Below are 57,034 nucleotides of genomic sequence, written 5' to 3'. Positions count from 1 at the left end.
AGGGTCAGCAACGCGATGCCGAGCGCGGTGTAGGCGACGGCGTAACCGATGCTGGCCAGCACGGGCACCTCCGGGGGTCGGGGACTCGGGTGGACAAGTCCTACCGCACCCCGGGACCCGGCCCCCGCCCGGCGTGCCGGTGTCCGCCCTCACGGACGACGTCCACCCGGTCGAACCCCTCCGCGACCGTGGGCGGGACGAACCGCGCAGCGGTGCCGTACAGGCCGGCGAGGGGGACCCGGGCGCGGCCCTCGCGGCCGTCGTTGCGGGCCACGCAGGTGGGGACCGGCGTGTCCACCCACACCGCGCGGACCGGGACGCCGGCCGACCGGGCCGCGGCGACCAGCGGTGCCCGGTCCTCGACCGTCGGGTTGGTGTTGTCGACGACGACGCTGCGCCCCTCGGCGAGCAACGCAGCGACCACGCGCCGCTGCCGGGCCTCGCGGCGGCGGGCGTGGGGCCAGTGGTCCTTGCTCACCACGGTGTGGGTGGCGGCGAGGTGCTCCCCGACCCAGGTGGACTTGCCACTGCCCTGGAGCCCGGCCATGACGACCAACTCCGGGGCGGGGACCTCACTCAGACCGCGTCCCTCGTCGCGGGTGCGCGCCACGGGCTCCCCGTGCCCCGTCCCGGGCCTGCGGGGGCGAGGACGGGGTGCTCCCTCACGCGGTCTTCCGCAGCTCGGTCACCGCGGCGTCGTCGTCCAGCGCCCGCCGCGGAGCGGGGTGCTCCACCAGTGCCAGCACCCGCCCGGCCATGAACCGCGCGGTGCGGACGGGGGTGCCGCCGCGGGTGGTCTCGGTGACCTCGACCAGCCCCCGGCCATGGGTCACGTCCACCCGCCGTCCGGCGCGGGTGGCCTCGATGTCGTAGGTGCGGGTCGTGCCGCCGGCGTCGATCACGACCTCTACGCGGTCGCCCTTCATCCGATCCTCCGAAGACGTCTCGCCGAGCGGGGTGCCCGACATGGAGACAACGTCCTCCGGGGGTGTGACATTCCGCGCCGACCTGCGCTTTCAGCCCTCCGAGCGGTCGCGCCCGGCGGCCACGTCCTCGGTCTGGGGCGGCTCCGCCGCGGCGGCCGAGCGCCGGCCGGGCAGGTGCGGGTGCAGGGCGCGGACCGAGGCGAGCGCCGCCCGCCGGGCGTTGGCCCGCTGCCGGGCACGGCTGGTCCGCGGCGCCCGTGGCTCCTCCCGCAGCAGCGCGTCCAGCCAGTGCCCCCGCGGGTCGACGTCCACCAGCATCGCCTTGACCAGCAGGGTCAGCGGGATCGCCAGCAGCGCGCCCAGCGCGCCGAGCACCCAGCCCCAGAACAGCAGGGCGACGAACGTGACCGTCATCGACAACCCGACCGAGTCACCGACGAAGCGGGGCTGGATGAGGGTCTGCACGACGAAGTTGAGCAGCGCGTAGACCGCGACGACGACCCAGAACTCCGTCCACCCGCCCGAGAGCAGGCCGAGGATGGCCGGCGGCACCAGCCCCAGGACGAAGCCGATGTTGGGCACGTAGTTGGTGATGAACGACAGCAGGCCCCAGATCACCGGCAGCGGGATGCCGATGATGGCCAGCGCGATCGCGTCGCCGATCGCCACGATGGCCCCGAACACCGTGCTGACCCACAGGTAGCTGCGGGTGCCGCGGGCGAACAGGCCCAGTGCGATCGGCAGGTGCGGGCGCTCGGCGGCGACCAGCCCCAGCCGCCGGCCGAAGCCGCCGGACTCGATCGCGAGGAACACGAGCGCGGCCAGCAGCAGGACCAGGGTGGAGGCGGCGTCGGTGGCCCGGGTCAGCACGCCGGTGGCCACCCCCACCAGCTGGCTGTAGTCGAACTGGGCGATGAGGTCGGAGAGCTGGCCGGAGACGATCCCCCGGTCGTTGAGGTCGGCCACCACCGAGGCGAGCAGCGCCTCGGCGGACCCGGCGTAGTCGGGAAGCAGGGCGGCGAACTGGGCGATCGAGACGATCAGCAGCGCCACGAAGGCGAGCAGGATCGTCCAGACCAGGACCAGCAGCACCGTGGCGCTGGCCCAGCGCGGCCAGCCGTGCCGCTGCAGGAACCGCTGCACCGGCATCAGCGCGATGACGACGACCAGCGCCAGCAGCACCGGGCCGACCAGCCAGGCGATCGAGCGGACGCCCGCGATGGCGATGGTCGCCGCGGCGGCCCCGCCGACCAGCACCAGCCAGCGCGGCAGCCCCCCGGGCGACGGGTCGGGGATCGCGTCGGGCACCAGGTGCGCCGCACCGTGCCCGGCCTCGGCCGCCCGGGCGGCGACCACCGTGGCGTCCTGGACGCCGCCGGCCTCGGCAGGGGTCAGGGCACGGGTGCTCCCGGGAGGCGGGACCACCGCCCCGGCCCCCGGTGTGTCCTGGTGCGCGACCATCCTCGTCCCGCCCGCTCAGCGAGCGCGGCCGGGCACCGGCCCGCCGGACGTCTCGACGTCGACCATGTGCACTCCGCCCTCCCCCTCGGGGCGCCGCCGTACCCGCGGACCAGACTGACATGCCTGGCCGGCCGGTTCAGGGGCGCGCACCGTCCAGCAGCGCAGCCATGGCCGGGAGGTCGAAGAACGCGGCCGTCTCCCGCGCGGTCGGCCCGCCCCCGTCCGGGTCGGCGCCGGCGCGCAGGAGGTGGCGCACGGTCGCCTCGGACTGCTTGAAGACCGCCGCGGCCAGCGCCGTCTGGCCGCGGTCGTTGACCCGCGACGGGTCGGCACCGGCGGCCAGCAGGGCGGCCACGGTCTCGGGGTGGCCGTGGTAGGCCGCGAGGATGAGCAGCGTGTCGCCCTTGTCGTTGGTCAGGTTGGCCGGCACCCCGGCGTCCAGGTAGGCCGCCAGCTCCTCCGTGGCGCCCCCGCGGGCGAGGTCGAAGACGCGGGCCGCCAGCTCGATGACCCCGGGGTCGATCCCCCCGCCGTGCTGTTCGCTCACGGTGCCGAGCCTAGGAGGTGCCCGGCGCACCGGAGCGGCGCCGGGCCGCCCGCCCCGGGTGGGCCCGCGCCTCGCTCGATGTCCTCGGGGCGATGCGCCCGCCGTCGTCAGCCGGTGGCCACCCGGTCGGTGAGCGCGAGCACCCGGCGCCAGACGTCGGCGCAGGCGTCGGCCCAGTCGCCGTACGCCCGGTCGAAGAACGAGTGCGGGGCGCCGTCGTACACGGCGGTCTCCACCTCGCCGCCGCCGGACCGCAGCTGCTCGGCCAGCGCCAGCTGGTCCTCCCGCGGCGTCGCGGCGTCCGCGCCGGCGATGACCATGAGCGTCGGGCGCGTCGCCACGGCCTCGCCGACCATGGCCGGCCGCCCGTAGAAGCCGATGCACGCGGCCAGGTCCAGGTCCCCGCCGGAGAGCCGCCACGAGTGGCTGCCACCGAAGCAGAACCCCACGGTCACCACCGGCAGGTCGGGCCGGGTGCGCTCCCGCAGGTAGGCGATCGCCGCGGCGACGTCGGCGTCCACGCCCGCCGGCGTGGTCTGCGGGATGTGGGTCTGCCACTCGAAGTCCTGCTCCCGCGTGCCGGTCGGCGGCAGCTCCGCCGTCCGGCCGAAGTAGTCGATGGCGACGGCGGGCAGGCCGGCCTCGGCGAACCGCTCGGCCAGGGCCACGTAGTAGGGGTGCAGGCCGCGGATGTCGGGCAGGATCACGACCCCCGCCCCGGCCGGCTCCGCCGGCGCGGCGTGGGCCGCGGCGAACTCGGTGCCGTCAGCTGCGGTGAGCGTGAGCGTGCCGCGCTCGGCGACGGCGCCGGTCCTCGGCGGCGCGGGCGGGCGGCTGTCGGTGTCGTGGCACATGCACCGTTCCTACCTGCGCCGACGGCGCGGTGCCCGCTCAGGTGTCGGCGGCCTCGTCGGCGGCGCCCGGGCGCCCGCCGAACACGTTCGCGGCGACCTCCCGCCGGACGTCGGCCAGCCAGTGGTGCTGCTTGTCGGCCTGCTCGATCAGCCGGTGGAACAGGTCGGCGTCGACCCGCTCGTCGGTCTCCCCCAGTGCGCGGAGGGTCTCGAAGCCGGCCCGCTTGGCCAGCACCGCGGTGGCGATGAACTCGAACTCGACCAGGTCCGACAGCGGAGAGCGCGAGAGGAGGTGGCCGTTGAGCTTCAGGCGGGAGAGCTTCTCGCCGACCCAGGTCGCGACCTGCTTGTACTGGCGTACCGGCAGGCCGAGGGCCTGCATCGTGCCGCGCAGCGCGGTCCGCTCCTCCTGCAGCTCGCCGAGCAGCTCGGTCAGCCGGGCCTCGTACGCCGTGCCCCGGTGCTGCCCGAGCATGCGGCGGACCAGCTCGATGCCGCCGGTGGCAGCGGCCAGGTGGTCGTTGGTGTAGACGGTGAGCAGCTCGGCGTTGCGGAGCCCGGCGGGCGCGGACGGCTCGGACACGGTTCTCCCTGGAGCGCTGGACGGCGGTGGCGCCCCATTCTCACCGGTCGGTGATCATCGCGCTCGACGGCGGATCACCCCGCGGCCCGGACGAGCAGCCGGGCGGCGGTCGGGCGCAGCTCCCGTTCCAGCTCCCACAGCCCGGCGGCCAGCCGCTGCCCGACCGCCTGGCGGGAGATCCCGAGGGAGGCGGCGGCCTGGGCCTGCGTGCGGCCGGCCCCGACCAGCTCGACCGCCTCCCACGCCGGCGCGCTGCGCCGCTGCACCAGGACCGCCAGCGCGGTCAGGACCGCCTGTGCGTCGCCGGCGTCGGACGGGACCACGCCGCGCACGGCCAGCCGGGTGCTGCGCTGCCGGGCCGCGTCCACCGCCCGGCGGGCACCGAGGACGGCCGGCCCGCCGCTGCGCAGCCCGTCGGGGTGCGGGCCGGCGCCCACGCCGACGTCCCACCCGCCCTCACGGACCAGGCCGAGGACCACGTCGACGACGACGGCGGGGTCGGCCAGGACGCCGGAGAGCTCCCGGTCCCCCGTCCGTTCGACGGGCAGGGCCGCCGCCGGGACCGTCGCGACGAGCCGCGAGACGGCGGCGGCGACCAGGTCCCCACGGCCGCCGTCCCGCCGGGCTGCGGTCAGGACGAACGGCACCGCGCAAGCCTGGCAGCTTTCCCCCGCACGGGCCAGCACCTACATCCGCGCGGCCACCTCGGGCGGGAAGCCACCGGTCGCGACCGGCCCCCACCGCTCGATGGTGATCCGCAGCAGCGACTTGCCCTGCCGGGTCATCGCGGCGCGGTACTCGTCCCAGTCGGGGTGCTCGCCGCTGATGGAGCGGAAGTACTCGACCAGCGGCTCGAGGGCGTCGGGCAGGTCGAGCACCTCGGCCCGGCCGTCGACCTGCACCCAGGGACCGTCGAAGTCGTCGGAGAGGACGCAGAGCGACACGGCCGGGTCCCGGCGGGCGTTGGCCACCTTCGCCCGCTGCGGGTAGGTGGAGACGACGACGCGGCCCTCGCCGTCCAGACCGCAGGTGACCGGCGAGAGCTGCACCCCCCCGCCGCTGCGGCGGGTGACCAGCACGGCCTTGTGGCGGGGACGGAGGAACTCCACCAGCGCGGCCCGGTCGACCCGGTCGGCTGTCGCGGTCTTCGGCATGGGACCGACGCTACGACGCGGGCCCGGTGATCGTTTCCGCTGCGCCCGTAACGGACATCCACGTGCCGTGGCCAAGCGTCTGCAACCCCGCCCGTCCGGCCGGTCCGGCTCCGCGCCGGGAGCTGCCGACGAGACGGCCGAGCGTCCCGACGGTGGCGGGGACCCCGCCGTCGCCCCCAGCACGACCCTCGGGACCGCTGCCAGCCCGGCTCCCAGCCCCGACCGCGGCCCGCGACTGCGGGCGGGGGTCCGTGCGCTGGCCGTGGCCTCGGCACAGCTGCTGCTGATCGCCGCGGGCGTCGTGGTCGTCGGGTGGGTGCTGGGCAAGCTGTGGCCAGTCCTGCTGCCGGTGATCCTGGGCCTGCTGTTCGCCACGGTGCTGTGGCCACCCGCCCGGCTGCTGCGCCGGCTGCGCTTCCCGCCGGCGCTGGCCGCCCTGGTGGTGCTGCTCGCGTTCCTCGGGGTCATCGTCGGCCTCTTCGCCTGGATCATCCCGCAGGTGGCCGACCAGTCCGGCGAGCTGGCCGACGCAGCGACTGCCGGACTGCAGGACCTGCAGGAGTGGGTGACCGGACCCCCGCTCAACCTCGGCCAGGACCAGATCGGCCAGGGCGTCGACCAGGTCATCAACACCGTGCAGAACAACGCGCAGAACATCGCCGGCTACGCCCTCACCGGGGCCACGGCGGTCGGCAACGGACTGCTCAACCTGGTGCTCGCGCTCGTCCTGGCCTTCTTCTTCATCAAGGACGGCCCGCGCTGGCTGCCGTGGCTGGCCGCGCAGACCGGCCCGAAGGTCGCCCCGCACGTGGCGGCCCTGTCCTACAAGACCTGGAGCACCCTGTCGGAGTTCATCCGTCAGCAGGCCCTCGTGGGGTTCGTCGACGCCTTCTTCATCGGCCTGGGGCTGTGGATCCTCGACGTGCCGCTCGTGCTGCCCCTGTCGGTGCTGACCTTCCTCGGCGCGTTCATCCCGATCATCGGTGCGTTCGTGGCCGGCGCGTTCGCGGTGCTCATCGCCCTGGTCAGCAACGGCTGGCAGACGGCGCTCATCGTGCTGGTCATCGTCCTGCTCGTGCAGCAGCTCGAGGGCAACGTGCTGCAGCCGATCCTCCAGGGGCGCGGGCTGAACCTGCACGCGGCCGTGGTGATCCTGGCGGTCACCGCGGGCGGCAGCCTGTACGGCATCCTCGGCACCTTCCTCGGCGTGCCCGTGGCCGCGATCATCGCCGTCGTCTACCGGTACGTCCGTGACGAGCTCGACGGACGCTCACCCGAGGTCGGCGCCGACGGCACGCGGGCGCAGCTGTCCAGCGACGGGTCAGGGACGACGGTGGTGCGGGAGCGCGTCGACGTGGCGTCCGGCGACCGCCCTCCCGCCGACTCGCCGGACGACGACGGCCGCTGAGCCCCCCGCACGGGGAAGCCGGGAATGCCCGCCCCCCGCGGCGGGCTGACACCGACAGACCCCGAGAACGAGGAGGCACCCCCGTGGCGCACCGTCCGGAGGAGCTCGTCGAGCTGCTCCCCGAGGCCGAGCCGTTCCTCGCGCGCGAGGCGGAGGTGACCGATGCGGCGCACCGCCGCGGCCTGGTCCTCGTCCACGACCTCGCCGGTGAGTTCGACGCTGCGCACGCCGGTGCCCTCGCCGGCTCCCACCTGCTGGCCGGCCTGTCGCACCAGGTCATCGCCCGGTTCGACGTCGACAGCCTCGTCGACTACCGCGCCCACCGGCCCCGGATGACGTTCAACGGCGACCGGTACGAGTCGTTCACCGCGCCGGAGATCGTGCTGTACGCGGTGGAGGACGACGCCGGCGAGCCGTTCCTCCTGCTGCACGGCGCCGAGCCCGACTTCGCCTGGGAGCGGTTCGTGGCCGCGGTGAGCTGGTTGGTCGAGCGGCTCGGCGTGACGTCGGTGGTGGCGCTGCAGGCCATCCCCATGCCCGTCCCGCACACCCGCCCGGTCACCGTCACCGCGCACGCCACCCGGCGGCAGCTGATCGAGTCCTATCCCGTCTACTGGGGCGAACTGCGCATCCCCGGCAGCGTCGCGGCGCTGCTGGAGCTGCGGATGGGCGAGGCCGGCGTCGACGCGTTCGGCGTGGCCGCCCACGTGCCGCACTACCTGGCGCAGGCCACCTTCCCGGCCGCCTCGCTGACCCTGCTGGAGCACCTGTCCCGGCTCACCGGGCTGCACCTGCCGACCGAGACGCTGCGGGAGGCCGCCGAGGCCCACCGCACCGAGGTGGACGAGCAGATCGGCCGCTCGCCGGAGAACGCCGCCGTCGTCGCGGCGCTCGAGCAGCAGTACGACCAGTTCGCCGCCACCCGGGAGGGCTCGGACCTGCTCAGCGACCTCGGCGAGGTGCCCAGCGGCGAGGAGCTCGGCGCGGAGTTCGAGCGGTTCCTCGCCGAGCAGGAGCGCCGTCGCGGGGAGTGAGCGAGGCGCGCTGGTGATCGCGGGGAGTGAGCGAGGCGCGCTGGTGATCGCGGGGAGTGAGCGAGGCGCGCTGGTGATCGCGGGGAGTGAGCGAGGCGCGCTGGTGCTGCTCTTCCCGGCGTGCGGGTCCACCGGGGCGGCGGGGTCCTCCCGCCGGAGGCCGTACCGCCGGGCCACCTCCTCGGCCCCGGCCCGGCGGCCGTGCGCGAGCAGGTAGGCCGCGGACCCGGGCAGCTGCCGCAGCATCACCGGGACCAGGACGAGGGCCGGCAGCGCCCCGATGACGAACATCCAACGCCAGCCGATCGAGTCGACGACGACGATGGCCAGCGCCGCGGTGGCGACGGCGCCGACGTGGTAGCCGGTCATCATCGTCGTCGTCGCCCGGCCGCTGCGGCCGCTGCGGCCGCTGCGGGTGAGCTCGTTGACCAGGGCGATCGCCGTCGGCAGGCAGCCACCCAGGCCGAGGCCCGCGAGGAAGCGGAGCAGACCGAGGACGGCTGCGTTCGGCGCGAACGCGCACAGCAGGGTGAGCAGGAGAACGACGCGATGGCGGCGATCAGCGCCGCGCGGCGGCCGACCAGGTCGGTGAGCGTGCCGAGGGTGAGGGCGCCGACCATCATGCCGGCCAGCCCGATCGTGATGACCGCGGTCGCCCCGGTGCCGCTGAGCGCCCACTCCTCCGGCGTCCGCAGGGCCGGGACGACGGTGCCGACCACGACGGGGTCGAAGCCGTCGAGCAGGACGGCGACCCAGCACAGCGGGGCCACCCAGCCGACCGCTGGAGCGGCCGCTCCGCCGCTCCGCTGCGGGGGGAGTGCTCGCGGGGGTGGTGCTCATCGGGTCCGCCCCGGGCGTCGGTGCAGGTCCGCAGGGCACGGGAGGTGAGCGCCCCGACGTCCCGGACATCGGCCTCCCGGACAGCAGGAGTCCCCGGCCGGGGCGCGCGACGACGGCGGGCCGCCACCGGGATCCCGGTCGCGGCCCGCCGGCCGTGCTGGTGGTGCGTCAGCCCCGCGCGAGGACCACGCGCTGGTTCGGCACGCAGTGCGTCATCCGGAGACCGGTGACGTCCCGCGGACCGTTCTTGCCGAGGTTGGCCGCGCGCTGCAGCTCCTCCTCGGACAGGGTCTGGGTCTGCAGCGGCTCCAGGCCACGGACGTCGTCCGCCGTGATGCCGAGACCGTCGCCGACCCGCTGGCCCAGCTCGTCGTCGCACATGAAGAAGTGCCACACCATCCGCTCCTGCACGGGGCGGATCGCCTCGGAGATGTTGTCGACCAGGTTCTTCACCAGGTCGTCCTTCTCCCACTGCTCCATGAGCTGGTAGCGCTGCCCGGCCTGGGTGTAGTCGTTGGTCCGGGGGATGCGCTTGCGGGTGAGCCGGCCGGTGATGACCGGGCCCTGCTCGTCGTGCGTCGGGTACTCGGCCTCACGCAGGCCGCCCATGATCGACGGCTCGTAGTTCACGTGCGGGTTCTGGCCCGGTCCGAGGTCCACGCCGTAGGACATCTGGCCACCGCGCTGGTTGGTGTGGACCTTCGCACCCTTGGCCGAGTTGACCGGCAGCTGCAGGTAGTTCGGGCCCACCCGGTAGCGCTGGGTGTCGGAGTAGGAGAACGTCCGGCCGATCAGCATCTTGTCGTCGGAGAAGTCCAGGCCGTCGACCAGCACACCGGTACCGAAGGCGCTCTGCTCGTTCTCGTTGTGGTGGTCGGTGACGTTGCGGTTGAGCGTCATCGTCCCGACGAGCTTGGGCTCGAACTCGTTCTCCGGCCACACCTTGGTGTCGTCGAGCGGGTCGAAGTCGAGCTCGGGGTGCTCGTCGTCGCTCATCAACTGGACGTAGAGGTCCCACTGCGGGAAGTCGCCGTTCTCGATGGCCTCGTAGAGGTCCTTCGTGGCGTGCCCGAGGTCGTTGGCCTGGATGGCGGCGGCGTCGGCCGCGGTCAGGGACTCGACGCCCTGCTTGGGGATCCAGTGGTACTTGACCAGGTGGGTCTCGCCCTCGGCGTTGACCCACTTGTAGGTGTTCACGCCGAAGCCCTGCATGTGCCGGTAGTCCGACGGGATGCCGCGCGGCGAGAACAGGTTGACCAGCATGTGCATGGCCTCCGGCGTCTGCGACATGAAGTCGAAGATCCGGGCCGGCTCCTGCCGGAAGGTGATGGGGTCGGGCTTCAGGGAGTGGATGACGTCGGGGAACTTGATGGCGTCACGGATGAAGAAGACCGCGAGGTTGTTGCCGACCAGGTCCCAGTTGCCGTCCTCGGTGTAGAGCTTCACCGCGAAGCCGCGCGGGTCGCGGGCGGCCTCGGAGGAGTCGCGGCCACCGATCACGGTGGAGAAGCGGATGGCGAGCTCGGTCTTCTTGCCGGGGGCGTTGAGGAACTTGGCCCGGGTGTAGCGCTCGATGGGCTCGTCACCCCACTTCCCGGTGGCCTCGAACTCGCCGTAGGCGACGAAGCCGCGGGCGTGCACCACGCGCTCCGGGATGCGCTCCCGGTCGAAGTGGCTGATCTTCTCGAGGAACTGGTAGTTCTCCAGGGTCGCGGGGCCACGCGCGCCCACCGTCCGCTGGTTCTGGTTGTCGTAGACCGGGTGGCCCTGACGGTTGGTCAGGACCGGACGGTCCGCCTCGCTCGGCGCAGGGCCCTGCGATGCGACGTCGGTCATGCTCGTACTCCTCCTCGATTGTGGTGCTCGGGGACCTGCACGCCCTCTCCCGGGGCCATCGACCGGCAGTCCCGGCACAGGCCCCAGAAGACGACCTCCGCCTCGTCCACGACGAAACCCGCCGCGTCCGATGGCGTCAGGCACGGAGCCGCACCCACGGCGCAGTCGACGTCGGCGACCGAGCCGCACGAGCGGCAGACCAGGTGGTGGTGGTTGTCTCCGACCCGCAGCTCGTAGAGAGCGGGGGCACCCGCGGGCTCGATCCGGCGGGCGAGCCCGCCGGCGACGAGCGCCTTGAGCACCCCGTACACCGCCTGCGGCGAGAGCGTGGGGTGCAGGTCGCGGGCGCCGGTGACGATGGCGTCGGCGTCGGCGTGCGGGCGCTGGGCCAGCACGCTCAGGACCGACAGCCGGGGCCGCGTGACCCGCAGCCCGGCCTCCCGGAGACGGTGCTCCCAGGTCGTGTCCATCGGCGTCCACCCAACCGTCTTTTCTTGATTGAGTCAAGAAAACGACACGCCGACGAGCGAGTGCCTCCCTGGTGTGGTGCTGGCCTACCCCCGGGTCCGCGGCCGCACACACGGCGACCTGCGCGCCCGGTGCCCGTCCCGCCGCACGACCACGGTGCTCCCGGAGGCGACGTCAGGCGGAACCCGTGGCGCGACTCCGCGCCGCGGCCCGCTCCGCGCTCGTCCCTCGCCGCGGTGCTCCCGCGGCCGTCGTCACGCGAAGACGATGGTCTTGGCACCGTCGACGATGACCCGGTCCTCGACGTGCCAGGTGACCGCCTGGGCGAGCACCTGGCGCTCCACGTACCGGCCGATCCGCCGCATGTCCTCCACCGTGGCGCGGTGGTCGATGCGGGCGACCTCCTGCTCGATGATCGGGCCGGCGTCCAGCTCCGGGGTCACGTAGTGCGCGGTGGCGCCGATGAGCTTGACGCCGCGGTCGTGCGCGGCCTGGTACGGGTTCGCGCCGACGAACGCCGGCAGGAAGCTGTGGTGGATGTTGATCAGCCGCTCGGGGAACCGGGCGCAGAAGTCCGCCGACACGATCTGCATGTACCGCGCGAGGACCACCAGGTCGACGTCGCCGATCAGCTCGAGGGCCCGCGCCTCCGCCTGCACCTTCGTGTCCGGGGTGACCGGCACGTGGTGGAACGGGATGCCGGCGGCGCGCGCGACCGGCTCGAGGTCGGGGTGGTTGGAGACGACGGCGGCGATCTCCGCCCGCAGGTCGCCGGAGCCCACGCGGTAGAGCAGCTCCTGCAGGACGTGGTCGGTCTTGCTGACGAACACCGCCAGCCGCGGGCGGGAGCCGGCCTCGGTCAGCCGCCAGGTGAGCTGCCACTCGCGGGCCAGCAGCGCCAGCGCGCCCTCGAGCTGGTGGCGCCGCTCGGCGAGGTCCGCGAGGAAGAACTCCAGCCGCAGGGTGAAGGTGCCCCCGACCGGGTCGGAGGAGTGCTGCTGCGACTCGGTGATGTTGGCCCCGGCGTCGGCGAGCAGACGCGACAGGACGGCGACGATCCCCGGCCGGTCGGGGCAGCGGACGACGAGGCGCCCGACGTCGGTCAGCCGGTCGTCGCGGGGACCGATGGTGGGCAGCTCAACAACGGACACGCCAACCGAGGATGCCAGGCTCCGCTCCCGTTCCCGACGTCCCTCCCCCGGAGGGGTCAGGCCCGGCCCGCCGCGCGGGCCGCCCTGCCCTCGGGCGCCCGGCGGCCTCGCCCGAGCCCGCGGAGGAGGGGGTCCCTCAGGCCGGCGGCAGGACGGCGCGCTGCGCCCCCGCGAGGTCGAACAGGTCGCCGTACTCCTCGACCCGGGCCAGCACGTCCTCGGTGCGGAACCGCAGGTCGCCCGGGTCGGCCCCGTCGAGCACCGCCTCGACCTCGTCCCAGCCGATCGGCGTGGACACCGTGGCGTCCGGGCGGGCCCGCAGGGAGTAGGGCGCGACCGTCGTCTTCGCGGGGTTGTTCTGGCTCCAGTCGATGAGCACCTTGCCCGGCCGCAGCACCTTCTCCATCCGCCAGACCACCCGGTCCGGGGTCTGCGCGGACAGCTCCTGCGCGAGCTGCTTGGCGTACCGGCTGGGGTGCTCGCGGTCGGTCACCCGGATCGGCGCGTACACCTGCATGCCCTTCGACCCCGACGTCTTGACCACCGGGTCCAGGCCGTCGTCGACCAGGCGCTCGCGCAACCGGTCGGCGACCTCGCAGCACTCCACGATGCCGGCGTCCGGGCCGGGGTCGAGGTCGAGGACGAGCAGGTCCGGCAGCGCCGGCTGCAGCCGGCTGCCCACCTGCCACTGCGGGACGTGCAGCTCGAGCGCGGCGAGGTTCGCCGCCCAGGCGAGGTCGGCGACGGTCTCCAGGATCACCATGTCGAGGGTCTCCCGGCCGCGGGAGCTCCCCGGACTCGGGATCGTGACCCGCCGGACCCAGTCCGGCGCGTGCCGGGCGCTGTTCTTCTCAAAGAACGCCTGCCCCTCCACGCCGTCGGGCCAGCGGGTGAAGGTGACCGGGCGGCCCGACAGGTGCGGCAGCAGCACCGGGGCGATCCGGACGTAGTAGTCGATCACCTGGGCCTTGGTGAAGGAGACCTCCGGGAAGAGGACCTTCTCCAGGTTGGAGACGTGCAGCTGCCGCCCGTCCACGCGCACCAGCTGCCGGCTCACGGGCAGGTCCATACCCGGTGCGCGGTCACCACTCCTCCACCACGTCCTCCGGCGCGAGGTCGTCGCGCAGCCCCCGCCAGGAGGGGTGCCGCATCCGGCCGTCGGCCGTCCACACGGCGAAGGCGACCTCACCGACCAGGTCGGGCTCCACCCAGCGCGCGTCGCGGGTGACCTCGCGCGGCAGGTCGCCCTCGAACGGGCTGCTCCGCCGCGGGGTGAACAGCTCCTCGAGGTCGCGCAGCGCCCGGGCGGTGAACCCGGTGCCCACGTGTCCGGCGTACACGAACCGCCCCCGGTCGTCGTGCAGGCCCACCAGCAGCGAGCCCACTCCCCCGGCCCGCCGTCCCTGGCCGGGTCGCCAGCCGCCGACGACCACCGCCTGGGTGCGGAGGTTCTTGACCTTCCGCCAGTCCGGGCCACGCAGGCCCGGGCGGTAGGGCGAGTCCAGGCGCTTGGCGACGATCCCCTCCAGGCCGTTGTCCCGGCTGGCGGCCAGCACGGCCTCCCCACCGCCGCGGAACCACGGCGTGCCCACCCAGCGCTGCCCGCCGATCCCCAGCGTGTCGAGCCGCTCGCGGCGCTGGGCGTAGGGCAGGTCGACCAGGTACTGGCCGTCCCAGGCCAGCAGGTCGAAGACCAGGTAGGTCACCGGCGCGGCCGCGGCCATGCGGTGCACCTCCGGTCCGGTGCGGTGCATCCGCCCCTGGAGCGCGCCGAAGTCCGGCCGGCCCCGCTCGTCGAGCGCGACGACTTCGCCGTCGAGGACGGCACCGTGCCCGGCCAGCGACGCGGGCAGCCGGCCGAGCTCGGGGTAGCGCACGGTGATCTCGGTGCCGCTGCGCGCCCACAGGCTGAGCGCGCCGTCCCGCACGACGGCGACCGCCCGGACGCCGTCCCACTTGAACTCGTAGCCCCACTGGGCATCCTGCGCGGCGGGCGGGAGCGCGCCGAGGGTCGCCAGCATCGGCGTGGGGACCTCGACCGGGGTCTCCGGCGGAGCGGGGTCGAGCTTGCGCACGTTCCAGGTGCCGTCGGCCAGCCGGAAGAGCACGTAGCGCCCGCGCAACCGGCGGCCGTCGAAGGCGACGGTGACGTGGTCGTCGGCCCACTTCTCGGTGGCGTACCGGCCCGCGTCCCAGATGCGCACCTCGCCACCGCCGTACTCACCGGCGGCGATGGTCCCCTCGAAGGTGGCGTACTCCAGGGGGTGGTCCTCGGTCGGCACGGCCAGCCGGCTCGGGCCGGTCGTGATGGGCGGCCCCTTGGGCACCGCCCAGCTCTTCAGGACGCCGTCCCGCTCCAGCCGGAGGTCCCAGTGCACCCGCTCGCCGGTTGCTCGCGGGGTGTGGTGCTCCTGGACGACGAAGGTGTCACCGGGCCCCGCCGGCAGCGGTCGTCCCGCCGCGGGGACGGGCTCGGCGGTGCGGGCCGGGTCGCGCTTGGCGCGGTACTCGGCGAGCGGGTCCTCGCGCCGGCCGCGCGGGCGCGCCGGCACGTCAGGCGGTGCGGCGGGCGCGCTTGGCCGGCTGCTCGTCCGCCCTGGCCTTCGCGGCGGCCGCGGTCTTCCTGGCCGGCGTCTTCTCGGCGGCCGCCGTCTTCTCGGCGGCCGTCGCCTTCTCGGCGGCCGTCGTCTTCTCGGCGGCCGTCGCCTTCGCCGCCGCGGTCTTCCGGGTCGTCGCCTTGCGCGCCGGCCGCTCCTCGGGCTCCTCGTCGGCAGCCGGGCGCGTCGCCCGCTTCGCGGCGGTGGCCTTCTTGGCCGGCGCCCGCCGGGCCGGGGGCTCCTCCTGCGCGGCGCCGCCGCGGGCCTGCTCGACGCTGCGGCGCAGGGCGCTCATCAGGTCGACCACCGCGGCACCCGGGTCCGCGGTCTCGGGCAGCGGCTGCACCTCGCCGCCGCTCTGCTTGGCCTCGAGCAGGGCGGCCATCGCCTCGCGGTAGTCGTCGGTGAACTGCGCGGGGTCGAACTCCCCCGTCATCGAGGAGATCAGCGCCTCGGCCATCTGCAGCTCCTGCGGCCGGACGGCGATGTCCTCGTCGAGGAACGCGAAGTCCGGACGGCGGATCTCGTCGGGCCAGCGCATCGTGTGCAGGACCATGACGCCGTCGCGGACCCGGAGCGCGGCCAGCGACTCCCGCTGCCGGATGGCGATCTTGGTGATCGCGACCTGGCCGGCGTTCTCCAGCGCGTCACGGAGGAGCACGTAGGGGCGGGTCGCCGAGGCGTCGGGCTCGAGGAAGTAGGTCTTCTCGAAGTGGATCGGGTCGATGTCGTCCTGGTCGACGAACTCGAGCACCTCGATCTCCCGCCGGCTGGCCAGCGGCAGCTCCTCGAAGTCCTCGTCGGTGAGGATCACCAACTGCCCGTCCGGCAGCTCGTAGCCCTTGGCGATCTCGGAGTACTCGACCTCCTCGCCGTCGATCGAGCAGACCCGCTTGTACTTGATCCGGCCCCCGTCGGTGGCGTGCACCTGGTTGAACCGGATGTCGTGGTCCTCGGTCGCGGTGTAGAGCTTCACCCCGATGCTGACCAGGCCGAACGACACCGCGCCGCGCCAGATCGACCGCATGCCGCTTCCTTCCGCCGGTCCCGTCCACGACCGCGGGCGGGGAAGGCCTTGCGGTCAAGATCGCAGGATAGGCGCGCTGCCCGCGCTCCGGCAGGTCGAGCGGCCCGCTGGTCCTCCCTACGGGTGGGGCTACTGCGGGCCGTCCTCGCCCGGTTCCAGAGCGCCGTTCTGGATGGAGTCGTAGAGGAACTGCAGCACGTCGGAGCCGGCGACCAGGGTCATGGTCAGCGCGACCAGGCGGGTCGCCTTGGGGGCGGTGGCGTAGCCGAAGACCAGGCCGGTGGCGACCCACTGCGCCAGGCAGAACGGGCAGGTGAGCAGCTCACCGACCGCGTGTTTCACGCCACCGTGCTCGCGCACCTCCTCGGCCACCTCGGCGTGCCCCGAGGGACCCTGGAAAGCGGTGAAGGGTGCGCGCAACGGGCTGGTCACCGGGTCCTTGGCGATCCGGCGGGAGAGCCGGAACGTGGCGACCGCGAGCAGGGCGGCGTCCCCCGGGGGGATGCGGTCCGGGAGCTCGCGCCCGGACGCGCGGACGGCGGCGATGCCGGCCGACACCAGGCCCACGTACACGCCCATCGCCCCGAGGTCCCCGGCGAGCGGGCGGGCCTCCCCCTGCGAGTACTCGGCCTTCTGGACCCGGGCCCAGCGGCGCACGGGCGCGCCGATCCGCTGGAGCTCCTGTGCGATCGCCATGGCCGCGCCGCTACCCCGCCCCGGCCGGACCCATGCGGAACGGCGCCGGTCGTTGTCCGCGAGCGGGGTCACGCATGCCGGAGGGTCCGCCGGGTAGGGCGAGATCACGACACCGGTCACCCGACCGGTCCCCCGTCCCCGGGACGGACGAGTGCGCGCACGGCCGACGCACGCGAAACGGAGGCACCCATGACCGAGCCCGACCCGAACGACCGCGGAGCCGTCCACTCCGCCCTCAACGACACCGAGTTCCCCGACGACGAGCGGGGCCTCACCGGCACCCGGGACGACGTCCGCGGCGACTCCGGCGCCACCGGGCCCGAGGGGGCGACCGCCCGCGACGTCTTCCCCGAGGACAACGGCGTCCCGGACGTCTCGCAGGACGACTTCCCGACCATGCAGCGCTCCGAGGACCCGCAGTTCGCCCCGGAGCCGGGCGACCGGGAGAGCCACCAGACCGTCGGCTTCGGCACGACCGCGTTCGAGCAGTCCGAGGGCAGGTCGCTGTCGGGGCGCCTGGAGGAGGAGATTGCCGACGACGTCCCCGACGTGCGCCCGGCCGAGGACCCGAACCGTGGCCTCGGCCAGCTGGAGCAGGACTACGACACCACCCCGGACTCCGACTCCGGGACCAACCGCACCGCCGACGACGTCGAGGCCTCGCTGGACCCGGTGGTCGGTGGCGAGGGGCCCGAGGAAGCCGCGATGCACGTCGTCGACTGACGACGCTCCGGCCGGGCAGCGGGTGGGTGCGGGATCCGCCGTCCCCGGTCGAGGCCCGCGCTCCTCACCTGACCGGGTGGTTGCCCCGCCCGGACGGCGGCCGCCGTCCGGGCGGGTTGGCGCGCACGCGAACCGTTGCATACCTTGGGCGGCGGCGGTTCAGCAGGCAGCCGCGGCCACGCCGGGTACAGCACCCGGTGCGGACACGTTCGACGACGAGCGCGTCCGGGGGCCACGACACCGGGGGGCCGCTCAGCGGTAGATTGTCCGGGCGGTCGTGCCGCCGGGCACTGCCGTTGAGAGGAGCTCAGCCCGTGACCACATCCGACCTGCCTGCCGAGGGGCAGCCCGACGTGTCGACCGAGGGCACGGAGGCACCCTTCGACGACGTGATCACGCTCTCGACCTCCACCGGCGAGGACGGCGCGGTCACGGTGACGGTCGTCGGCGAAGTGGACACGTTCACCGCCCCGGTGCTCCGGTCGTCGCTGGACACGCAGCTCGAGCAGCAGCCCAAGGCCCTCGTCATCGACCTCTCCGGCGTCCAGTTCCTCGGCTCCGCCGGGCTGGCCGTCCTGGTCGAGACCCAGAAGTCGGCCCGCTCGCGCGAGGTGGACCTGCGCCTGGTGGCGACCACCCGCGCGGTCACCCGGCCGCTGGAGGTCACCGGCCTGATCGACCTGTTCACCATCGTGGACGGCAGCACCCGCTGACACCGCTCCGGGCACCGGCCCGGAGGACCACACACGACGAGGCCCCGCTCCGGCGGGGCCTCGTCGTGTCCGCGGTGCCGTCGTCCGGGCGGTGCCCCCGGGCCCGCCCCTGGAGGGCCCCGTCGGCTCGTGCCGGACCCCGCTGAGCGTGCGGACGGTGGGCAGGACGCGGTCCTCCCCCACCGGAGCGCGTCCTCCCCCACCGGAGCGAGTCCTCCCCCACGGTCCACCGCGAGGGAGGACTCGCCACGATCAGGTCACCTGATCGTGGCCGGGGCTCGCCTGGATCGTCACCGTCAGGCGGAGCGCCCGGGCCTGACTCCGCGCCGCGGTCCGCTCCTCGTTCGTTCCTCGCTGCGAGGCTCCCGCGGCTGTCGTCAGGCGGTCAGCATCTGGCAGACCGCCTGCTCCAGCACCTTCTGCGCCGTCCGGTCGTCGGATGCCGAGGCCGCCTCGTCGAGGGCGTCGGCGATCGTCTCGCCGTCCTCGAAGCGGTCGACCACCCGCGGGTCGACGTAGCTGGCCTTGCAGACCGCGGGCGTGTTCCCGAGGGTCTCCGACACCCGCTCGTAGGCCTGCTTGACGACCCGCTTGCGCGCCGTCTTGGTGGCCGGCTGCGGCGTCTCCGCCAGCGCCGCGGCCATCAGCACGGTGGCGTTCCACGTCCGGAAGTCCTTGGCGGTGATCTCGGCCTCGCTGACCTCCTTGAGGTAGGTGTTCACCTCCGTGCTGGTGACGTCGTGCCACACCCGTCCCTCGCCCGCCGGGTCGTCGACCCAGTAGCCGAGCAGCTCCTCACCGGTGTCCGCGGGGCGCTTGAGCAGTTCCCGGACCACCTCGGCGGTGGGCTTGTCGGTGAGCTCCAGCTCCCGCTCGATGCCGCCCTTGGCGGTGTAGGAGAAGAACACCCGCTCGCCGCGCACGCGGACGTGCTCCCTCCGCAGCGTCGCCAGACCGTAGGTGCCGTTGTCCTCGGCGTACTGCTCGCTGCCGACGCGGAAGGCCCCGAGGTCCAGCAGCCGGACGGCGGCGGCCAGCACCCGCTCCCGGGTCAGCCCGCTCCCCGTGACCGCCTGCACCACGGCGTCGCGGACGTCGGGCAGCTGGTGGGCGATCTCCAGCACCCGCTCGTGCTTCTCCGCGTCGCGGCGGGCCCGCCAGGCGTCGTGGTAGCGGTACTGGCGGCGCCCGGCGGCGTCCACCCCGGTGGCCTGGATGTGACCGTTGGGCCAGGGGCAGATCCAGACGTCCTTCCACGCCGGCGGGATGGCCAGCGCGCGGATGCGGTCGAGCCGCTCGTCCCGGATCAGCGACCCGTCGGTGTCGTAGTAGGCGAACCCGCGGCCGGCGCGCCGGCGCCGGTATCCGGGGCCGTGCACGTCGCTGCGGCGGAGTCTCACGCCAGGAGGATGGGCACCGGAGCCGTTCCCCAAACCGGGACCGCGCCGGGACCCCCGTCAGTGGAGCTCGACCAGGCCGGCCAGGCCGCTGATCTCGAGGATGTGGCGGGTCACCCCGCCGTCGGGGGCGTCGACGACCAGCCGCCAGCCCTCGTCGCCGGCGATCCGGGCCATGGCGAGGACGACGCGCACCGCGGCGCTGCTGAACAGCGTCACGGCGCCGAGGTCGAGCTCCACCCGCCCCGTGCCGCCGTGGCTGGCCTCCAGCAGCCGGATGCGCATCTGCTCGGCACCGATCGGGTCGACCGCGCCGGCGACCCGCACCACGGGCCGTTCCCCCGTCCGGTCGACGACCACCTCGGTGGAGCTGGCGCCGGCGTGCCGCTCCTCGATCTCCTCCGGGCTGCGGCGCAGCCGCATGCTCAACGTGACCGTCGTCCCGTGCTCGCCCTGCAGCACCACGCCGTCCACCAGCTGGCGCATGATCAGCAGCCCGCGGCCGCGGTCCCCCGGGTCCCGGTCCGGCGGTCGCCAGCGGCCCTGGTCGCGGATGGTCACCGTGAGCAGCCCGTCGACGTCGACGGCCGCGGTGACGTACATGCGGCCCGGTTCCGTACCGCGGTAGGCGTGCTCCGCGGCGTTCGCGCAGGCCTCCCCCACCGCGACCATGACGCCGACCCGGTCCTGCTCGCCCATGCCCAACCCGGCCAGCCAGGCGCTCAGCTGCCGGCGGACCGCCGGCAGCGAGGAGGGCACCGCGGGCAGGTCGAGGTCCAGCGGGTCCTGCGTCTCGGCCAGCCGGTGGGCGACCAGCACCGCGACGTCGTCGGGTCGCTCCCCGGGGGAGAGCAGCCCCTCGGCGATGTCCGCGGCGAGCGCGGCGGCGCCCTCGGCGTCGAGGGGCCGGTGGGCCGCCAGCACCTCCCGGGTGACCGCCGTGAGCCGGCTGAGCCCCTGCGCGGGCGGCGGACCGGAGGCGGCGACCGCGCCGTCGGAGTACAGCACCAGCGTCGCGCCCGGCGGGACGACCGCGGTCGAGACGGTGGTCGGCGCGCCGGGCACGCTGCCCAGCGGCGGCCGCGGGGTCAACGGGAGGAACGAGCACGTGCCGCCGTCCTCGACCAGCAGCGGCGCCGGGTGCCCGGCCGTGGCATAGGACAGCCGGCCGGTGGCCGCCTCCAGGACCCCGTAGAACACCGAGGCCCCCTCGACGTCCTCCATCTGCGCGGCGAACGCGTCCAGCGCGGCCACCACGGCCGCCGGTGCCGGGTCGCGCAGGGCCACCGACCGCATCGCGCCGCGCAGCCGGCTCATGGCCCCGGCGGCGGGGACGCCGTGGCCGACGGCGTCCCCGATGACCAGCGCCACCCGGCCGCGGCCCAGGGGGACCGCGTCGTACCAGTCACCCCCGGCCGCCCGCACCGAGCTGGCCTGGTGGTAGCTGCCGGACAGCCGCAGGTCGGGCAGCAGCGGCAGGGCCGGCGGCAGCAAGGCGTGCTGCACCTGCTCGACGACGTCGGCCTCGGCGTCGGGCCGGCTCCCCGCCCCGTCGGACTCCACGAGCAGCAGGACGCCGGGCCGCCCCTCGACCTGCAGCGGCTGGAGGACGACGCTCGCCGACGGCCCGTCCGACCCCAGCGTGCCGTGCACCGTCTCCGGGCGGCCCGACCGGGCCACGACCGCGGCCAGGTCGGCGATGGCGCGGCCGTCGACCGACGGCAGGTCGCCACTGGCCGTCCCCAGCTCACGGGCCCGCGCGTTGGCCCACACCGGCTCCATGCCAGGACCGGCGAGGCAGTAGATGGCCGCGGGGGCGTCTTCCATGGCCGCGACCAGGAGGGCTCCGCCCGCGTCCTCGACGGGACCGGACCCCGGCGGCGAGCTGTCCTGGCTGGTGTTCATCTGCGACCAGGGAACAACAGGCCGCAGACCCCGGCAACCGCGCTCCCTCGCAGGTCACGGCGGCGTTTGCCGATCCGAGGGGGCGGGTATTCCTCACCGCTGGGCGCACCGCACGACCCGCGGCACGCCGGGACGGTCGTGCGGTCGGGCAGGATGGGAGCCGAGCCGGACGGGCCGGGTCTCCGGCGCCGGTGCGAGACATGACGATGAGGAGCGGACGACGGATGGTGGACTCGAGGGGTGCCCTCGCGCACGACGGGCGGCGCGCCGAACGACTGGAACTGCGGGTGCCCACCACCCCGACCCAGCTGCCCGCCGTGCGGGCGATGGCCGGTGACCTGGCGATGCGGATGGACTACGACCTCGACGCGGTCGAGGACCTCCGCCTGGCGGTGGACGAGGCCTGCGCGACGCTCGCCTCGATCGTCAGCGACGACCGGCGGCTGACCGTCGTGTTCGAGACGACCCGCGCCGGGCTGCACATCGACGCCTGGGTGCCGACGGCGGAGGGCACCGACGTCCCGCGGGACGGCTTCGGGTGGGCGGTGCTGCACACGCTGGTCGACAACGTGGACGCCGGCCGCGCCACCCAGGAGACCGTGCCGGCGGGGGACGGCACCGCCAGCCCCGTCGCGGTGATCTCCATGGACAAGTACCTGCCGGGACAGCACCCGGACCAGTCGCTCGGACAGACGGGCCAGAACGTCTCGGTCGCGCGGTGACCCGGGGCGCAGCAGCCGCACAGCCCCAGCGCGCCGAGGAGGACACCCTGGTCGACGACGACACCCCGACCCCGCGCAGCACGGACCACGAGATCGCGTCCGACGAGCAGCCGGTCGTGGTGCCCGACCCACGCAGCGAGGCCGTGCCGGTGCCCGACGCCGGGATCGAGCCCGAGGCCACCCCGGTCTCGGACAACCGCCGCCGTGCCGAGCGCACCGCGCCGCTGTTCGCCGAGCTGGCCACGCTGGAGAAGGACGACCCGCGGCGGGAGCGGCTGCGGGAGATCCTGGTCGAGGAGCACCTGCCGCTGGTGCGGCACTTCGCCCGCCGGTTCAGCAACCGTGGTGAGCCCTTCGACGACCTCCTGCAGGTCGGCACGCTCGGCCTGATCGCGGCCATCGACCGGTTCGACCCGACGCGCGGGGTGGAGTTCCTCTCCTTCGCCGTCCCGACGATCACCGGTGAGATCAAGCGGCACTTCCGCGACCAGGGCTGGTCGGTGCGCGTGCCGCGCCGGCTGCAGGAGCTGCACCTCTCGCTCAACGCCGCCGTCGGTGAGCTGGCGCAGAAGAACGGCCGCGCGCCGACGCCCAGCGAACTCGCCGAGCACCTGGGCATCCCCCGCGCCGAGGTGCTGGAGGGCCTGGCCGTCGCCAACGCCTACCGCAGCAGCTCGCTGGACGAGCGACTCTCCGGCGAGGAGGACTCCCCCACCCTGGCGGCGACGCTGGGCGAGGAGGACGCCGCGCTGGAGGGGGTGGAGTACCGGGAATCGCTGCAGCCGCTCCTGGCGACCATCCCGGCCCGGGAGCGGCGGATCCTCATCCTGCGGTTCTTCGGCAACATGACCCAGTCGCAGATCGCTGCCGACATCGGCATCTCGCAGATGCACGTCTCCCGGCTGCTGAGCCAGACGCTGGCCAAGCTCCGCGAGGGCCTGCTCAAGGACTGACGAAGGACCCGCTGCCCCCACCGCTCGCAAGCTCGCGGCGGGACCCTGCAGGGGGCCGGGCCCGGGACGGGGCCCGGGGGGCGCCGGTCCCCGCACGGGACCGGCGCCCTCGTCGTCTCAGGCGCGCGGCGCCTGGCCGTCGGCGGTCGAGGGGTCCTCGAGGGACGCGCCCGTGCCGGCCTCCTCGGCGGCCCGGGCCAGGGACGGCGTCGAGGGCATCTCCGGCGAGGGGACGGCGGGCGCGCTGTCGGCGATGCTCGAGAGCTCGATCCGCGCCTCGGGCTGGTCGGCGGCCCGCGGGAGGGCCGACTCGAACCAGCCGCTGGTGTCCATCTCCGCGGTGGGCGTCGTGCCGCCGTCTGCCGACGGCCCGACGTCCAGCCACGACCTGCCCTCGCCGGCACCGCCGAGGTTGGCCAGCCCCTCGAGCGCCTTGCTGAACTCGCTGGGCACGATCCACATCTTGTTGGCGTCGCCCTGCGCGATCTGCGGCAGCGTCTGCAGGTACTGGTAGGCCAGCAGCCCCTGGTCGGGCTTGCCGTCGTGGATGGCCTGGAACACCGTCTCGATCGACTTGGCCTGGCCCTGCGCCTGCAGGAACAGCGCCGCCCGCTCACCCTCGGCGCGCAGGATCCGGCTCTGCCGCTCCGCCTCGGCCTCCAGGATCGCCGCCTGCTTGCGGCCCTCGGCCGACAGGATCGCCGAGGCCTTCTCGCCCTCGGCGGTGGTGATCGCCGACTGCCGTGCACCCTCGGCCTGCAGGATGATCGCGCGCTTGTCGCGGTCGGCGCGCATCTGCTTCTCCATCGAGTCCTGGATCGACGGCGGCGGGTCGATGGCCTTGATCTCGACCCGCGCCACCCGCAGGCCCCACGGGCCCGTGGTCCCGTCGAGGACCTCCCGCAGCTGGCTGTTGATGCCGTCCCGCCCGGTCAGCGCGCCCTCGAGGTTGAGCCCGCCGACGACGTTGCGCAGCGTCGTGGTGGTCAGCTGCTCCATGCCGGTGATGTAGTTCGCGATGCCGTACACGGCCAGCCGCGGGTCGGTCACCTGGAAGTAGACGACCGTGTCGATGCCCACCTGCAGGTTGTCAGCGGTGATCACCGGCTGCGGCGGGAAGGAGACGACCTGCTCGCGCAGGTCGATGGTCGCGCGGATCCGGTCGATGAACGGAACGAGGATCGACAGGCCCGGGGAGAGCGTGCGGCTGTAGCGACCGAGGCGCTCCACGACCTTGGCCTGCGCCTGCGGCACGATCGTCACGCTCTTGGCGACCACGATGACCACCAGCACGGCGATGACGATCAAGGCGATGAGTGCGGGTTCCACGGAGGTCCCTTCGTCGGGGTGGTGCGGGTCAGGCCTGAGGGGTGGGCGTCACTCCAGCTCGAGGGCGTCGCCGACGACGGCCGTGGCCCCGTCGACCTGGAGGATCCGGACGGTGGCGCCCACGGGGAAGGCCTCGCCGCCGTACTGGCTGCGGGCGGTCCACTCGTCGGCACCCAGCCGGATCCGGCCGCCGTGCCCGTCGACCGCCTGGGTCACCTTCGCCGTCCGGCCGATCAGCGTGGCGACGCCGTCCAGCTGCTCCGGCGTGCGCTGGGTGAGGTGCCGCTTGGCCAGCGGCCGGACCAGCACCAGCAGGACCGCCGAGACGACGATGAAGCCGACCAGTTGCAGCCCCACCGCGCCGCCGAGCAGGGCGACGGCCATCCCGCCGAGCGCGCCGCCGGCGAACATGAGCAGCACGAGGTCCAGGCTCGCCATCTCACCTGCGGCGAACAGGCCCGATGCGATGAGCCACAGCAGCCAGGCGTCCACGTGATCACTCTCGCAGAAGCGGACGGCATCGTGATGGATCTCAACGCCATCGTCACCTGGCCGGGGGCCCGACATAACCTCGCTGGGTGCACGACTTCCCCGCCGGCCGGTTCGCGGTCTGGGCGACCGCCTGGCTCTCCGGCCGCAGTTCCTACGACGAGGCGCTCGACGCGCTGGTCGGCGACACCGCGCACCGGGTCTCCGGGCTCCCCGGTACCGAGGAGGCGGTCCCCCTCGGCTGGGCCCTCACCGGGCTGCGCGGCCTGGGCGAGCGCCGCGTCCGACTCGTCCTCCCCGTGCCCGGCGACGTCCGCGGGCTGCCGCGCGTCCCGGGGCTGACCGAGCTGGCGCTGGAGACCGGGCAGGCCGCCGTCGGCGACCGCCTCGCGCTGGTGCCCGAGCCGCTCGGGCCGGAGGCCGTCCAGTGGACCGCCTTCTCCTTGGACGGCGCCCCGCACGTGCCGCCGCCGGTCGAGGGGACGCTGCGCGCGGTGTCCGGCGCGCTCGACCTCGCGGTGTCCGACGCGGCCCGGACGCTGGTCCGGTTGGACCTCGCCCGCTGGCACCCCGAGGTCCCGGCGCTGCTGGCGGGGCTGTCCCAGGCCGCGCACGTCCCCGGGATGCCGCCGGGCTCCGACCCCCTGGCGCTGTCGTTGCTGGCCCGCGCCCAGCGGCTGGCCCGGGTGCTGGACCTCGCGCTCACCGACGCCCCCGGAGGCGCGGTCACCCACGGCCAGGCCGCGGCCCGCGACGACGCACTGCGCCCGCTCGGCGAGGCGGTGCGCGAGGCGGTCACCGCCGCCTACAACGCCGTCCCGCGGTGACCCGGGGGCGCTCCCGGGGCGTTCCTCGTGGTCCTGGAGCGGGGCTCAGGCCGTCGGGCGGGGGCGCGGCGGGGTGAAACAGCACCTCGCCGGGCAGCTGGTGCCCAGGCGCGGCGGACCCCCGGCCCGGCGCTCGCGGAGCAGCTCCACCAGCGACCGGACGAACGCCGGGTGCGTGCCGGCGGTGGCGGCGCGGGCGAAGGCCAGCCCGAGCTCCTCCGCGGTCTGGCGCGCCTCGTTGTCGAGGTCCCAGACGACCTCGAGGTGGTCGCTCACGAAGCCGACCGGGAAGAGGACGACGGCGGTCTCCCCGCGCGCGGCCAGCGCCCGCAGGTGGTCGTTGACGTCGGGCTCGAGCCACGGCACCGACGGCGGGCCGCTGCGGCTCTGCCACGCCAGGTCGAAGGGCCGGCCGGGGACGGCGGCGTCCACGACCTTCTGCGCGGTCACCAGCAGCTCGGCCTGGTAGGCGCCGCCGGCCGGGCCCGCGACGGCGGCCATGGAGTCCGGGATGCTGTGCGCGGTCGCCACCAGGCGCGCCGTGCCCCGGACGTCGTCGGGCAGGGTCGCCAGGGCCGCGGCCAGCGCGTCGGCGTTGGCCCGCACGAAGCCGGCGGTGTCGAAGTAGTGGGGCAGCTTCTCCGCGGTCGGCCCGCCCGGCGTGGCGGCGTCCCCGGAGAGCGTGGCCCGCGCCCGGGCGACGTCCTCGTGGTACTGGCGGCAGCCGGAGAACGAGGCGTAGGCGGAGGTGGCCAGCACGTAGACGTGCTCGATGCCGTCGTCGGCCATCTGCTGCCAGACGTCCTCGACGTAGGGCGCCCAGTTGCGGTTGCCCCAGTAGACCGGCAGGTCCACCCCGGCCGACGGCAGCTCGGCCTCCAGCGCCGCCAGCAGCGCCTTGTTCTGCTCGTTGATCGGGCTGACGCCACCGAAGTGGTGGTAGTGCTCGGCGACCTCCTCCAGCCGCGCCCGGGGGATCCCGCGGCCGCGCGTGACGTTATCGAGGAACGGCATCACGTCGTCGTGGCCCTCGGGCCCGCCGAAGGACAGGAGCAGCAGCGCGTCCCGGCGCCCGGCGGGCGCGGGGCCGGCCGACGGCAGGACCCCGCCGTTGTTGCGGACGGCCAGCGACGGCTCCTCGTCGGGACGCTGGCCGGCAGGGGTGATCTCGACGGTGGAGCGGGGCACGGGGTTCTCTCTCTGGAGGGGACGACGGGCTGCGGCTCACACGCCCACGGCGTGGAAGCCCCCGTCGACGTGCACGATCTCGCCGGTGGTTGCGGGGAACCAGTCCGACAGCAGGGCGACGACGGCCTTGCCGGCGGGCTCGGTGTCGGTGACCGACCAGCCCAGCGGGGCCCGGGCCTCCCACGCCTCCTCGAACTGGGCGCTGCCGGGGATGGACTTCATCGCCATGCTGCGCAGCGGGCCGGCGGCGACCAGGTTGACCCGCACGCCCTCGGGGCCCAGCTCGCGGGCCAGGTAGCGGGAGGTCGACTCGAGCGCGGCCTTGGCCGCGCCCATCCAGCCGTAGACCGGCCAGGCGACGGTGGCGTCGAAGGTCAGCCCGACGACGGAGGCGGTGCCGCCGAACAGCGGGCGGCAGGCCTGGGTCAGCGAGGCCATGGACCAGGTCGAGACCTGGAAGGCCGTGGCCGCGTGCTCCCACGCGACCTCCGGGAAGCCCTCCCCCATGGCCTCCTGCGGGGCGAAGCCGATCGAGTGGACGACGCCGTCGAGGGTGTCGCCCACGTGCTCGCGCAGCCGGTCGGCCAGCGTCGACAGGTGCTCGGTGTTCGTGACGTCCAGCTCGATCACCGGCGCCTCCTGCGGCAGCCGCTTGGCGATCCGCTGGCACAGCGACAGGGCGCGGCCGAAGTTGGACAGGACGACGGTGGCGCCCTGCTCCTGGGCGAGCCGGGCGGTCGCGTACGCGATCGACGCCTCGGTCAGCACGCCGGTGACGAGGATCTTCTTCCCCTCGAGGATGCCGCTCATCAGTGCCCCATTCCCAGTCCGCCGTCGACCGGGACGACCGCCCCGGTGATGTAGCCGGCCGCGTCGCTCGCCAGGAAGCGCACCACGCCCGCGATCTCCTCCGCCGAGGCGTACCGCCCCAGCGGCACCTGCCCGAGGATCTCCTGCTGCCGCTTCTCCGGCAGCGCCGCCGTCATGTCCGTCTCCACGAAGCCCGGGGCCACCACGTTGGCGGTGATGCCGCGACTGCCCAGCTCCCGGGCGATCGAGCGGGCCAGGCCGACGAGCCCGGCCTTCGACGCCGCGTAGTTGGTCTGCCCGGCCGAGCCCAGCAGGCCGACGACCGAGGAGATGAAGACCATCCGGCCCGTCCGCGCCCGCACCATCTTGGCCGCGGCCCGCTTGGACACCCGGTACGCGGCGGTGAGGTTGGCGTCGAGGACGTCGGCGAAGTCCTCCTCCTTCATCCGCATGAGCAGCCCGTCACGGGTGATCCCGGCGTTGCTCACCAGCACCTCCACCGGGCCCTGGTGCTCCTCGACCTCGCTGAACGCCCGGTCGACGTCCTCGGCGCTGGTGACGTCGCACCGGACGCCGAACAGTCCGTCGGGGGCCCCGCTGCCGCGGTGGGTGACCGCGACGGAGTCGCCCTGCTCGGCGAAGGAGCGGGCGATGGCCAGCCCGATCCCCCGGTTGCCCCCGGTCACGAGCACCGATCTGCCCACGTGCCACTCCCCTGCGCCGACCACTCCGTCGGGTGCCGAACCTAGCCGGTGGGCCCAGGTCACACCTCCGCGCGGGGACGAGGCCCGCGACCGCCGCAGACGGCCGCGAGGAGGACCACCTGGTGGACCACCGTGGCCGCCGTCACCATGACCACGCATGCACACGGACGGCGGAGGTCCGTGACCGGACATCGGAGTCCCATGGTGAGACGGACGTCGGCCCGCAGAGTACTCACCGGAGGCGTGGCGCTCGCGCTCCTCGCTGGATGCGGCGGCGGGGAGGAGCCGGAGTCCTCGGCCGCCCCCTCGTCGGCCGACGGTGCACCGGAGGTCACCGAGCTGACGGTGGGCACGCTCCCCATCCCCGAGGTGGCGCCGCTGTACCTGGCCATCCAGGAGGGCTTCTTCGAGGACGAGGGCCTCACGGTCACCGCCGAGGCCACCCAGGGCGGTGCGGCCGCAGTCCCCGCTCTCATCGCCGGTGACCTCGACGTGACGTTCGGCCAGAACGTCGCCTTCCTCGTCGGCGTCCAACAGGGACTGCCACTGCTGTCCGTGGGCCAGACCACGGCGATCGGCGAGGAGGAACCCGGCAACGGCGTCTTCGTGGCCGCGGACTCGCCGATCCAGGAGCCGGCCGACCTGGCCGGCACCACCATCGCCATCAACACACTCAACAACATCACGCAGTTGCGGACGCTGATCGACCTGCAGGACGAGGGGGTGGACCGCAGCGGCGTCCAGTTCGTCGAGATCCCGCTCGCCGACATGCCAGCCGCGCTGGAGGCCGGCCGGATCCAGTCCTCCTTCAGCGTGGAACCGTTCACCACCATGATCGAGGCGGCCGGCGCGCGGCAGGTGTTGGACGCGGTGAACGACGAGCTCACGGGCATCCCGGTGGGCGGCTTCGCGGTCAGCCGCGAGTTCGCCGAGCAGAACCCGAACACCGTGGCGGCCTTCCAGCGGGCACTGGCCAGGGGCGCCGACATCGCCAGGGACGACCCGCAGACCGTCCGCGACATCCTGGGCACGTACACCACGTTGTCGCCGGAGCTGATCGAGCAGGTCGCCTTGCCGACCTACATCGCGCCGGACGACACCGACAGGCTCCAGGACCTCGCGGACCTGATGGTCGAGTACGACTTCGTGACCGAGGAGTTGGACGCCTCGCCGTTCGTGACCGCCCGGTGAAGACGATGACGTCGCTCCTCCTGCGCGCTGGCTCCGGCGACCGCGACCGGCTCCGCGCCGCCCTGGGAGAGGAGGCGGGCCGCGTCTGGGAACAGGTCGCGCACCGTCCGGGAGCCCGGGTCCGCACGATGGACCTCCTCGACGGCATCGTCGACGGCAGCTCGCACCAGCGCGCCATGGGCGGGCGACCCTTCGACGCGGAGATCGAGGCCGGGTGGGACGACGCTCCTCTCGCCGAGCTCGTCCCCATCTTCACGGGCCTGGCCGGCCGGCTCGGGGACCTGGTGGACGCCGGGGAGTCCTACGCGCAGGTCGGCACGGTGTACCCGTTCACGCCGCGGGAGACCGACGTCGTGACGCTCGTGGTCATCAGCCGGGCGCTGACGATGAGCTGGGACGCCCACCACAGCTACTGGCTGAACCACCACGGGTGGCTCGTGAAGCCGGGGGCCGACGCGCGCGGGAGTGGCTACCGGCAGTTCCACGCCGACCCGAAAGCCAGCTCCTTCGCCGCCCGGCAGGCCGGCGTCGGCCGCCACGAGTACGAGGGGTTCGCGATGGCCTACTTCGACGACCCCCAGGCCTACCGGGCGGTGATGGTCAACGCCCGACCCGAGGTGCTGGAGGACGAGCGCCGGTTCATCGACATGACCGACTCGGCCCCCGGCGTCTACCGCGTCACTGCCGTCCATCAAGCCTGAGGTCGCGCCTCAGCGGGATCCCGTCTCGACCATGAACCCGGCGAAGAACGCGCCGAGCTCGGCCATGCCGTCCAGGGGCAGGACCGTCGCGACGTACTGGTCGGGGCGGACGACGACCAGGCACCCCTGCGCGCGGTCGATGCCGCGCAGGTCGAAGACGTCGGCCCCGGACTTGAGGTCGGGACAGAAGACCTTCTCGTGGTCGACGAGCCCGAAGCGGCCCTTGCGCGGCAGCAGCAGCGAGGGCAGCCCGGTGACCGACAGCTCCCGGTGGCCCTGCTGGACCACCGCGCGCAGGTCGAACACCGCGTCGACGTCGGCGCCGTCGGGCGTGTACCGGCGGACCGGGGAGTCGCCCGACTCCGCGAGGAACTCGCACAGCGCGCGCAGCCGCGAGTCCGCACCGCGCGGGTCGGCGGCGTCGGCGAACGCGTAGAGCCGCCAGCGGCCGTCGGCCTGCGCCACGTGCCCGAGGTGCACCCGCTTGGCGTCGGCGAGGCGGACGACGGGCGCGGAGTGGAAGCGCTCGCCGATGACGAAGCCCTTGGCGAGGTCCTGGGAGGTCGCCGCGCCGGTGATCAGGGAGGGCTCGTAGTGCGTCGCCACGCCGGCGGTGAACCGGCCCTGCTCGGAGTAGAGGCGCTGGAGGTCCGGGGCGCCCCCCTCGTCGCCCGTGGCCTCCGTCGGCCGGGCGCTGTGCTTCGCCGCCCACTCGCGGTCGAAGTCGATCAGCCGTTGCGCCACCGCCTGGCGCTCGGCGGAGTAGGTGCGCAGCAGTTCCGGGGTGGCGCGCCCCTCCAGGACGGCGGCGAGCTTCCAGCCCAGGTTGAACCCGTCCTGCATCCCGACGTTCATCCCCTGCCCGGCCTTCGGGCTGTGCGTGTGGCAGGCGTCGCCGGCGATGAACACCCGCGGCAGGCGGGAGCCGACCTCCCCGGCGGGGACGTCGTCGAACGCGTCGGTGAGCCGCTGGCCGATCTCGTACACCGACCACCAGACGACGTCGCGCACGTCGAGCGTGTACGGGTTGAGGATCCGCCGGGCGGCCTCGATCAGCCGGTCGACGGTGATCCCCCGCGCCGCCACGCGCTCGCCCGGCGCGAGGTCCTCGAGCTCGATGTAGAACCGGACGAGGTAACCGCCCTCGCGCGGGATGAGCACGATGTTGCCGGCCTCGGACTGGATCACCGCCTTGAACCGGATGTCCGGGAAGTCGGTCACGGCGAGGACGTCCATGACCCCCCAGGCCTGGTTGGCCGAGTCACCGCGCAGCTCCCGGCCGATCGCCCGGCGCACCGCGCTGCGCGCACCGTCGCAGCCGACGACGTAGCGGGCGCGGACGGTCACCTCCCCCTCCCGGCCGGGGTCGGTCCGGACGAGGGTGACCTCGACCGGGTGGTCGCCCGAGTCCCCGACGACGACGTCGCGGACCTCGAGTCCGTAGTCCGGCGTCACGTGACCGGGCGAGCGCCGCATGAGGTCGAGCAGGTGCTGCTGGATGCGCGCCTGGTTGACGATGACGTGCGGCATCTCCGACAGGCCGTCTTCGACGTCCTGGATCCGGCCGCTGCGCTCGATGCGCGTGCGGTCCCGGTCCTCCGGTCGCCAGAAGACCGTCTCGTTGACCCAGTACGCCTCCCGGAGCAGCCGATCGGTGATGCCGAAGGCCTCGAACATCTCCACCGACCGGCAGGCGACGCCGTCGGCCTGGCCGAGCTCCAGCGGGCCGGACCGGCGCTCCACGACCCGGGTGGTGATGCCCCGGAAGGCCGCCAGCTGCGCGGCCAGCACCAGGCCGGCCGGCCCGGAGCCGACGACGAGGACGTCCACCTCGGCCGGGAGCTCCCCGGGCGGCCGCCCGGCGAGGTCCTCCTCGCCGGGCGGCAGCTCCGGGTCACCCGGGTGGTAGCCGTTCAGGTAGAACTGCACGCTGGCCTCCTCGAGCTCCGGCCCGGCGCCGTCGCGCGAGCCGACCGTTCCCTCCCCGCGACCTCCCGGTCGCCCGCCGGGGTCACCAGAGCAGCGCGTCGAGGTCCGGTTCCGCCTTGAGGGTGCCGTACTCGACCGCGGCGGCGCCCAGCGCGGTCAGCGCGTCCCGGTTCACGTCCGTGCGGTAGACCGGCAGCGCCAGGGTCGCGATCAGCTCCGGGGGCAGCTGCGTGTAGGTGCCGATGACCCGGCGGACCTCGTCGGGGTTCTGCTGGCAGAACTCCAGCGCCCGGTTCATCGCCGTCTGGAACGCCTCCACCAGCTCCGGCTGGCTCTGGATGGTCTCCTGGGTGGTGAACCAGCCGGCGATGTCGAGGTCGGGCACGAAGTCGGTGAAGTTGTAGGTGACGACGCGCAGGTCGTTGGTCGCCGCCATCTCCTCGGTCCACGGGTTGACCGTCGCGGCGTCGACGTCGCCGTTGACGACGGCCGCCAGTGCGTCGGGGAACGCCACCTCGAGGAACTGGATGGTCGACGAGTCGCCGCCGTCGGCGTCGACGACGCCGCGGATGGTCGTGTCGTTGATGTTGGCCAGGTTGTTCACCGACACCCGCTTGCCGGCCAGGTCGGCCGGCGTCTGGATCGGCGAGTCGCTCGGCACGACGACGGCCTGGAAGCCACCGGTCTCCGTCGCGGCCGCCGCGTTGGTGACGTACTCGAGCGGCAGCCCCTGGTCCTTGGCCACCATGCCGGACATGTAGTTGCCGAAGGCGAAGGCGTAGTCCCCGGACACGACGCCGGGGACCGCGGCGGCACCGCCGGTGGTGGACTGCACGGTGACGTCGAGCCCCTCGTCGGCGAAGAAGCCCTGGTCGATGCCGACGTGGATGGCCGCCGCGTCCGGGACCGGGAGCGCGCCCACGGTGATGGCGGTGGTGCCGCCCTCCCCGGTCTCGCCGGCGGACTGCGGCTCGTCGGAGCCGCAGGCACCCAGCGTGGCCAGGGAGAGGGCGAGCACGGAGATCAGCGCTGATCGTCTCATCGCGGAGGGGGGTCCCTTCGAGGTGCGGTCGGGGGCGGGGGAGGTCAGTCGAACGGGTTGGTCGAGGCCGTCGGCACCTCGATGAGCACCGGCCCGTCGCCGGCCAGCGCCTCGCGGAGCGCCTTGTCCAGGCCCGCCCGGTCGTCCACCCGCGTGGCCGTCACGCCGTAGCCCTCTGCGATCGCGCAGTGGTCGATGCCGCCGATGTCCAGGCCGGGCACGTCGGGCAGCCCCATGTAGCCGGCGAAGGCCTTGAGCGCGGCGTACGTGCCGTTCTTGAGGACGACGAAGACGACCGGCACGCGGTAGGCGGCCGCTGTCCACAGCGCGGTGATGCCGTAGTGGGCCGAGCCGTCACCGATCAGCGCGACGACGCGGCGCTCGGGGCGGGCCAGGGCGGCGCCCACGGCCGCGGGCATGCCGAAGCCCAGGCCGCCGGCCGCGGGGAAGAAGAAGCTGCGCGGGTGCCGGATGTCGACGTGGTCCCAGAAGACGCCGGTGGTCGACGTCGACTCCTTGACGTAGACGACGTCGTCCGGCGTGGCGGCGTCCACGACGCTGAAGACCTCGGCCGGCGTGAGGGCGCCGGGGCGCTCCTCCGGCAACTCGGGGACCGGGCGGGCCGCCGGCATCGGGCGGTCGGCCTCGGGCAGCCGCTCCAGCACCGCCTCGAGGACGGCGCGCAGGTCGCCGACCAGGGCCGTGCCCATCGGTGCGCGGGTGGCCTCCGCGGGGTCGGAGGTGACGTGGACCAGGCGGGCGCCCTCGGGCAGGTACTGGCCCGGGTCGTACTGGTGGTAGCGGAAGACCGGTGCCCCGAGGACGACGACGAGGTCGTGGCCGGCCAGCAGCGTGGCGATGCCCCGGACCGCGGCCGGGAGGACCCCGCGGAAGGAGGCGTGCCGGGTCGGGAACGGGCACCGGGACACCGACGGCGCGATCCAGGCGGGCATCCGCAGCCGCTCGGCGAGCGCGACGGCCGCCCCGTTGGCCTCCGCGGCGTCCACCGCTCCCCCGACCACGAGCACCGGGTTCTGCGCCGCGGACAGGACGGCGACCAGCTCCTCGACCTGGGCCGGGGACGGCCACGCGGCCTGGGTGACGGCGTGCGCGGCCAGGTGCTCGCTGTCCGGCCCGGCCTCGTGCGCCCAGTCGTCGTAGGGGACGGAGACGAAGACCGGCCCCTGCGGCTCGAGCCGCGCGGTGTGCACCGCCTGGCTGATGGTCCGCGGGACGTCGGTGGCGCTGGCCGGCTCGGCACTCCACTTCACCAGCGGGCGGGGCAGCTGCGCCGGCTCGGCGATCGCCAGCAGCGGCTCGACCCCCAGCGTGGCCCGGACCTGCTGCCCGGCGGTGACGACCAGCGGCGTGTGCGCGGCGACCGCGTTGGTGAGCGCGCCCATGGCATTGCCCGTCCCGGCGGCGGCGTGCAGGTTGACGAAGGCCGGGCGCCCGGAGGCCATGGCGTACCCGTCGGCCATCCCGAGGACCGCCCCCTCGTGCAGGCCGAGGACGTAGCGGAAGTCCTCGGGCATGCCCGCGAGGAAGGGCAGCTCGTTCGACCCTGGGTTGCCGAAGATCGTGGTGAGGCCCTCCCGGCGCAGGAGGTCGTACGTGGTCGTGCGGACGGTCGACACTGGCAGCTCCTCGGGATCGGGTCCGCCGGAGCGTAGGGAGATCCCGCCTTCGAGGTCCAATGAATGTCCTGACACCGGCGGCATAGACGCCGTCTATGGTGCTGCCGTGGCGGAGCTGGACCTCAACCTCGTGCGGACCCTGGTGTCGGTCTACGAGACCGGGAACCTCACCCGCACGGCGCAGGCCCTGCAGGTGACCCAGCCGACGGTCAGCCACGCGCTCTCCCGGCTCCGGCACCACTTCGGCGACCCGCTGTTCGTCCGCGGCCGTTCCGGCATGGAGCCGACCGCCGTGGCCGCGGAGCTCTACGCCGGCTTCCGGACCGCCCTCCGCGGCATCGACCTCACGGTGGAGAGCACCCGGCGGTTCGACCCCGCCACCGCCACGCGGCGGTTCCGCATCTGCCTCACCGACGTCGGCGAGATGAGCCTGCTGCCGCGCATCCTGGAGCAGCTGGCGCGGGAGGCGCCGTCCGCCGAGCTCGAGGTGGTCCCGATGGACTTCGAGCGCGTCGCCGAGTGGCTGACCGCCGGGCGGGTCGACGCGGCGATCGCGAGCACGCCCGTCCCGGGCGACCTGCGCAGCACCGTGGTCCTGGAGGACAGCTACGGCTGCCTGGTCCGGGAGGACTTCCCGCTCGTCGACGGCCGCATGACGCTGGCGGACTTCCTGGCCGGCCGGCACGCGGTGGTCGCCGCCAACACCGGCCACCGGCTGGCCGAGCGGATCCTGGCCGACCTGCAGCTGGACCGGAGGACGACGGTCACGGTGCCGCACTTCTCCGCGCTCCCGCACCTGGTCGACCGGTGCAACCTCATCGCGATCTTCCCCGTGCACGCCGGGCACACCGTCCTGGGCGGCCGGCCGCTCGTGGTCGTCGAGCCGCCGTTCCCCATCCCGACCTTCGAGGTGCGGCTGTACTGGCAGGCGCGCCACCGGGAGTCGGCGGCCCAGCTGTGGTTCCGCCGGGTCATCCTCACGGCGCTGCGGTCGGGGTCCGGCACGCCGGCCCCCGCGGCCGCCCGGGCCTGACCGGGGGCCCCGGCGTCAGCCCCGCCGGGCGCGGGCGGCGCCGGCCAGCTCGGCGAGCAGGTCCTCCGTCGTCTCGAGGTCGACGCAGGCGTCGGTGACGCTCTTGCCGTACTCCAGCGCCTCGGGCCGCCGGCGGTCGAGGTCCTGCCGGCCCGCCACGAGGTTGCTCTCCACCATCACGCCCCGGATCGCCCGCTCCCCGGCCGCGACCTGCCCGGCCAGGTCGCGCACGACCTCGATCTGGCGGAGGTGGTCCTTCTGGCTGTTGCCGTGGGAGGCGTCGACGACGACCACCTCCGGCAGGCCCCGGGCCGCCAGCTTCCGCTTCGTGTCCGCGATGTGCGCCGCCGAGTAGTTCGGACCGTCCGCGGCGCCGCGCAGGATGACGTGGCCGGTGTCGTTGCCCGTCGTCGACAGCTGGGCCGAGACCCCGTGGGAGTCGACACCGAGGAACTCGTGCGGAGCCCGCGCGGCGACGACGGCCGAGATGGCGGCCTCGACGCTGCCCTCCGGCGAGTTCTTGAAGCCGACGACGGACGAGAAGCCGGACACGCGCTCGCGGGCGGTCTGGTCGGTGACGTTGCGGGCGCCGACGCCGTTGTAGGTGACCAGCCCGTTGACGTACTGCGGCGTCAGCGCGTTCAGCGGCTCCGCGGCCACCGGCACGCCCAGGGCGGTGATCTGGCACATGAGCACCCGCGTGGCGACCAGCCCCACGCTGATGCGGCTGGACCCGTCGAGGAACGGGTCGTAGGCGAACCCCTTCCAGTCGACCTCGGTCCGTGGCTTCTCCGTGTAGGTCCGCATCAGGATCTCGAGGTCGTCGCCGTGCCGCTCCCGCATGCGGGCGAGGAAGCCGGCGTACTCCACGGCGGCGGCCGGGTCGTGGATCGAGCAGGGTCCGGCGATGACGGCCAGTCGGTCGTCGGCGCCCGTGAGGACGTCGGTCATGGCCCGGCGCCCGGCCCGCGTCGTGGCGGCCGAGGCGGCCGACAGCGGGACGACGGTGGCGACGGCCGCAGGCGTGACGACGACGCTCAGGCCGGTGATCCGGGCGTTGACCAGGTCGGAGAGGTCGACGTCGTCGGCCGGTCCGACCCCGAGCCGCTGCGCGACGCCGGGCAGCAGCTCCGCCAGCGCGGCGTCGATCTGCCCGTTGACCCGCGTCTGGACCTCCAGCAGCTGGTCGGCGATCCGCGTCGCCACGTCCAGGATCCGGTCGGCCGGGAGGAGAGCCTGCATGGCCCCCACTCTCCACGACCCCGGCGGGGCGGCGCGGTACGGCGTCCCGGGGGGCCGGGTGTACACCGCGAGGGGACGCCCTGTGGAATAGCGCTGGACGGGTCGGGTAGTGGCCGATGAAAGAGGGCGCGGCGGACCAGGACGTCTGCCCTTGGAGGACTGGACGTCGCAGATGAGCAACAACGCCACACACCGCTTCACCAACACGGCGGTCCTGACCGTGCAGACGGCCGACGCCTCCCGTGTGATCAGCTCGGACGCGTTCGACGACGCGCTCGCCGACACCTACCGGCGGGTGGGGCTGCGCCCGGGCCTGCTCGAGCGCCTCGCCGGCATCCGGGAGCGGCGCTGGTGGGCCGAGGGGGTCAGCTTCGTCGACGGCGCCGCGACCGCCGGGGCCAAGGCGATCAGCGAGAGCGGCGTCGACCCGGCCGGGATCGGCGTGATGATCAACACCTCGGTCAGCCGGAAGTACCTGGAGCCCTCGACCGCGGTCGCGGTCCACCACGCGCTGGGCCTGCCGCGGTCGTGCCAGAACTTCGACGTGACCAACGCCTGCCTCGGCTTCGTCAACGGCATGGAGCTGGCCGCCGCCATGATCGACTCCGGGCTGGTCGAGCACGCGCTGATCGTCAACGGCGAGGACTCCCGCCCCGTGCAGGAGCGCACGATCGATCGGCTCAACCGCCCGGAGACCGTGTCCAAGGACGTGCTGGCGCAGTTCGCGACCCTGACCCTGGGCTCCGGTGCCGTCGCCATGGTGCTCGGCCGCGCCGACCGGCACCCGGAGGGCCACCGCCTCGTCGGGTCGGTGAGCCGGGCGGGCAGCGAGCACCACGAGCTGTGCGTCGGCGACAACGACATGATGCGGACCGACCTCAAGGGCCTCCTCGACGCCGGCCTGGACCTCTCCCTGCAGATGTGGGCCGACGCCGCGGACGAGTTCGACTGGGCGCAGGGCATGAGCCGCTACGTCATGCACCAGGTGTCCAAGGTGCACACCCAGGCCATGTGCGACCGCTTCTCCGTCGACCCCGCCCGGGTGCCGACGACGTTCCCGACCCGCGGCAACCTCGGCCCGGCGTCGGTCCCCTTCACCCTCGCCGGCGAGCAGGACTCGCTGGTCGACGGTGACCGGGTGCTGCTCATGGGGATCGGCTCGGGCCTCAACGCCGCGTGCCTCGAGATCGCCTGGTGAGGGCGGAGGACGCGGCGATCCTCCCGCCCGCACTCCCCGGTCTGGACCCCGGCTGGTCCCGCCTGGTCGACGTCCCGGACAGCACCGGCGTCAAGCACACCTGGCACGTCCTCGACAACGGCGTCCCCGACCCGGTCGGCACCCTGCTGTGCGTCCACGGCAACCCGACCTGGTCCTACCTGTGGCGCCGGCTGCTGGCCGCGGCCCCGCCGGGCTGGCGGGTGGTCGCCCCCGACCAGCTCGGCATGGGCTGGTCCGAGCGACTGCCCGGGCCGAGGTCGCTGCGGCAGCGGCTGGCCGACCTCGGCGACCTCACCGCGGCGCTCGGCGTCAGCGGCCCGGTGGTCACCGTCGGGCACGACTGGGGTGGCGTCATCTCCCTGGGGTGGGCGCTGGAGCACCGGCAGGACCTGCGCGGCGTCGTCCTGGCCAACACCGCCGTCGCCATGCCCGAGGGCGACCTCGGCCCGGCGCTCATCCGGCTCGCCCACCTCCCGGGTGTGCGCGCGACGGTCACCGTGGGCACCCCGGTGTTCGTCCGGGCGACGACGGCGCTGTCCCGGCCGGCGCTGCCCGCCGACGTCCGGCGCGCCTTCGCCGCCCCCTACCGCACGGCGGCGCGCCGCCGGTCGGTCGGGGACTTCGTCGCCGACATCCCGTTCTCGCCGGACCACCCGTCCCGGCCGGTGCAGGAGGCGGTCGCCGAGGGCATCCGGTCGCTCGACGTCCCGGCGCTGCTGCTGTGGGGCCCCCGCGACCCGGTCTTCGGCGAGCGGTACCTGGCCGACCTGCGCAGCCGTCTCCCCCGGGCCCGGCTGCACCGCTACGAGGGCGCCTCCCACCTGCTCCCCGAGGACGCCCCGCAGTACGCCGACGCGGTGGTGCAGTGGGTCGCCGACCTGGGGAGCGGCCCCGCCGAGCCGCCGGCCCGCGCCGTGGCGGACGGCGGGCGCCGCCTGTGGTCGGCCCTGGAGGAGCGGGCCGGCGACGACGCCCCCGCGGTCGTCGAGGTCGGCGGCGCTCCGGTGACCTGGTCGCAGCTGGCCCGGCGGGTGGCGAGCCTGGCCGCGGGGCTGGCCGCGGCCGGCGTCCGCCCGGGAGCCCGCGTCGCGCTGCTCGTGGAGCCGTCGGCCGACCTCACCGCCGCGGTGTACGCCGTGTGGCGCGCCGGTGCCGTCGTCGTCGTCGCGGACAAGGGCCTCGGGTTCGCCGGGATGCGCCGGGCCCTGCGCAGCGCAGCCGTCGACGCCGTGATCGGCAGCCGCACGGGCCTGGCCGCGGCCCGCCTGATGGGCCTGCCCGGCACCCGCATCGCGGCCGGACGGGTGGGCCGGGCCGCGCTGCGGAGCCTGGGCGCCGCCCACGCCCTCGACGACCTGGAGGTCCTCGGCCGGTCGGCGCCTGCGCCCGTCGAGGCCCCGCTGGACGCCGACTGCGCCGTCCTCTTCACCTCGGGGGCGACCGGACCGGCCAAGGGCGTCGTCTACACGCACCGCCAGGCCGCGGCCCAGCTCGAGCTCGTGCGGTCCACCTACGGCCTCACCGCCGGCGACCGGATCGTGGCCGCGTTCGCGCCGTTCGCGATCCTCGGTCCGGCGCTCGGCATCGGGTCCGCGGTCCCCGACGTCGACGTCACCGCGCCCGGCTCGCTGACCGCCGCCGCGCTGGCCGACGCGGCGGCCGCCGTCGACGCGACGGTGGTCTTCGCCTCGCCCGCGGCGCTGCGGCGGGTCGTGGCCAGCGCACCGGAGCTCTCGTCGGCCCGGCGCGCGGCCCTGGCCGGGATCCGGTTGCTCATGTCCGCCGGCGCGCCGGTCCCGGCATCCCTGCTGCGGTCGCTGCGGGCGGTCCTCCCCGCCGCCGACGCGCACACCCCGTACGGGATGACCGAGGTCCTGCCGGTCACCGACGTCTCCCTCGCCGGCATCGAGGTTGCCGGCACCGGCGAGGGTGTCTGCGTGGGCCGCCCCCTCCCCGGCGTCCGGGTGCGGGTCAGCCCCCTGTCCCCCGACGGGTCGGCCGACGGCGAGCTCACCGACCGCCCGGGCGTCCCCGGCGAGGTCTGCGTGCAGGCCGCGCACGTCAAGGACCGCTACGACGCGCTGTGGGCGCTCGAGCGGACGACGTCGCGGAACCCCGGCTGGCACCGCACCGGCGACGTCGGGCACCTGGACGCGGACGGGCGGCTGTGGATCGAGGGGCGTCTCCAGCACGTGGTCCCCACGGCCTCCGGGGTGGTGACGCCGGTCGGGATCGAGCAGCGGGTCGAGGGGCTGCCCGGGGTGTCGGCCGCCGCGGCGGTCGGCGTCGGACCGGCCGGCGCGCAGGTCGTCGTGGTGGTCGTCGTGCCGTCGGGCAGCCCGGACCGGCGCGGCCGGGGAGCACGCCTGCGGCTCGCCGACGCCGACACCGCCGACGCCGTCCGGGCGGTCGCGGGCGTCGACGTCGCGGCGGTGCTCACCGCCGCGCGGCTGCCGGTGGACATCCGCCACCAGTCCAAGGTCGACCGGAGCGAGGTCGCCCGCCGGGCCGCACGGGTGCTGGCCGGTGCCCGGTCGCCCCGCCCGTGAGGGTCCTGGTCACCGGGGCGAGCGGGATGCTCGGCCGGGCCGCGGCCACCGGGCTGCTCGAGCGCGGGAACGAGGTGACGGTCCTGCAGCGCCGTCCCTCCGGCCTGCCGTGCCGCGAGGTGCTGGGGGACGTCGCCGACCCGGCCGTGGTCGGCCGGGCCGCACAGGGCCAGGACGCCGTGCTGCACCTGGCCGCGAAGGTCGACGTCACCGGGCCCTGGGCGCAGTACGCGCACGCCAACATCGAGGGCACCCGCGCCGTCCTCGCCGCCTGCCGGGCCACGGGGGTGGGCCGGCTGGTGCACGTCTCCTCCCCGTCGGTGGCCCACGCCGGGACGGCGCTGACCGGGGTGGGCGCCGGGCCGGCCGACCCCGCGCGGGCCCGCGGCCGCTACTCGCGCTCCAAGGCCGTGGCCGAGCTCGACGCCCTCGCCGCGGACTCCCCGTCGCTGGCCGTGCTGGTGCTGCGCCCGCACCTGGTGTGGGGCCCCGGGGACACCCAGCTGGTGGCGCGCATCGTCGAGCGGGCGCGGGCCGGGCGGCTGCCGGTGATCGGCTCGGGCGCGGCCCTCATCGACACGACCTACGTCGACAACGCCGCGGCCGCGCTGGTCGCCGCCGTGGACGCGTGCGGAGCGGTGCACGGCGAGGCCCTGGTCGTCTCCAACGGAGAGCCCCGCCCGGTGGCCGAGGTCCTCGACCGGCTGTGCCGGGCCGCCGGCGTCCCCGGGCCGCGCCGCCGGGTGCCGTTCGCCGCGGCCTGGGCCGCCGGTGCCGCGGCGGAGGGGGTCTGGGCCATGACGCGCCGCCGGTCGGTCCCCCCGCTCACCCGCTTCCTGGCCGAGCAGCTGGCCACCGCCCACTGGTTCGACCAGCGACGGACCCGGGCGGCGCTGGGGTGGCGGCCGCGGGTCGGCCTCGAGGAGGGGTTCTCCCGCCTGGCCGACTGGTACCGCCGGGCCTGACGGTCACGCGGGGACGAGGGCGGCCACCGCGCCGCGGGCGCCGAGCCGGTCCAGCAGGTCCGCCGCCCGGGCGTAGGCGCTCCGGAAGCGCTCGTCGTCGGCCAGGTCGCCGAACACCTCTCCGCAGCCGAGGACGGCGAGCGGGTCCTCGGACCGGCGCAGCAGCGGGGTCAGCTGCTCCAGGCGGGCGTCCACCACGACGATCGGGTCGCCGTCCTCGTCGACCCCCGCGGCGTACCGCGCCCAGGCGGCGACGGCGAGGCCGGCGAGGTCGCACGGGCGGCCCTGGGCGAGCAGGTCGCGGACGACGGGCAGGACGAAGGTGGCGATCCGCTCGGACCCCTCGGCGCAGTTGCGGGCCAGGGTGTCGCTGACGGCCGGGTTGGCGAAGCGCTCCAGCAGGGTGCGCCGGTAGGCGGCCAGGTCCGTGTCCGGCACCGGCGGCAGGGTGGGTGTCGCCTCGAGGCGCATGTAGCGCTCGACCAGCGCGGCGAACAGCGGGTCGGCGAGCACCTCGTCGACCCGGCGGTGCCCGGCCAGGTAGCCCAGGTAGGACATGACCTGGTGGCTGGCGTTGAGCAGCCGCAGCTTCATCAGCTCGTACGGGCGGACGTCCTCGACGAGCTGGACCCCCACCTCCTCCAGGGGCGGGCGCGCGTCGCTGAACCGGTCCTCCAGCACCCACTGCAGGTACGGCTCGGCCACGACCGGCCACGCGTCGACGACGCCGGTCTCCGCCGTCAGCCGCCGGCGGTCCTCGTCGGTGGTGGCCGGGGTGATGCGGTCGACCATGGAGTTGGGGAAGGCGACGGAGGCGGCGATCCACTCGGCGAGGTCGTCGCCGGTGCGCGCCTGCTGCAGGCGGGCGAACTCGACCAGGGTCTGGCGGGCCAGGTCGCCGTTGCTCTCGACGTTGTCGCAGGAGATGACGGTGAAGGGCGGGGTCCCGGCCGCGCGTCGCCGGCGGAGCGCCTCGGTGAGCAGCCCGAAGGCGGTGCGCGGCACCGGACCGGCGAGGTCGGCGGCCAGGGCGTCGTCCGGCCGGAAGCGGCCGGTGGCCTTGTCGGTGCTGTAGCCGCCCTCGGTGATGGTCATGGTCACCACGTGCGTCGTCGGCGCGGCCATGGCCGCGAGGACCGCCTCGGGGTCGTCGTCGAGCAGCAGCAGGTCCAGCAGCGAACCCACCACGGAGGGCTCGATCGACCCGTCCGGGGCCTTGAGCACCAGGGTGTAGAGCCCGTCCTGGGCCCGGAGCGCCGCGTGCAGCGGCCGGTCGACGGCCAGCACGCCGACGCCGGTGATGCCCCAGCCGGCGTGCCCCCGGCCGAGCAGGCGGTCGAGGTACACGGCCTGGTGCGAGCGGTGGAAGCCGCCGACCCCGAGGTGGACGACGCCGGGAGCGGCCGCGGCGCGGTCGTAGGCCGGGCGCCGCACCGCCTCGGGCAACGTGGCCAGGGTCGACTGACGCAGCGGGGTGGTCACGGCGGGGGCTCCTCTGCGAGCGGCGGGGACGAGGGTGGAGCGGGACGGTGGTCGTCGGCGTCCGGCGAGGCGGCCCCGACCGAGGAGGTGGCGGTGCCCGACCCCGGTGCGGAGCCGGGGAAGAGGACCGACGCGTCCGCCGGGGACCAGCACGACCGCCGCTCCACGAGCCGGACCGGGGTGACCGTGTGCCGGCGGAAGCGTCGCTCGGGTGCCGCGAGCCGCGCGACCACCCGTTCGGCGGCCCGCCGCCCCAGCGCGACGGGGTCCTGGTCGACGACGGTCAGCGCCGGCGTGAGCATGTGGGCCATCGGGAAGTCGCCGAAGCCGACGACGGCCCAGGTGCTGCCCGCCAGCGCGGGGACCAGCGTCATCGTCGTGCGGGCGTCGGCGCTCACCAGCGCCGTCGGCGGCCGAGCGGCCCGGCGGAGCCGGCCGACCACCTGCTCGGCGCTCGCGGCGTCCGACGCGCCGAAGGCGACCAGCTCGTCGCTCGGCTCGATCCCCGCGTCCACCAGCGCCGCGCGGTGACCGGCCAGCCGCTCGGCGGTGGTGGACATGCGCGGGCTGTCCCCGACGAAGGCGATCTCCCGGTGGCCGTGGGCGACCAGGTGCCCGGTGGCCATCCGGCCGCCCGCGCGGTCGTCCCCGGTGAAGGCGTCGGCGGCCAGGCCCTGCGGTGGGCGGTCGACGAAGACGACGGGGAGGCGGGCGGCCCAGGTGGCCAGGGAGCTGTGGTCCTGCGACGTCGGGGCGACGACGAGCCCGCTCAGCGAGCGCCGCAGCAGCGAGTCCAGGGCGCCGGCCTCCCGCCGGGGGTCGTACCCGAGGCTGCTCACCACGACGGCCATGTCGGCGCCGGTGGCGACCTCCTCCACGGCCTGGGTGAGAGCGGCGAAGAACGGGTCGGCGAGGTCGGGCACGGCCACGCCCAGGGCCGGCGGCCGGCCGGTGCGGAAGCTGCGGGCCAGCGAGTTGGGGACGTAGCCGAGCTCGCGGAGTGCCTCGGTCACCCGCGCCCGGGTCTCCGGCAGGACGTGCGGGTCGTCGTTGAAGACCCGCGACACCGTCTTGGCGCTGACCCGGGCGCGGGCGGCGACGTCGCGCATCGTCGTCATGGCGGTGCGCGCTCCCGCGCCGGGCAGCCGACCCCGACCCGGGCTCAGCGGGCGGTGTAGCCGCCGTCGATCGGCAGGGACACGCCGGAGATCATCGAGGCGCCGTCGCTGAGCAGGAACACGATCGGCGCGGCGATCTCCTCCTCGGTCGCCCACCGGCCCAGCGGCATCTGGTCCAGGAAGGGCCCCTCGATGTCCGGGCGGCCCCAGTACCACGCCGACATCTCGGTCATCACCACGGTCGGGTTCACGCTGTTGACGCGGATCCCGTACCTGCCCAGCTCGAGGGCCGAGACGCGGGTGATGTTGTCCAGCGCCGCCTTCGAGGACCCGTAGGAGATGTGGCCGGACAGCGCCACGAGGCTCGCCTGGCTGGAGACGTTGACGATGGCACCGCCCTGGCCGAGGCGGATCATCGAGGCGGCGGCGTACTTCGTCACGAGCAGCGCGCCGCGGGCGTTGATGCTGATGACCTCGTCGAAGACGGCGATGTCGGTCTCCATCGGGGTGGCGATCTCCCCGCCGAAGCCGCCGCAGTTGACCACGCCCCACAGGTCGAGCCCCTCGAGCGCCGAGCGGACGCTGTCCTCCGAGGTGAGGTCGAACGGCAGCGGCCGGGCGCCGGTCTCGGCGGACAGCGCCTCCAGGCCCTCGACCGACCGGCCACTGGCGATGACGTCGGCGCCGGCCGCCACGAGCTGACGGACCGTGGCCCCGCCGATGCCCCCGGTGGCCCCGGTGACCAGGACGGTGCGGCCGTTGAAGTCGGTCATGTCAGCACATCTCCTCAGCAGTCCTGCGCGGTCGGCACCGCCGTCCCGCCGGACCGGTGCTCCGGCGATGCAACCACACGGGAGCGGCCATGTCACCGGTGACATGGCCATCGGCGGGCCGCCGTTGACATCGTTGTCGAGCCCTCCCTACCGTGCCGCAGGACCGCTGCCGCCGCCCGTCTCCGGAGCGGCCGGCGTGCGGACGGAGAGGACGTGGACCGTGCACGAGGCAGCACCGTCGGGCACCGGGTCGCCACCGGTCGTCCGCGAGACGGTCGAGCAGCTGGTCGACCGGGCCGCGGCCCTGGCGCGTCCGGGCACCCGGCGCATCCTCGGCATCACCGGCGCGCCGGGAGCGGGCAAGTCCACGCTGTGCGCGGCCCTGCACGCCGCGCTCGGCGAGCGGGCGGCCCTGGTCGGGATGGACGGGTTCCACTACGCCAACGTCGAGCTGCAGCGCCTCGGGCGGCGGGACCGCAAGGGCGCGCCGGACACCTTCGACGTGGACGGCTACGTCGCCCTGCTCACCCGGCTGCGGACGCCGTCGGACGCGCCGGTCTACGGGCCGGTCTTCGACCGCGGGCTCGAGGAGCCCATCGGCAGCGCCGTCCCGGTCCCCCCGGCCACCCCGCTGGTGCTCACCGAGGGCAACTACCTGCTCCTGGAGGAGCACGGCTGGTCGGCGGTGCGCGCGTGCCTGGACGAGGTCTGGTACCTCGACGTCCCGCCGGAGGTGCGCGAGCAGCGCCTCCTCCGCCGGCGGCGCTCGTACGGCCACGAGCCGCAGGCGGCCGAGGACTGGGTGCGCACCGTCGACGGGCGCAACGGCCGCACGGTGGAGACGTCGCGGTCGCGCGCCGACCTGGTCGTGCACCTCGACGTGCCGGAGACGCCTCCCGACGTCCCCGCCTGAGGCCCTCGACGCGACGACGCCCCGCCCCTCGGGAGAGGGACGGGGCGTCGCTCGTGGGTGCTGCCGATCAGCAGTCGGACTTGTAGACCGCGTCCTGGTTGTCGGCGAGGTTGTCCTGCGTGAGGATCGTGAAGCCGGTCTGGATCTCGGCCTGGGTCTCCTCACCGTTCAGCGCGGCGACGACCTGCTCGAGCCCCTGGCGCCCGATCTCCGCCGGCTGCTGGGCGACCAGCGCCTGCACGGTGCCGTTCTGCAGCGCCTCGACCTGGGCGGGGCCCGCGTCGAAGCCGACGACGGTCACCTGCTGCTCGGCCCCGGCCTGACGCAACCCGGTCGCCGCGCCCTCCGCCGCGAACAGGTTCGTGCCGAAGATCCCGATCAGGTCCGGGTTGGCCTGCAGCGTCGAGGTGACGATCCGGGCACCCTCGGCGGGGTCGTTCTGCGCGTACTGCGTGGGCAGGGCGGTGAACTTCGGGTCCTCGGCCAGCGCGTCGAGGAAGCCCTTGATGCGGGCCTCGTTGGTGCTGATGCCGGGCTCGTGCCCGACGACGAGGACCGTGCCGCCGTCCGGGTTGGCCTCCTGGATGGCCTGGAAGGCCGCCGCGCCGCCGCCCTCGTTGTCCGAGGCGACCTGGGTGACCGCCATGGACGGGTCCTCCAGGGTGGTGTCGACCAGACCCACCGTGATGCCGGCGTCCGCGGCGGCCTTGATCGGCCGGAACATGCCGCTGACGTCGGTGGGGGCGATCAGCAGGCCGTCGGGCTGGCTGGCCACGACGCTGTCGACGATCGGGGTCTGCAGCGCCGGGTCGAACTGCTGCGGGCCCTGGACGGTGACCTCGACGCCCATCTCCTGGGCGGCCTCCTGGATGCCGCACTCCATGGTGATGTAGAACTCGTCGCCGGCCACGCCCTGGACGAAGGCGACCTCGTAGTCCCCACCGCCGCCCGCGGCGTCGCCACCGCCACCGCCGCCGTCGTCCCCACCGCACGCGGCGAGGCTGAGCAGGAGGGCGGAGACGGCGGACACCTTCACCGAGGTGCTTCTCTTCACTGGGTTTCCTTTCGACGGGCCCGGGCTGGGCGGGAGAAGCGTGAGGACAGGGAGCGGCGGCCGCTCGCGCCGCGCGCGGCCGCGGCGCGGCGGACCTGGTCGACGTAGACGGCGACGATGAGGAACGCCCCGACGACGACCTGCTGCCAGAAGGGCTGGACGCCCATGATCACGAAGCCGTTCTGCAGCACGGCCGGGATGAACAGGCCCACGACCGTGCCGGCGATGGTGCCGATGCCCCCGAAGAGGCTCGTGCCGCCGATGACCACGCCGGCGATGACGTTGAGCGCGGTGTTGGACTGACCGGCCAGCGTCGTCGAGGCGAAGAACGCCAGGTTGAGGATGCCCGCCAGGCCCGCGCAGAAGCCGGCCAGCGTGTACACCAGGATCAGGTGCCGGTCGACCCGGACGCCGACGCGCCGGGCGGCCTCGTCGTTGGAGCCGACGGCGTAGGTGTACCGACCGAACCGGGTGCGGTGCAGGATGACCGCGCCGACCACCACGACCACCAGCGAGATGATCGACAGGTAGGGGATCTGCCCGAACAGGCGCCCGAAGCCGATCGTGTCGGTCAGCACCGTGGGGGCACCGCGGACGTCGATCCCGCCGGTGAGGATCTGGGCGCCGCCGAGCGCCATGCCCAGCGTCCCGAGCGTCACGATCAGTGGCGGCACCTTCGCCTTGGCCACCAGCACGCCGTTGAGCAGGCCCCACAGGGTGCCCGACACGCACGCGATCAGGGCACCCAGGAGGGAGACCCCCACGCCCTGGCCGCCGAGCGCCTGCATCGTCTGGGCCGCGACGACGCCGCTGAAGACGAGGACGCTGCCGACGGACAGGTCGATCCCGCCGGTGATGATGATGAAGGTCATCGCCACGCCGATGATGGCGAGGATCGAGACGTTGACGACGATGTTGCGGAAGTTGTTGATCGACAGGAACGCGTCCGGTTCGGCCGCGCTGAACAGCACGACGAGGATGAGCAGGACCGCGAGGATCTGGAAGGCCTGGGCGCTCAGCAACCGCTGCAGCGGGGTCTTCGGCGCCTCCTCGTCGGCCGGCGCGGGCCCGGCAGCCTGCTGCTGCCCCGTGGCGGTGCTCACGCCGCCTCCTGGTTGATCGCGCCGGTCATTGCCCCCACCAGCTCCTCCATCGAGGTCTGCTTCGCGTCATAGGTGGCCACCCGCCGGCCCAGCCGCAGCACCTGGATCCGGTCGGCCACCTCGATGACGTGCGGCATCGAGTGGCTGATGAAGACGACGGCGATGCCGCGGTCGCGCACCCGCCGGATCAGGTCGAGCACGTTGCGGGTCTGCACCACGCCCAGCGCCGCGGTCGGCTCGTCCAGGAAGATGACGCGACTGGCCCAGGCGGCCGCGCGCGCCACCGCGATCTGCTGGCGCTGACCGCCGGACATCGACCCGACCGGCGCGCTGAAGTCGCGCACCGTCGCACCGAGGTCGTCGAACGCCTGGCGCGTCTTCGCCCGCATCTCCGCGTGGTCCATGAAGCCCAGCCGGCCCAGCAGGCCCGACTTCATGACCTCCCGGCCGAGGTACATGTTCTGCACCGGGTCCAGGTGCGGGGCCAGCGCGAGGTCCTGGTACACGGTCTCGATGCCCAGCGCCCGCGCCGCGGACGGGCTGTCGATCGTGACCCGCTTCCCGTCGCTGAGCAGCTCGCCCGAGTCGACGGCGAGCGAGCCCGAGAGCGCCTTGACCAGGGTGCTCTTGCCGGCGCCGTTGTCGCCGATCAGGGCGACGACCTCGCCGGGGTTGACGTCGAAGTCGGCGCCGTCGAGGGCACGCACGTGCCCGAACTCGCGCCGGAGGCCCCGGGCCTCGAGGGCGGGGGTCACCGCGCCTCCTGCTGTCCGTGCGGCGACGTCATGGTCGACGCCCCCCTTCCACTCCGTCGTGCTCCATGTCCTGCTCCCTGTCGTGCTCCAGGACCGCGTCCTGGTCCGCCGGAGGACCCGGCGGTCGTCCAGCCTCCGCCCCGCCTCCGCCGCCCCGTGCACCGGAGGGTCCCGGCGGACGCAGCTCGCCCGAGCCGCGCGGCACCAGGCGGACCGGCACCACGACGGTCTCCGCGGGCGCGTCGAGGTCCTCCAGCCGGCGGAAGAGGAGCTCCGCCGCGGCGGCGCCGATGACCTCCGGGTCGTGGTCGATGACCGTGACCGCCGGTACGAGCGAGTCGGCCATCGGGAAGTCGTCGAAGCTGACCACGGCCACGTCGGTCCGGCCGCTGCCGTGCAGCAGCGGCACCAGCCCGAGCGAGCAGCGCATGTTCGAGGAGAAGACCGCGGTGGGCGGCCGGGGACCGGCGAACAGCTGCTCGGCGGCCGCGCGGGCCTCCGGGGCGGACTCGGCGCCCACGGCCACCAGCGACTCGTCGACGGCCAGGCCGCGCTCCTCCAGCGCCCGGCGGTACCCGGCCAGGCGCAGCCGGGTCGTCGGGTTGCGGAGGGCGGACCCGAGGAAGGCGACCCTGCGGTGCCCGTGGTCGAGCAGGTGCCGCGTCGCCGCCTCCCCCGCGCCCAGGTCGTCGACCAGGACGGCGTCGCCGGGAACCCCCTCCGGCACCCGGTCCACGAAGACGACGGGGGTCCGCTGCCCCGTCCCGGCGAGGTGGGCGGAGCTCTGCGCCATCGGGACGACGATCAGGCCGGCCACCTGGCGCACCAGCAGGCTCTGCACGATCACGGTCTCGCGCTCGGGCTCGTGGCCGGCGCTGGAGACCATCACCGCGAGGCCCCGCTCGTGGGCCGCCTGCTCCACGGCGCTGGTGAGCCGGGCGAAGAAGGGGTCGGCGAGGCTCTCGACCACCAGGCCGATGACGTCGGCGCGGCCCACCCGCAGGGACCGGGCCACGAGGTTGGGCCGGAAGCCGAGGTCGGCGATGGCCTGCTGCACCCGGGCCCGCGTGCTCGGGGTGACGTGGGCGTCGCCGTTGACCACCCGGGAGACCGTCTTCGGGCTCACCGCGGCGATGCGGGCGACGTCACGCAACGTGACGCGCTCGGGCACGGCGGGCTCCCCGGGACACGGCCGCAGGACCGGCGCCGCACGGGCGGGGAGTCCTGGCGGGAACGGGCACGGCACGCACCTCTGCGGGGTTCGAGGGGTCTGGGTCACGACGTGACGTGCGTCATGGAACAAGCGCGTGTCATCGATGTCAATCCATCGATACACACCTGAGACACAGCTGTGGCCGGCGGCTAGGGTCCCTCCCCTGACCACCCCGGCGGCCCGGACGCCCCCCTCGAGGAGGACCCATGACGTTGACCGCTGGCGACGCGCCGTTCGGCTCCTGGACGTCCCTGCCGGCCCACCGGGCCTGGCTGGACGGGGAGGGCGACCGGCTGCTGTCCTTCGCCGAGGCCTCCGGCGGTCCGGGGACCGGCTCGGCCTGGCTGGACGACCACGGCCGCCCCGACCCCGGGCAGCTCCCGCAGCTGTGGATCACCGCCCGGATGACGCACGTGTTCGCGCTGGCCCACCTGCGCGGGCGCCCGGGTGCCGGGGCGCTGGTCGACGCCGGGCTCGCCGCCCTGACCGGCCCGTTCCGGGACGCCGAGCACGGGGGCTGGTACTCGTCCCTGACCGCCGGGGGCGCGCCCGCCGCCACGGACAAGTCCGCCTACGACCACGCCTTCGTCGTCCTCGCCGCGGCCAGCGCGACCGCCGCCGGCCGCCCCGGCGCCGCCGACCTGCTGCGGGAGGCGCTGGAGGTGGCGGAGCGGCACTTCTGGCGGTCCGACGAGGGTCGCTGCGTGGAGAGCTGGGACCGGACCTGGACCGACCTGGAGGCCTACCGCGGCGCGAACAGCAACATGCACATGGTCGAGGCGTTCCTCACCGCGGCCGCCGTGACCGGGGACGACCGGTGGCTGACCCGGGCGGCGAGCATCGCCGAGCGGCTCGTGCACACGGCGGCCCGGGAGAACGGCTGGCGCCTGCCCGAGCACTTCGACCCCGCGTGGCAGCCGCTCCCGGACTACAACGCCGACCGCAAGAACGACAAGTTCCGCCCCTTCGGGTCCACCCCCGGGCACTGGCTGGAGTGGTCCCGCCTGCTGCTGCACCTCGAGGCCGCCCTCGGCGAGGCGGCGCCGGACTGGCTGCTGCCCGACGCCCGCAGCCTGTTCGCGGCCGCGGTCGAGGTCGGGTGGGCGCCCGACGGGCAGTCCGGCTTCGTCTACACGCTGGACTGGGAGGACCGCCCGGTCGTCGCCTCCCGGCTGCACTGGGTGCTCACCGAGGCCATCGGCGCGGCGGCCGCCCTCGTCCTCCGCACCGGCGAGGACGGGTACGAGCAGTGGTACCGCACCTTCTGGGACGAGGCCGCCACCCGCTTCCTCGACCGGGAGCGTGGCAGCTGGGTCCACGAGCTGCCCGCCGGGGACAGCCCGCCGGTGTGGTCGGGCAAGCCCGACGTCTACCACGCCTACCAGGCCACCCTGCTGCCGCAGCTGCCGCTGGCACCGGTGCTGGCCGCCGCGCTGCGCCAGGCGCTGCGCGGGGCCTGAGCGGTCAGCCGGCGAGCAGCCGGACCAGCCGCTCGACCTCCTGCGCGGTCGCCGTCCGCGCCGCCCCCAGGTACTTGCGGGGGTCGACCAGCGCCGGGTCGCCGGCGAGGACCTCGCGGACCCGGCCGGTGAACGTGCCGTTGAGGTGCGTCGAGATGTTGATCTTCGTCATGCCGGCCGCGACCGCCTCCCGCAGGTGGTCGTCCGGGACGCCGGAGGAACCGTGCAGCACCAGCGGCACGGGGACGGCGTCCCGGATGGCGGCGATGAGCTCCAGGTCCAGCCGGGCGGTGCGGGTGGTCATCGCGTGGGAGCTGCCGACCGCGACCGCGACCGCGTCGATGCCCGTCGCCGCCACGAACTCGGCGGCGTCCTCCGGGCGGGTCCGCACCCCGGGGGCGTGGACGCCGTCCTTGCCGCCGATCTCACCGATCTCGGCCTCCACGGAGACGCCCAGGGCGTGCGCCCGCTCGACGACACCGCGCGTGGTGGCGAGGTTCTCCTCCACGGGCAGGGTCGAGCCGTCGAACATCACCGAGGTGAAGCCGAGCGCGAGGGCCTGCTCCACCAGCTCGACGTCGGTGGCGTGGTCCAGGTGCACCACGACCGGGACGTCGGCGGTGTCGGCGATCTCCAGCATCGCGCGGGCGATGGGCGCCAGGGCCCCGTGGTAGCGGACGGCGTTCTCGCTCAGCTGCAGCACGGTGGGCCGCCCGGCGGCCTCCGCACCCGCCACGATGGCCTCGGCGTGCTCGATCTGGATGACGTTGAAGGCACCCAGGCCGCTGCGCGCCTGCTGCGCCGGGGCCAGGACGTCGGTCAGTGCTGCGCGTGCCACGGGTGCTCCTCGGGTCAGGTGTCCCCCCGGGAGCGTCCGGGACGGGCTCGGGGGTGGCAGGGCGCGGGCCCTGCGGGTCGCCGGGGAGCCGGTCACCGGCACTGACCCGGCGATCGGCGACGCCCCGGCCCGGCGGCAAAACTAGCAACACCCCCCTCTAGCCTGCTCACCGGCGCCCGGAGCCCGGCCGGCCCAGGAGGAGGAGACGTGCCAGCACCCCCCGCGGGCCCGACGGTCCACGTGGTCAGCCCCAACCCCGCGCAGGACCGCCTGCAGGTGGTCCCCCGGCTGGCGGTCGGCGAGGTCAACCGGGCCACCGAGGTGGTCAGCCGGCCCGGGGGCAAGGGCATGATCGTGGCCCGCGGCGTCATGCGGCTGGGCGGCCGGGCCGCGCTGCACGGCTTCGTCGGCGGGTCCGTCGGCGGGCAGATCTCGGCCGGCTGCCGCGACCTCGGCATCGAGGACCACCACGTCGAGATCGACGGGGAGACCCGGGTGACCTCCGTGATCGTGGACAGCGCCACGGGCGCCTCCACCGTGGTCAACGAGCCCGGCCCCGAGGTGCGCCCCGCGCAGGTGGACGCGCTCGTCGACGGGCTGCTGGCGGCGGTGCGCCCGGGCGACCTCGTGGTGTGCACCGGCAGCCTCCCGCGCGGCGCCCCCGTGGACCTCTACGCGCGGTGCGTCACCGCGCTGCGCGGGCGCGAGGTGCTGACCGTCGTCGACACCTCCGGTCCGGGCCTGGCCCTGGCGGTCCGGTCGGGGCCCGACGTCCTCAAGGTCAACGAGGACGAACTGCGCGCCGACGCCGGCCTCACCGAGGGGGACGACGACGCGGCGGACCTGCCGGCGCTGATGGGCCGCGCCCTGGACGCCGGGGTCCGTGCGGTGGTCGTCACCCGCGGTGCGGCGGGCCTGTCCTACCGGTCGGCGGCCGAGGGGTGGGACGTGCGCAGCCCCGTCGTGTCCGTCGTCAACGCCACGGGGTCCGGCGACCTGATGCTGGCCGGCTTCGTCACGGCGCTGGCCCGGGGGGACGACCGGGAGTCGGCCCTGCGCACCGGAGCGGCTGCCGGGGCGGCCAACGCCGCCCGCCTCGAGCCCGACCTCAGCGGTCCCGACGAGGTCCTCGCGCTGCAGGACCAGGCCGTCGCCACCGCCGTCCCGGGAGTGCGCGGGTGAGCGCCACCTTCCTCGGCATCGACGTGGGCACGACCCGCACCAAGGCGGTGCTGCTCGGGGCCGACGGCTCCGCCGTCCTCGCCGCGGCCGCCGCCCCGACGCCCCAGGAGGACGCCGGGGGCGTCGCCGTCCACTCCCCGCAGGCGATCCGGGACGTGGCCGTCGACGCGGCCCGCCGCGCCCTCGCCGACGCCGGTCCCGAGGCGCGGGACGCGCTCGGCGGCATCGCCGTGACGTCGGTCGGCGAGGAGGCGGTGCTGCTCGACGACGCGGGCCGGCCCGTCGGGGACGTGCCGACCTGGTTCTCCGGCGTCGGGCACGACGCCGCCCGCGAGCACGCCGCCGAACTGCAGCGCCGCGCTCCGGTCACCGGCCTGCGGCACCCCGAGTACACCGTCCACACGCTCGCCTGGTGGGCGCGCGCCCGCCCCGACCGGGCGCGATCGGCCACCACCCTGACCGACCTGGGCAGCTGGCTGCTGTCCGCCCTGGGCCCTGGCGACCTGGTGATGGACCACTCCCACGCCTCCCGCACCGGCCTGTTCGACGCCCCCACCCGCTCCTGGCGCCCCGAGGGCCTGGACGTGGTCGGGATGGGCGGGCTGACCCTCCCCCGGCTGGTGCCCTCGGGCACCGTGGTCGGTGAGCTGGGCGCCGAGGTGGCCGCGGAGCTGGGCGTGGCGCGCGGCGTGCCGCTGGTCACCGGCGGACACGACCACTTCTGCGGCGCGCTCGCCGCCGGGGCCCGCTCCCCCGGCGACCTGTTCATCTCGGCCGGGACCTCCGAGGCGCACCTGCTCGTGACCGACGCCCTCGACCCCGCGGCGACCAGCGAGAGCGAGGTCGGCTGCTTCGTCACCGACGGGCTGTTCTACCTGCACGCGGCGCTGCCCTCCGGCGGCCTGTACCTGACCTGGACGCGGCTGCTGGGCCTGGACCCCGCCACCCCGTTGGACATGCTCCTGGGCGACGAGCCGGTCGGCAGCCACGGCGTCCGCGGGGAGATCTCCGCCGACCGCCGGCTGTCCCTGACCGGGATGCCGCTCGACGTCCCCGCGGCGACGATCCTGCGCGCGCTCATGGAGACCACCGCGGTGGCGTCCCGGGACATGACCCGCGACCTCAGCCGCACCGCGGGCCGGGCCGTCGTCCAGCGCCTGATCGCCGGACGGCCCGCCGAGTCCGCCGCCTGGCGGGAGATCCGCGGGGCGGTCGGCGAGGGCGCGGCCGCCTTCGTCGACGCGCAGGAGGCGACGGCGCTGGGCGCCGCCCACCTGGCCGTGCGCGGTGTCACCGGCACGCTGCCGCCGCCACTCCCCCGGCGCCGCCCCGACCCGGACGTGCCGCCGGAGCGCCGGGAGGCGTACACCCGCGCGTTCGGGTGACGCGCGGGCGCGCTCAGAGGAGCTCGACGAGGTCCCGGTAGGGGTCGAGCCGCTGGTCCTCGGTTGCCAGCTCGGTGACCAGCAGGTCGACCTGACCCAGGTCGATCGACCGCACGGGAGCGCGGGCGTCGAGCTTCGTGCTGTCGCAGACCAGGACGACCGACGACGACACGGCCGCCATCGCCTGCTTCATCTCCACCTCCTCGGCGGTGGGCTCGGTGCAGCCCAGCACCGGGTGGACGCCGGTCGCGGAGAGGAAGCAGCGGGACAGGCTGAAGCCGTGCAGCGCCCGGAGCGCCAGCGGCCCGACCATGCTCCCGGTCCGGCGGTCCCGCTCGCCCCCGGTGAGGTAGGCGCGCGCCCCCGGCCGGTCCTGCAGGACCTGGAACGCCTCGAGCCCGTAGGTCACCACGAGCAGGTCGTCGGGCCGCACCTGCTCGACGACCTGCAGGGCCGTGGTCGAGGCGTCGACGCCGATCGCGGCGCTGCGCGGGACCAGGCGCTGGACCTTCTCCGCGATCCGCCGCTTGGCGGGCAGCGCCCGGGCCTGCCGGCCGGCGAACCCGGTCGGCCCGGCGAACACCGCCCCACCCCGGACCAGGCGGGCGAGTCCCTCCTGCTCCAGGCTGCGCAGGTCGCGGCGGATGGTCATCGGATGGACCAGCCACTCGGTCGCGGCGTCGTCGATCCGGACGACCCCGGTCGCGCGGAGCCGGTCGGCCAGACCGCGGCGGCGGCGCTCGACGTCGAAGGTGCTGCCGACCGCCATCGGCCCCTCCCGTCCGTCGCCCGCCGAGTTCACATGATGTCACACCGCGCAGCCACGGACGGCCGACCCGCGCGCGGACCTTGCGGTCGGCGGCCCGGGCCGCCAGGGTGTCCCTGGTCCACGGTGTGACAAGGTGTCAACTCCACGACGGCGAGCGTCGTGCGGCACCGTGCCGACGGAGGGGAGCTCTCGTGTTCGAGGACCTGGACGGCCGCGTCGCCGTGGTGACCGGAGGAGCCCGGGGACTGGGCCTCACGATGGCCCGCGCGCTGGCGCGCTGGGGCGTGCGGCCCGCGCTGCTCGACGTCCTGCCGGAGGTCGGAGAGCGGGCCGCGGTCCTCCGGGAGGAGGCCGGCGTCGCGTCCGTCGGCCTCCCCACCGACGTGACCGACCAGCGCAGCGTCGCCGACGCCTTCGCCGAGGTGGAGCGGACGCTGGGCAGCCCGTCGATCCTGGTCAACGCCGCCGGCATCACGGTGTGGGAGGACAGCATCGACGCGCCGCTGGAGTCCTGGCAGCGGGTCATCGACATCAACCTCACCGGCACGTTCGTGTGCTGCCAGGCACTGGCCCGGGCGGCGCGCGCCGCGGGCTCCCGGGCGTCGATCGTGAACATCTCCTCGATGTCCGCCCAGGTCGTGAACGTCCCCCAGCACCAGGCCTCCTACCACGCGTCCAAGGCCGGGGTGGACATGCTCACCAAGGCCCTCGCGGTGGAGTGGGCGCCGCTGGGCATCCGGGTCAACGCGATCGCCCCCGGCTACGTGCTCTCGGACATGACCCGGCAGTTCATGGACGCCAACCCCGACCTCGCCCGCCGCTGGACCGACATGATCCCGGCCGGGCGCATGGCCGAGCCCGCCGACCTCGAGGCGCTGGTCGTCCTGCTGTGCTCGGACCGGTCGTCGTACCTGGTGGGCCAGAGCGTCGTCATCGACGGCGCCTACACCGCCGTCTGACCTGCCCCACTCCCCCGCACCCCCGACACCACCGGAGGACGACGACCGTGACCAACCCCGTGGTCAGTGAGCTGATCGGGCGGAGCAACCGGCTGGGTGGCGATCCGCGGAACACCAACTACGCGGGGGGGAACACCTCGGCCAAGGGTGCCGGGGTCGATCCGGTGACCGGGGGTCCGG

Annotated in this window: 54 protein-coding genes and 1 pseudogene (1 of these 55 cut by a window edge); 18 read left to right on the top strand and 37 right to left on the bottom strand. The window is 74.6% G+C overall.

What is annotated here, in order from left to right; translation table 11 throughout:
- The 9 genes from ACI79C_RS15785 to ACI79C_RS15745 form a co-directional block, all read right to left on the bottom strand.
- Window positions 1-62 carry the 5' end (the start) of a DUF350 domain-containing protein gene (locus tag ACI79C_RS15785; protein ID WP_456946611.1) on the bottom strand. It extends 358 nt beyond the left edge of the window, so only the first 62 of its 420 coding nucleotides appear in the window; it begins with the start codon at window positions 60-62; its stop codon lies beyond the left edge, outside the window.
- Window positions 63-100: 38 nt separating this feature from the next.
- The gene (locus ACI79C_RS15780; protein ID WP_456946610.1) at window positions 101-610 is read right to left on the bottom strand and encodes an AAA family ATPase; all 510 of its coding nucleotides are present in this window, start codon (window positions 608-610) and stop codon (window positions 101-103) included.
- Window positions 611-662: 52 nt separating this feature from the next.
- On the bottom strand, window positions 663-926 hold the full coding sequence (locus ACI79C_RS15775; RefSeq protein WP_456946609.1) for a hypothetical protein: 264 nt from the start codon (window positions 924-926) through the stop codon (window positions 663-665).
- 90 nt (window positions 927-1,016) lie between these two features.
- On the bottom strand, window positions 1,017-2,387 hold the full coding sequence (locus tag ACI79C_RS15770) for an AI-2E family transporter (protein WP_456946608.1): 1,371 nt from the start codon (window positions 2,385-2,387) through the stop codon (window positions 1,017-1,019).
- Window positions 2,388-2,523: 136 nt separating this feature from the next.
- On the bottom strand, window positions 2,524-2,934 hold the full coding sequence (locus ACI79C_RS15765) for an ankyrin repeat domain-containing protein (RefSeq protein ID WP_456946607.1): 411 nt from the start codon (window positions 2,932-2,934) through the stop codon (window positions 2,524-2,526).
- Between the two features lie 107 nt (window positions 2,935-3,041).
- Entirely contained in the window at window positions 3,042-3,788 is a 747-nt protein-coding gene (locus ACI79C_RS15760) for a dienelactone hydrolase family protein (RefSeq protein WP_456946606.1), read from the bottom strand.
- 37 nt (window positions 3,789-3,825) lie between these two features.
- A complete protein-coding gene (locus tag ACI79C_RS15755; protein ID WP_456946605.1) occupies window positions 3,826-4,371 on the bottom strand; it encodes a hypothetical protein in 546 nt (181 codons plus the stop codon).
- 74 nt (window positions 4,372-4,445) lie between these two features.
- A complete protein-coding gene (locus tag ACI79C_RS15750) occupies window positions 4,446-5,018 on the bottom strand; it encodes a hypothetical protein (protein WP_456946604.1) in 573 nt (190 codons plus the stop codon).
- Window positions 5,019-5,057: 39 nt separating this feature from the next.
- Complete coding sequence (locus tag ACI79C_RS15745) at window positions 5,058-5,525, bottom strand: PPOX class F420-dependent oxidoreductase (RefSeq protein ID WP_456946603.1); 468 nt, start codon at window positions 5,523-5,525, stop codon at window positions 5,058-5,060.
- 67 nt (window positions 5,526-5,592) lie between these two features.
- Here ACI79C_RS15745 and ACI79C_RS15740 point away from each other — a divergent pair, with 67 nt between their 5' ends.
- Complete coding sequence (locus ACI79C_RS15740; protein WP_456946602.1) at window positions 5,593-6,933, top strand: AI-2E family transporter; 1,341 nt, start codon at window positions 5,593-5,595, stop codon at window positions 6,931-6,933.
- A gap of 83 nt (window positions 6,934-7,016) precedes the next feature.
- The gene (locus ACI79C_RS15735) at window positions 7,017-7,967 is read left to right on the top strand and encodes a proteasome assembly chaperone family protein (protein WP_456946601.1); all 951 of its coding nucleotides are present in this window, start codon (window positions 7,017-7,019) and stop codon (window positions 7,965-7,967) included.
- A 207-nt stretch (window positions 7,968-8,174) separates the two neighbouring features.
- Here the strand turns inward: ACI79C_RS15735 and ACI79C_RS15730 are convergent.
- The 8 genes and pseudogenes from ACI79C_RS15730 to ACI79C_RS15695 form a co-directional block, all read right to left on the bottom strand.
- Window positions 8,175-8,807, bottom strand: a pseudogene (locus ACI79C_RS15730) (MFS transporter); the annotation flags it as partial.
- A 168-nt stretch (window positions 8,808-8,975) separates the two neighbouring features.
- A complete protein-coding gene (locus ACI79C_RS15725) occupies window positions 8,976-10,643 on the bottom strand; it encodes a catalase (protein WP_456946600.1) in 1,668 nt (555 codons plus the stop codon).
- The gene (locus ACI79C_RS15720; RefSeq protein ID WP_456946599.1) at window positions 10,640-11,113 is read right to left on the bottom strand and encodes a Fur family transcriptional regulator; all 474 of its coding nucleotides are present in this window, start codon (window positions 11,111-11,113) and stop codon (window positions 10,640-10,642) included. The genes ACI79C_RS15725 and ACI79C_RS15720 overlap by 4 nt, the downstream gene beginning before the upstream one ends.
- Before the next feature lie 252 nt (window positions 11,114-11,365).
- On the bottom strand, window positions 11,366-12,262 hold the full coding sequence (gene purU, locus ACI79C_RS15715; RefSeq protein WP_456946598.1) for a formyltetrahydrofolate deformylase: 897 nt from the start codon (window positions 12,260-12,262) through the stop codon (window positions 11,366-11,368).
- Between the two features lie 136 nt (window positions 12,263-12,398).
- Complete coding sequence (gene ligD, locus ACI79C_RS15710; RefSeq protein WP_456946597.1) at window positions 12,399-13,319, bottom strand: non-homologous end-joining DNA ligase; 921 nt, start codon at window positions 13,317-13,319, stop codon at window positions 12,399-12,401.
- Between the two features lie 25 nt (window positions 13,320-13,344).
- Window positions 13,345-14,814 carry a non-homologous end-joining DNA ligase gene (gene ligD / locus ACI79C_RS15705; RefSeq protein ID WP_456946596.1) on the bottom strand — a complete coding sequence of 490 codons (1,470 nt, stop codon included), beginning with the start codon at window positions 14,812-14,814 and terminating at the stop codon, window positions 13,345-13,347.
- A gap of 1 nt (window position 14,815) precedes the next feature.
- On the bottom strand, window positions 14,816-15,886 hold the full coding sequence (ku, locus tag ACI79C_RS15700; protein ID WP_456946595.1) for a non-homologous end joining protein Ku: 1,071 nt from the start codon (window positions 15,884-15,886) through the stop codon (window positions 14,816-14,818).
- A gap of 129 nt (window positions 15,887-16,015) precedes the next feature.
- Window positions 16,016-16,582, bottom strand: a complete 567-nt coding sequence (locus tag ACI79C_RS15695; RefSeq protein ID WP_456946594.1) for a DUF1360 domain-containing protein — start codon at window positions 16,580-16,582, stop codon at window positions 16,016-16,018.
- Window positions 16,583-16,771: 189 nt separating this feature from the next.
- Here ACI79C_RS15695 and ACI79C_RS15690 point away from each other — a divergent pair, with 189 nt between their 5' ends.
- Both ACI79C_RS15690 and ACI79C_RS15685 read left to right on the top strand, forming a co-directional pair.
- Complete coding sequence (locus ACI79C_RS15690) at window positions 16,772-17,305, top strand: hypothetical protein (RefSeq protein ID WP_456946593.1); 534 nt, start codon at window positions 16,772-16,774, stop codon at window positions 17,303-17,305.
- Window positions 17,306-17,619: 314 nt separating this feature from the next.
- Entirely contained in the window at window positions 17,620-18,018 is a 399-nt protein-coding gene (locus ACI79C_RS15685; protein ID WP_456946592.1) for an STAS domain-containing protein, read from the top strand.
- 377 nt (window positions 18,019-18,395) lie between these two features.
- Here the strand turns inward: ACI79C_RS15685 and ACI79C_RS15680 are convergent, their stop codons facing one another.
- Entirely contained in the window at window positions 18,396-19,418 is a 1,023-nt protein-coding gene (locus tag ACI79C_RS15680) for a DNA topoisomerase IB (RefSeq protein ID WP_456946591.1), read from the bottom strand.
- Window positions 19,419-19,475: 57 nt separating this feature from the next.
- Complete coding sequence (locus ACI79C_RS15675) at window positions 19,476-21,320, bottom strand: SpoIIE family protein phosphatase (RefSeq protein ID WP_456946590.1); 1,845 nt, start codon at window positions 21,318-21,320, stop codon at window positions 19,476-19,478.
- 224 nt (window positions 21,321-21,544) lie between these two features.
- Here ACI79C_RS15675 and ACI79C_RS15670 point away from each other — a divergent pair, with 224 nt between their 5' ends.
- Window positions 21,545-22,042: an ATP-binding protein gene (locus tag ACI79C_RS15670; protein WP_456946589.1), complete on the top strand. Its 498-nt coding sequence runs from the start codon at window positions 21,545-21,547 to the stop codon at window positions 22,040-22,042.
- Window positions 22,039-22,995: an RNA polymerase sigma factor SigF gene (locus tag ACI79C_RS15665; protein WP_456946588.1), complete on the top strand. Its 957-nt coding sequence runs from the start codon at window positions 22,039-22,041 to the stop codon at window positions 22,993-22,995. The genes ACI79C_RS15670 and ACI79C_RS15665 overlap by 4 nt, the downstream gene beginning before the upstream one ends.
- A 117-nt stretch (window positions 22,996-23,112) precedes the next feature.
- Here ACI79C_RS15665 and ACI79C_RS15660 read toward each other — a convergent pair whose 3' ends face one another.
- The gene (locus ACI79C_RS15660) at window positions 23,113-24,324 is read right to left on the bottom strand and encodes an SPFH domain-containing protein (RefSeq protein ID WP_456946587.1); all 1,212 of its coding nucleotides are present in this window, start codon (window positions 24,322-24,324) and stop codon (window positions 23,113-23,115) included.
- Between the two features lie 48 nt (window positions 24,325-24,372).
- Window positions 24,373-24,816: an NfeD family protein gene (locus tag ACI79C_RS15655; protein WP_456946586.1), complete on the bottom strand. Its 444-nt coding sequence runs from the start codon at window positions 24,814-24,816 to the stop codon at window positions 24,373-24,375.
- An 86-nt stretch (window positions 24,817-24,902) separates the two neighbouring features.
- On the opposite strand from ACI79C_RS15655, the gene ACI79C_RS15650 reads away from it, so the two are divergent.
- A complete protein-coding gene (locus ACI79C_RS15650) occupies window positions 24,903-25,640 on the top strand; it encodes a hypothetical protein (RefSeq protein WP_456946585.1) in 738 nt (245 codons plus the stop codon).
- A gap of 45 nt (window positions 25,641-25,685) precedes the next feature.
- Here ACI79C_RS15650 and ACI79C_RS15645 read toward each other — a convergent pair whose 3' ends face one another.
- The 3 genes from ACI79C_RS15645 to fabG are packed head-to-tail and all read right to left on the bottom strand — an operon-like array spanning window position 25,686 to window position 28,342.
- Window positions 25,686-26,828: a ferrochelatase gene (locus ACI79C_RS15645; protein WP_456946584.1), complete on the bottom strand. Its 1,143-nt coding sequence runs from the start codon at window positions 26,826-26,828 to the stop codon at window positions 25,686-25,688.
- Window positions 26,829-26,864: 36 nt separating this feature from the next.
- On the bottom strand, window positions 26,865-27,638 hold the full coding sequence (fabI, locus tag ACI79C_RS15640; protein ID WP_456946583.1) for an enoyl-ACP reductase FabI: 774 nt from the start codon (window positions 27,636-27,638) through the stop codon (window positions 26,865-26,867).
- Window positions 27,638-28,342 (bottom strand): 3-oxoacyl-[acyl-carrier-protein] reductase, encoded by a 705-nt coding sequence (gene fabG / locus ACI79C_RS15635; protein ID WP_456946582.1) that lies wholly within the window; start codon window positions 28,340-28,342, stop codon window positions 27,638-27,640. The genes fabI and fabG overlap by 1 nt, the downstream gene beginning before the upstream one ends.
- Window positions 28,343-28,585: 243 nt before the next feature.
- On the opposite strand from fabG, the gene ACI79C_RS15630 reads away from it, so the two are divergent.
- Window positions 28,586-29,533, top strand: a complete 948-nt coding sequence (locus ACI79C_RS15630; RefSeq protein ID WP_456946581.1) for an ABC transporter substrate-binding protein — start codon at window positions 28,586-28,588, stop codon at window positions 29,531-29,533.
- 5 nt (window positions 29,534-29,538) lie between these two features.
- Entirely contained in the window at window positions 29,539-30,234 is a 696-nt protein-coding gene (locus ACI79C_RS15625) for an EthD domain-containing protein (protein ID WP_456946580.1), read from the top strand.
- Between the two features lie 9 nt (window positions 30,235-30,243).
- Here ACI79C_RS15625 and ACI79C_RS15620 read toward each other — a convergent pair whose 3' ends face one another.
- The 3 genes from ACI79C_RS15620 to mdlC form a co-directional block, all read right to left on the bottom strand.
- The gene (locus ACI79C_RS15620; RefSeq protein ID WP_456946579.1) at window positions 30,244-32,163 is read right to left on the bottom strand and encodes an FAD-binding monooxygenase; all 1,920 of its coding nucleotides are present in this window, start codon (window positions 32,161-32,163) and stop codon (window positions 30,244-30,246) included.
- Between the two features lie 82 nt (window positions 32,164-32,245).
- A complete protein-coding gene (locus ACI79C_RS15615; protein WP_456946578.1) occupies window positions 32,246-33,205 on the bottom strand; it encodes an ABC transporter substrate-binding protein in 960 nt (319 codons plus the stop codon).
- Window positions 33,206-33,249: 44 nt separating this feature from the next.
- Window positions 33,250-34,842 (bottom strand): benzoylformate decarboxylase, encoded by a 1,593-nt coding sequence (gene mdlC, locus ACI79C_RS15610; RefSeq protein ID WP_456946577.1) that lies wholly within the window; start codon window positions 34,840-34,842, stop codon window positions 33,250-33,252.
- 106 nt (window positions 34,843-34,948) lie between these two features.
- Between mdlC and ACI79C_RS15605 the strand changes: the two genes are divergently transcribed.
- The gene (locus ACI79C_RS15605; protein ID WP_456946576.1) at window positions 34,949-35,875 is read left to right on the top strand and encodes a LysR substrate-binding domain-containing protein; all 927 of its coding nucleotides are present in this window, start codon (window positions 34,949-34,951) and stop codon (window positions 35,873-35,875) included.
- 15 nt (window positions 35,876-35,890) lie between these two features.
- Here the strand turns inward: ACI79C_RS15605 and ACI79C_RS15600 are convergent, their stop codons facing one another.
- Window positions 35,891-37,117: a 3-deoxy-7-phosphoheptulonate synthase gene (locus tag ACI79C_RS15600; protein WP_456946575.1), complete on the bottom strand. Its 1,227-nt coding sequence runs from the start codon at window positions 37,115-37,117 to the stop codon at window positions 35,891-35,893.
- A 151-nt stretch (window positions 37,118-37,268) separates the two neighbouring features.
- Here ACI79C_RS15600 and ACI79C_RS15595 point away from each other — a divergent pair, with 151 nt between their 5' ends.
- From ACI79C_RS15595 to ACI79C_RS15585, 3 genes are read left to right on the top strand one after another with little or no spacing between them, the layout of a single operon-like run.
- Window positions 37,269-38,315, top strand: coding sequence for a 3-oxoacyl-ACP synthase III (locus ACI79C_RS15595; RefSeq protein ID WP_456946574.1), 1,047 nt, complete (start codon window positions 37,269-37,271; stop codon window positions 38,313-38,315).
- Window positions 38,312-40,885: an alpha/beta fold hydrolase gene (locus ACI79C_RS15590; RefSeq protein WP_456946573.1), complete on the top strand. Its 2,574-nt coding sequence runs from the start codon at window positions 38,312-38,314 to the stop codon at window positions 40,883-40,885. Before ACI79C_RS15595 ends, ACI79C_RS15590 begins: the two co-directional genes overlap by 4 nt.
- Window positions 40,882-41,850 carry an NAD-dependent epimerase/dehydratase family protein gene (locus ACI79C_RS15585; RefSeq protein ID WP_456946572.1) on the top strand — a complete coding sequence of 323 codons (969 nt, stop codon included), beginning with the start codon at window positions 40,882-40,884 and terminating at the stop codon, window positions 41,848-41,850. Before ACI79C_RS15590 ends, ACI79C_RS15585 begins: the two co-directional genes overlap by 4 nt.
- Before the next feature lie 3 nt (window positions 41,851-41,853).
- Here the strand turns inward: ACI79C_RS15585 and ACI79C_RS15580 are convergent, their stop codons facing one another.
- The 3 genes from ACI79C_RS15580 to ACI79C_RS15570 are packed head-to-tail and all read right to left on the bottom strand — an operon-like array spanning window position 41,854 to window position 45,223.
- Window positions 41,854-43,332 (bottom strand): mannitol dehydrogenase family protein, encoded by a 1,479-nt coding sequence (locus tag ACI79C_RS15580; RefSeq protein ID WP_456946571.1) that lies wholly within the window; start codon window positions 43,330-43,332, stop codon window positions 41,854-41,856.
- A complete protein-coding gene (locus tag ACI79C_RS15575) occupies window positions 43,329-44,450 on the bottom strand; it encodes a LacI family DNA-binding transcriptional regulator (RefSeq protein ID WP_456946570.1) in 1,122 nt (373 codons plus the stop codon). Before ACI79C_RS15575 ends, ACI79C_RS15580 begins: the two co-directional genes overlap by 4 nt.
- A 44-nt stretch (window positions 44,451-44,494) precedes the next feature.
- Complete coding sequence (locus ACI79C_RS15570; protein ID WP_456946569.1) at window positions 44,495-45,223, bottom strand: SDR family oxidoreductase; 729 nt, start codon at window positions 45,221-45,223, stop codon at window positions 44,495-44,497.
- 220 nt (window positions 45,224-45,443) lie between these two features.
- Between ACI79C_RS15570 and ACI79C_RS15565 the strand changes: the two genes are divergently transcribed.
- Window positions 45,444-46,136, top strand: a complete 693-nt coding sequence (locus ACI79C_RS15565) for a nucleoside/nucleotide kinase family protein (RefSeq protein ID WP_456946568.1) — start codon at window positions 45,444-45,446, stop codon at window positions 46,134-46,136.
- Between the two features lie 67 nt (window positions 46,137-46,203).
- On the opposite strand, the gene ACI79C_RS15560 is transcribed toward ACI79C_RS15565, so the two are convergent.
- From ACI79C_RS15560 to ACI79C_RS15545, 4 genes are read right to left on the bottom strand one after another with little or no spacing between them, the layout of a single operon-like run.
- Window positions 46,204-47,190 carry an ABC transporter substrate-binding protein gene (locus ACI79C_RS15560; protein ID WP_456946567.1) on the bottom strand — a complete coding sequence of 329 codons (987 nt, stop codon included), beginning with the start codon at window positions 47,188-47,190 and terminating at the stop codon, window positions 46,204-46,206.
- Window positions 47,187-48,293: an ABC transporter permease gene (locus tag ACI79C_RS15555; protein ID WP_456946566.1), complete on the bottom strand. Its 1,107-nt coding sequence runs from the start codon at window positions 48,291-48,293 to the stop codon at window positions 47,187-47,189. The genes ACI79C_RS15560 and ACI79C_RS15555 overlap by 4 nt, the downstream gene beginning before the upstream one ends.
- A complete protein-coding gene (locus ACI79C_RS15550) occupies window positions 48,290-49,048 on the bottom strand; it encodes an ATP-binding cassette domain-containing protein (protein WP_456946565.1) in 759 nt (252 codons plus the stop codon). The genes ACI79C_RS15555 and ACI79C_RS15550 overlap by 4 nt, the downstream gene beginning before the upstream one ends.
- A gap of 28 nt (window positions 49,049-49,076) precedes the next feature.
- Window positions 49,077-50,219: a LacI family DNA-binding transcriptional regulator gene (locus tag ACI79C_RS15545; protein ID WP_456946564.1), complete on the bottom strand. Its 1,143-nt coding sequence runs from the start codon at window positions 50,217-50,219 to the stop codon at window positions 49,077-49,079.
- A 248-nt stretch (window positions 50,220-50,467) separates the two neighbouring features.
- Between ACI79C_RS15545 and ACI79C_RS15540 the strand changes: the two genes are divergently transcribed.
- On the top strand, window positions 50,468-51,721 hold the full coding sequence (locus tag ACI79C_RS15540) for an AGE family epimerase/isomerase (protein ID WP_456946563.1): 1,254 nt from the start codon (window positions 50,468-50,470) through the stop codon (window positions 51,719-51,721).
- Between the two features lie 4 nt (window positions 51,722-51,725).
- Here ACI79C_RS15540 and ACI79C_RS15535 read toward each other — a convergent pair whose 3' ends face one another.
- The gene (locus ACI79C_RS15535) at window positions 51,726-52,559 is read right to left on the bottom strand and encodes a class II fructose-bisphosphate aldolase (RefSeq protein WP_456946562.1); all 834 of its coding nucleotides are present in this window, start codon (window positions 52,557-52,559) and stop codon (window positions 51,726-51,728) included.
- A gap of 207 nt (window positions 52,560-52,766) precedes the next feature.
- On the opposite strand from ACI79C_RS15535, the gene ACI79C_RS15530 reads away from it, so the two are divergent.
- Together ACI79C_RS15530 and ACI79C_RS15525 are read left to right on the top strand one after the other, a co-directional pair.
- The gene (locus ACI79C_RS15530) at window positions 52,767-53,741 is read left to right on the top strand and encodes a 1-phosphofructokinase family hexose kinase (RefSeq protein WP_456946561.1); all 975 of its coding nucleotides are present in this window, start codon (window positions 52,767-52,769) and stop codon (window positions 53,739-53,741) included.
- Entirely contained in the window at window positions 53,738-55,126 is a 1,389-nt protein-coding gene (locus tag ACI79C_RS15525; protein ID WP_456946560.1) for an FGGY-family carbohydrate kinase, read from the top strand. Before ACI79C_RS15530 ends, ACI79C_RS15525 begins: the two co-directional genes overlap by 4 nt.
- 13 nt (window positions 55,127-55,139) lie before the next feature.
- Here the strand turns inward: ACI79C_RS15525 and ACI79C_RS15520 are convergent, their stop codons facing one another.
- Window positions 55,140-55,895 (bottom strand): DeoR/GlpR family DNA-binding transcription regulator, encoded by a 756-nt coding sequence (locus ACI79C_RS15520; protein WP_456946559.1) that lies wholly within the window; start codon window positions 55,893-55,895, stop codon window positions 55,140-55,142.
- A 191-nt stretch (window positions 55,896-56,086) separates the two neighbouring features.
- Here ACI79C_RS15520 and ACI79C_RS15515 point away from each other — a divergent pair, with 191 nt between their 5' ends.
- Complete coding sequence (locus ACI79C_RS15515; protein WP_456946558.1) at window positions 56,087-56,854, top strand: SDR family oxidoreductase; 768 nt, start codon at window positions 56,087-56,089, stop codon at window positions 56,852-56,854.
- Window positions 56,855-57,034: the final 180 nt, after the last annotated feature.

It is taken from the genome of Geodermatophilus sp. SYSU D00697, assembly GCF_054050175.1.
This window is presented reverse-complemented; position numbering and strand designations above follow the sequence as displayed.

Coding starts and splice junctions, on each gene's coding strand:
- ACI79C_RS15775 (WP_456946609.1), bottom strand. CDS start 926: ATGAAGGGCGACCGCGTAGAGGTCGTGATCGACGCCGGCGGCACGACC.
- ACI79C_RS15770 (WP_456946608.1), bottom strand. CDS start 2,387: ATGGTCGCGCACCAGGACACACCGGGGGCCGGGGCGGTGGTCCCGCCT.
- ACI79C_RS15760 (WP_456946606.1), bottom strand. CDS start 3,788: ATGTGCCACGACACCGACAGCCGCCCGCCCGCGCCGCCGAGGACCGGC.
- ACI79C_RS15745 (WP_456946603.1), bottom strand. CDS start 5,525: ATGCCGAAGACCGCGACAGCCGACCGGGTCGACCGGGCCGCGCTGGTG.
- ACI79C_RS15725 (WP_456946600.1), bottom strand. CDS start 10,643: ATGACCGACGTCGCATCGCAGGGCCCTGCGCCGAGCGAGGCGGACCGT.
- ACI79C_RS15720 (WP_456946599.1), bottom strand. CDS start 11,113: ATGGACACGACCTGGGAGCACCGTCTCCGGGAGGCCGGGCTGCGGGTC.
- ku (WP_456946595.1), bottom strand. CDS start 15,886: ATGCGGTCGATCTGGCGCGGCGCGGTGTCGTTCGGCCTGGTCAGCATC.
- ACI79C_RS15695 (WP_456946594.1), bottom strand. CDS start 16,582: ATGGCGATCGCACAGGAGCTCCAGCGGATCGGCGCGCCCGTGCGCCGC.
- ACI79C_RS15690 (WP_456946593.1), top strand. CDS start 16,772: ATGACCGAGCCCGACCCGAACGACCGCGGAGCCGTCCACTCCGCCCTC.
- ACI79C_RS15675 (WP_456946590.1), bottom strand. CDS start 21,320: ATGAACACCAGCCAGGACAGCTCGCCGCCGGGGTCCGGTCCCGTCGAG.
- ACI79C_RS15670 (WP_456946589.1), top strand. CDS start 21,545: ATGGTGGACTCGAGGGGTGCCCTCGCGCACGACGGGCGGCGCGCCGAA.
- fabI (WP_456946583.1), bottom strand. CDS start 27,638: ATGAGCGGCATCCTCGAGGGGAAGAAGATCCTCGTCACCGGCGTGCTG.
- ACI79C_RS15625 (WP_456946580.1), top strand. CDS start 29,539: ATGACGTCGCTCCTCCTGCGCGCTGGCTCCGGCGACCGCGACCGGCTC.
- ACI79C_RS15615 (WP_456946578.1), bottom strand. CDS start 33,205: ATGAGACGATCAGCGCTGATCTCCGTGCTCGCCCTCTCCCTGGCCACG.
- ACI79C_RS15600 (WP_456946575.1), bottom strand. CDS start 37,117: ATGCAGGCTCTCCTCCCGGCCGACCGGATCCTGGACGTGGCGACGCGG.
- ACI79C_RS15575 (WP_456946570.1), bottom strand. CDS start 44,450: ATGACGACGATGCGCGACGTCGCCGCCCGCGCCCGGGTCAGCGCCAAG.
- ACI79C_RS15570 (WP_456946569.1), bottom strand. CDS start 45,223: ATGACCGACTTCAACGGCCGCACCGTCCTGGTCACCGGGGCCACCGGG.
- ACI79C_RS15540 (WP_456946563.1), top strand. CDS start 50,468: ATGACGTTGACCGCTGGCGACGCGCCGTTCGGCTCCTGGACGTCCCTG.
- ACI79C_RS15520 (WP_456946559.1), bottom strand. CDS start 55,895: ATGGCGGTCGGCAGCACCTTCGACGTCGAGCGCCGCCGCCGCGGTCTG.